Source organism: Stenomitos frigidus ULC18, assembly GCF_003003795.1.
GTDB classification, from domain to species: domain Bacteria; phylum Cyanobacteriota; class Cyanobacteriia; order Leptolyngbyales; family Leptolyngbyaceae; genus Stenomitos; species Stenomitos frigidus_A.
Window position 1 is genome coordinate 1 of the sequence record NZ_PVWK01000125.1, and the last position, 51,561, is coordinate 51,561.

At 50.6% G+C, this 51,561-nt stretch carries 42 protein-coding genes and 1 pseudogene; 22 read left to right on the plus strand and 21 right to left on the minus strand.

What is annotated here, in order from left to right; translation table 11 throughout:
- Positions 1–38: 38 nt before the first annotated feature.
- The 3 genes from C7B82_RS23270 to C7B82_RS35275 all read right to left on the minus strand — a co-directional run bounded on the left by C7B82_RS23270 (position 39) and on the right by C7B82_RS35275 (position 1,657).
- Positions 39–362, minus strand: a complete 324-nt coding sequence (locus C7B82_RS23270; protein ID WP_106259010.1) for a hypothetical protein — start codon at positions 360–362, stop codon at positions 39–41.
- 264 nt (positions 363–626) lie between these two features.
- The gene (locus C7B82_RS23275; RefSeq protein WP_106259011.1) at positions 627–1,091 is read right to left on the minus strand and encodes a DUF6985 domain-containing protein; all 465 of its coding nucleotides are present in this window, start codon (positions 1,089–1,091) and stop codon (positions 627–629) included.
- Positions 1,091–1,657 (minus strand): Y-family DNA polymerase, encoded by a 567-nt coding sequence (locus C7B82_RS35275; protein ID WP_245940061.1) that lies wholly within the window; start codon positions 1,655–1,657, stop codon positions 1,091–1,093. The genes C7B82_RS23275 and C7B82_RS35275 overlap by 1 nt, the downstream gene beginning before the upstream one ends.
- Here C7B82_RS35275 and C7B82_RS23285 point away from each other — a divergent pair.
- The 5 genes from C7B82_RS23285 to C7B82_RS23305 all read left to right on the plus strand — a co-directional run bounded on the left by C7B82_RS23285 (position 1,656) and on the right by C7B82_RS23305 (position 9,457).
- On the plus strand, positions 1,656–1,820 hold the full coding sequence (locus tag C7B82_RS23285) for a hypothetical protein (RefSeq protein WP_219904659.1): 165 nt from the start codon (positions 1,656–1,658) through the stop codon (positions 1,818–1,820). The genes C7B82_RS35275 and C7B82_RS23285 overlap by 2 nt on opposite strands.
- Positions 1,821–1,895: 75 nt before the next feature.
- Positions 1,896–7,910 carry an AAA family ATPase gene (locus C7B82_RS23290; protein ID WP_106259014.1) on the plus strand — a complete coding sequence of 2,005 codons (6,015 nt, stop codon included), beginning with the start codon at positions 1,896–1,898 and terminating at the stop codon, positions 7,908–7,910.
- Between the two features lie 8 nt (positions 7,911–7,918).
- Positions 7,919–8,548 carry a response regulator gene (locus C7B82_RS23295; RefSeq protein WP_106259016.1) on the plus strand — a complete coding sequence of 210 codons (630 nt, stop codon included), beginning with the start codon at positions 7,919–7,921 and terminating at the stop codon, positions 8,546–8,548.
- Between the two features lie 442 nt (positions 8,549–8,990).
- Positions 8,991–9,128 (plus strand): helix-turn-helix domain-containing protein, encoded by a 138-nt coding sequence (locus C7B82_RS23300; protein ID WP_106259018.1) that lies wholly within the window; start codon positions 8,991–8,993, stop codon positions 9,126–9,128.
- 128 nt (positions 9,129–9,256) lie between these two features.
- A complete protein-coding gene (locus C7B82_RS23305; protein ID WP_106259019.1) occupies positions 9,257–9,457 on the plus strand; it encodes a hypothetical protein in 201 nt (66 codons plus the stop codon).
- Positions 9,458–9,498: 41 nt separating this feature from the next.
- Here C7B82_RS23305 and C7B82_RS23310 read toward each other — a convergent pair whose 3' ends face one another.
- From C7B82_RS23310 to C7B82_RS23325, 4 genes are all read right to left on the minus strand, one after another.
- Positions 9,499–10,317 carry an MIP/aquaporin family protein gene (locus C7B82_RS23310; protein ID WP_106259021.1) on the minus strand — a complete coding sequence of 273 codons (819 nt, stop codon included), beginning with the start codon at positions 10,315–10,317 and terminating at the stop codon, positions 9,499–9,501.
- The gene (locus C7B82_RS23315; RefSeq protein ID WP_281259033.1) at positions 10,304–12,994 is read right to left on the minus strand and encodes an MGH1-like glycoside hydrolase domain-containing protein; all 2,691 of its coding nucleotides are present in this window, start codon (positions 12,992–12,994) and stop codon (positions 10,304–10,306) included. Before C7B82_RS23315 ends, C7B82_RS23310 begins: the two co-directional genes overlap by 14 nt.
- A 2-nt stretch (positions 12,995–12,996) precedes the next feature.
- Positions 12,997–13,803 carry a glucose 1-dehydrogenase gene (locus tag C7B82_RS23320; protein WP_106259022.1) on the minus strand — a complete coding sequence of 269 codons (807 nt, stop codon included), beginning with the start codon at positions 13,801–13,803 and terminating at the stop codon, positions 12,997–12,999.
- Positions 13,804–13,868: 65 nt separating this feature from the next.
- Positions 13,869–15,443, minus strand: a complete 1,575-nt coding sequence (locus tag C7B82_RS23325; protein WP_106259024.1) for a GMC oxidoreductase — start codon at positions 15,441–15,443, stop codon at positions 13,869–13,871.
- Positions 15,444–15,923: 480 nt separating this feature from the next.
- Here C7B82_RS23325 and C7B82_RS23330 point away from each other — a divergent pair.
- The 3 genes and pseudogenes from C7B82_RS23330 to C7B82_RS23340 all read left to right on the plus strand — a co-directional run bounded on the left by C7B82_RS23330 (position 15,924) and on the right by C7B82_RS23340 (position 20,953).
- Positions 15,924–16,634, plus strand: a pseudogene (locus C7B82_RS23330) (IS6 family transposase).
- 757 nt (positions 16,635–17,391) lie between these two features.
- On the plus strand, positions 17,392–17,808 hold the full coding sequence (locus tag C7B82_RS23335; RefSeq protein WP_106259026.1) for a YjdF family protein: 417 nt from the start codon (positions 17,392–17,394) through the stop codon (positions 17,806–17,808).
- 802 nt (positions 17,809–18,610) lie between these two features.
- Positions 18,611–20,953: an NACHT domain-containing protein gene (locus tag C7B82_RS23340; RefSeq protein ID WP_106259028.1), complete on the plus strand. Its 2,343-nt coding sequence runs from the start codon at positions 18,611–18,613 to the stop codon at positions 20,951–20,953.
- A gap of 24 nt (positions 20,954–20,977) precedes the next feature.
- Here C7B82_RS23340 and C7B82_RS23345 read toward each other — a convergent pair whose 3' ends face one another.
- Complete coding sequence (locus C7B82_RS23345) at positions 20,978–21,889, minus strand: tetratricopeptide repeat protein (protein ID WP_106259030.1); 912 nt, start codon at positions 21,887–21,889, stop codon at positions 20,978–20,980.
- A gap of 57 nt (positions 21,890–21,946) precedes the next feature.
- Here C7B82_RS23345 and C7B82_RS34395 point away from each other — a divergent pair, with 57 nt between their 5' ends.
- Entirely contained in the window at positions 21,947–22,075 is a 129-nt protein-coding gene (locus C7B82_RS34395) for a hypothetical protein (protein ID WP_281259035.1), read from the plus strand.
- A gap of 5 nt (positions 22,076–22,080) precedes the next feature.
- Here the strand turns inward: C7B82_RS34395 and C7B82_RS23350 are convergent, their stop codons facing one another.
- From C7B82_RS23350 to C7B82_RS23405, 12 genes are all read right to left on the minus strand, one after another.
- Positions 22,081–22,887 (minus strand): alpha/beta fold hydrolase, encoded by an 807-nt coding sequence (locus tag C7B82_RS23350; RefSeq protein WP_181357629.1) that lies wholly within the window; start codon positions 22,885–22,887, stop codon positions 22,081–22,083.
- A gap of 11 nt (positions 22,888–22,898) precedes the next feature.
- On the minus strand, positions 22,899–24,221 hold the full coding sequence (locus C7B82_RS23355; protein WP_106259034.1) for a salicylate synthase: 1,323 nt from the start codon (positions 24,219–24,221) through the stop codon (positions 22,899–22,901).
- Positions 24,222–24,285: 64 nt separating this feature from the next.
- The gene (locus C7B82_RS23360; protein ID WP_106259035.1) at positions 24,286–24,786 is read right to left on the minus strand and encodes an SRPBCC family protein; all 501 of its coding nucleotides are present in this window, start codon (positions 24,784–24,786) and stop codon (positions 24,286–24,288) included.
- A 115-nt stretch (positions 24,787–24,901) separates the two neighbouring features.
- Positions 24,902–25,696 (minus strand): cyclase family protein, encoded by a 795-nt coding sequence (locus tag C7B82_RS23365; RefSeq protein ID WP_106259037.1) that lies wholly within the window; start codon positions 25,694–25,696, stop codon positions 24,902–24,904.
- Entirely contained in the window at positions 25,680–26,024 is a 345-nt protein-coding gene (locus C7B82_RS23370) for a carboxymuconolactone decarboxylase family protein (protein WP_106259038.1), read from the minus strand. Before C7B82_RS23370 ends, C7B82_RS23365 begins: the two co-directional genes overlap by 17 nt.
- 243 nt (positions 26,025–26,267) lie before the next feature.
- The gene (locus C7B82_RS23375; RefSeq protein ID WP_106259040.1) at positions 26,268–26,657 is read right to left on the minus strand and encodes a cupin domain-containing protein; all 390 of its coding nucleotides are present in this window, start codon (positions 26,655–26,657) and stop codon (positions 26,268–26,270) included.
- Positions 26,658–26,741: 84 nt separating this feature from the next.
- Positions 26,742–28,307, minus strand: a complete 1,566-nt coding sequence (locus C7B82_RS23380; RefSeq protein WP_106259041.1) for a benzoate-CoA ligase family protein — start codon at positions 28,305–28,307, stop codon at positions 26,742–26,744.
- 43 nt (positions 28,308–28,350) lie between these two features.
- Positions 28,351–28,713, minus strand: a complete 363-nt coding sequence (locus C7B82_RS23385; RefSeq protein ID WP_219904660.1) for a holo-ACP synthase — start codon at positions 28,711–28,713, stop codon at positions 28,351–28,353.
- 13 nt (positions 28,714–28,726) lie between these two features.
- On the minus strand, positions 28,727–28,969 hold the full coding sequence (locus C7B82_RS23390) for an acyl carrier protein (protein ID WP_219904661.1): 243 nt from the start codon (positions 28,967–28,969) through the stop codon (positions 28,727–28,729).
- A 39-nt stretch (positions 28,970–29,008) separates the two neighbouring features.
- Positions 29,009–30,241: a beta-ketoacyl-[acyl-carrier-protein] synthase family protein gene (locus tag C7B82_RS23395; protein WP_106259044.1), complete on the minus strand. Its 1,233-nt coding sequence runs from the start codon at positions 30,239–30,241 to the stop codon at positions 29,009–29,011.
- Positions 30,238–31,527, minus strand: a complete 1,290-nt coding sequence (locus C7B82_RS23400; RefSeq protein ID WP_106259046.1) for a beta-ketoacyl-[acyl-carrier-protein] synthase family protein — start codon at positions 31,525–31,527, stop codon at positions 30,238–30,240. Before C7B82_RS23400 ends, C7B82_RS23395 begins: the two co-directional genes overlap by 4 nt.
- A gap of 32 nt (positions 31,528–31,559) precedes the next feature.
- A complete protein-coding gene (locus C7B82_RS23405; RefSeq protein WP_106259073.1) occupies positions 31,560–32,603 on the minus strand; it encodes a methylenetetrahydrofolate reductase in 1,044 nt (347 codons plus the stop codon).
- Between the two features lie 666 nt (positions 32,604–33,269).
- On the opposite strand from C7B82_RS23405, the gene C7B82_RS23410 reads away from it, so the two are divergent.
- The 10 genes from C7B82_RS23410 to C7B82_RS23455 all read left to right on the plus strand — a co-directional run bounded on the left by C7B82_RS23410 (position 33,270) and on the right by C7B82_RS23455 (position 47,754).
- Positions 33,270–35,618, plus strand: a complete 2,349-nt coding sequence (locus C7B82_RS23410) for an NACHT domain-containing protein (protein WP_106259048.1) — start codon at positions 33,270–33,272, stop codon at positions 35,616–35,618.
- Between the two features lie 392 nt (positions 35,619–36,010).
- Positions 36,011–37,372 carry an HlyD family secretion protein gene (locus C7B82_RS23415; protein ID WP_106259049.1) on the plus strand — a complete coding sequence of 454 codons (1,362 nt, stop codon included), beginning with the start codon at positions 36,011–36,013 and terminating at the stop codon, positions 37,370–37,372.
- Between the two features lie 10 nt (positions 37,373–37,382).
- Entirely contained in the window at positions 37,383–39,392 is a 2,010-nt protein-coding gene (locus C7B82_RS23420; RefSeq protein ID WP_106259051.1) for an ATP-binding cassette domain-containing protein, read from the plus strand.
- A 100-nt stretch (positions 39,393–39,492) separates the two neighbouring features.
- Entirely contained in the window at positions 39,493–40,602 is a 1,110-nt protein-coding gene (locus C7B82_RS23425) for an ABC transporter permease (RefSeq protein ID WP_106259053.1), read from the plus strand.
- A 171-nt stretch (positions 40,603–40,773) separates the two neighbouring features.
- Positions 40,774–41,880: an ABC transporter permease gene (locus C7B82_RS23430; RefSeq protein WP_106259055.1), complete on the plus strand. Its 1,107-nt coding sequence runs from the start codon at positions 40,774–40,776 to the stop codon at positions 41,878–41,880.
- A 284-nt stretch (positions 41,881–42,164) separates the two neighbouring features.
- Positions 42,165–42,515 carry an antibiotic biosynthesis monooxygenase family protein gene (locus C7B82_RS23435; RefSeq protein WP_181357630.1) on the plus strand — a complete coding sequence of 117 codons (351 nt, stop codon included), beginning with the start codon at positions 42,165–42,167 and terminating at the stop codon, positions 42,513–42,515.
- 96 nt (positions 42,516–42,611) lie between these two features.
- A complete protein-coding gene (locus C7B82_RS23440) occupies positions 42,612–43,667 on the plus strand; it encodes a methyltransferase (protein ID WP_106259056.1) in 1,056 nt (351 codons plus the stop codon).
- Between the two features lie 121 nt (positions 43,668–43,788).
- Positions 43,789–45,129: a cytochrome P450 gene (locus C7B82_RS23445; protein WP_106259057.1), complete on the plus strand. Its 1,341-nt coding sequence runs from the start codon at positions 43,789–43,791 to the stop codon at positions 45,127–45,129.
- A gap of 70 nt (positions 45,130–45,199) precedes the next feature.
- The gene (locus C7B82_RS23450) at positions 45,200–46,264 is read left to right on the plus strand and encodes an aromatic ring-hydroxylating oxygenase subunit alpha (RefSeq protein WP_106259059.1); all 1,065 of its coding nucleotides are present in this window, start codon (positions 45,200–45,202) and stop codon (positions 46,262–46,264) included.
- 338 nt (positions 46,265–46,602) lie between these two features.
- Positions 46,603–47,754: a DUF7453 family protein gene (locus C7B82_RS23455; RefSeq protein ID WP_106259061.1), complete on the plus strand. Its 1,152-nt coding sequence runs from the start codon at positions 46,603–46,605 to the stop codon at positions 47,752–47,754.
- A gap of 117 nt (positions 47,755–47,871) precedes the next feature.
- Here the strand turns inward: C7B82_RS23455 and C7B82_RS23460 are convergent, their stop codons facing one another.
- Positions 47,872–48,264 carry a holo-ACP synthase gene (locus C7B82_RS23460; protein ID WP_146141243.1) on the minus strand — a complete coding sequence of 131 codons (393 nt, stop codon included), beginning with the start codon at positions 48,262–48,264 and terminating at the stop codon, positions 47,872–47,874.
- Positions 48,265–48,519: 255 nt separating this feature from the next.
- Here C7B82_RS23460 and C7B82_RS23465 point away from each other — a divergent pair, with 255 nt between their 5' ends.
- The 3 genes from C7B82_RS23465 (at position 48,520) to fabD (ending at position 51,254) form a co-directional block, all read left to right on the plus strand.
- Positions 48,520–49,062, plus strand: a complete 543-nt coding sequence (locus C7B82_RS23465; protein ID WP_146141244.1) for a type ISP restriction/modification enzyme — start codon at positions 48,520–48,522, stop codon at positions 49,060–49,062.
- A gap of 218 nt (positions 49,063–49,280) precedes the next feature.
- Complete coding sequence (locus C7B82_RS23470; protein ID WP_106259067.1) at positions 49,281–50,351, plus strand: methyltransferase; 1,071 nt, start codon at positions 49,281–49,283, stop codon at positions 50,349–50,351.
- Positions 50,352–50,387: 36 nt separating this feature from the next.
- Complete coding sequence (fabD, locus tag C7B82_RS23475; RefSeq protein WP_106259069.1) at positions 50,388–51,254, plus strand: ACP S-malonyltransferase; 867 nt, start codon at positions 50,388–50,390, stop codon at positions 51,252–51,254.
- The last annotated feature ends 307 nt before the right edge of the window (positions 51,255–51,561 follow it).

Consider the following 51,561-nt stretch of genomic DNA (forward strand, 5'->3'; position numbering starts at 1 on the left):
ACCTCAAGGTCAGTCTTGGGCGTGAATCTACCATATTTTCATGCGTGGTGGTGCACGCAGTGCATGATGACTTCGTTGGGGAAACCGAGGAACAGTGGCACGTATGGCACGTCACCACCTCTCATCTCCTTCAGGGTCTCGATCGCACGGTTAAAGTCATCACGAGCGATCGTTTGAAACACCTCTGGGTTCGTCAGCCGGAAGCCTAGTGTCCCCAGTTCCAGCTTGAGGATGTTGCCGAGTACTGGCTTTGCTGTCACCACGGGCGGCTGTGAACTTAGATCAGAGCGTTCAATGGCACAGTCTGTGACTAGAAGTTGTGTACGCCGTAAGGTGATCGTGTTTAGCAGGCGTTGACTCATCCTTGTCCCCCTCAAAAGTTCGTAGCCCTGCACAGCTCAGTACGCGGCTACGAGGGCGGGAAAGTGAGGTGGCTGAAGTTCACAGGATGTAGAAGGAAGCCACCTCTTAGCCCGCTGCTACACATGTTAACGCTCCTGACCGACTATACGCACGTTGGGGTTTTAGAGCGGTTTCGCGCTGTGTGCAAGAGTATGTCTGCTCTCTTGGTTCTGTGGGCAAAACAGACGGCACGTCGATCAACAACACGCGGTCGGTTGGGTGTGTCACCCTTCCAAGCCAAGTTCACCTTGCTGACTGGAGGCATCGGCGTGCCCATTGCGAAAACGCACCACTAGACCATGTTCAACATCCCAGTCGCATTCGGCGAACAGCAGAAAGGTTGGTGTCGTAATCTCCCCGTGCGGCGGCACTTCAATATACGACGGTTGCACCGCTTGCCACACGTCGATCGACGCTGACAAGAGTGGCATCGCCTCATCGCCGATCAGGTCACGATACACCTCATAATTTTGCACGACGGCTGGTGCCGCCAAGACGAGTACATCGGGCGGTAATGTTAGTGCAAGCTGTACCGCTTCACGTTGCACTGACGACAGTGTGCGTGTGTCAGCGTCCTCAGGTTCGATCTGCACAGGTATATCCACACCATTGAAACGCACACGACGTTCAAGCCTCCAATGGGAGCCGTCGAAGTGCATCGGACCAAAATCGCTATCGTGGAGTGTCATCATGAGTCCCTCACAAGCAAAACATCATCCGTCACGCCTTCACAGACGTTGCTCAAGGGGTCTTCCTTGTACGTCATCGGTCTACCGCCCACGACAATGGGCTTGCCTCGGTACTGCGGGTCATCACGCTGCTCCACGGAGGCAAAAAAGGCATCCATGTCGATGTGGATGATCTTACGCTGCACCACCATCGTGTCGCCAAACGGGTTGCTTTCAGTTTGCGACTCCAGTTTAGCCGCTCGCCTGGAGTGATCGTAGGCATGACTGGCACGGTAGGAAGACCGACAGCAATAACCCAAGACAGGCTCACCCCGTTGATGGCATTGCTGAAGTTCCCGATTCTGCGCTGACTCTACTTGAGGATGTAGCCAGTACAAGTGCGACTGTCCATAGTAGCCAGCGTTCATGAGGCTAGCAAAGAGCCATTCCATGACAGCTTGTATAGTCTCTACTGCCACCCCGCTCTCAATATTGCCCAACACTGTTGATCGTTGGGTGCGTCGGCGTGGGTTCAGATAGCAGCGTCTGCAGTTTGGCGTGCAGGCGATCGCGACGAGCTTAGGCATGGCGATCGCCGGACAGTGGATGGCGCAATGCTTTAATGGTTCTGGCTTCAAGCTATTTAGTTGGACATTGTTGCACGTGCCGTCTCATCGCAGTCTCTTGAGAGATGTCAAAGCCCACATTACTGACATTCCCAACCGTGATTTGCGACCCACCTTGCTGTAACGTACTGCTTTGAAAATTGGGATGAGTCTTCTATAGTTTGGAGTACGCCACCCCAGACTCCCCCAGAGAAGCTCTATGATTGCTCTGCCTGGTATTGCTATCCAAGACACGATCTACGAAAGCTCAGCCTCTCTGGTGTATCGAGGCAGAAGAGACGATGGGCTGGCAGTTGTCATCAAACTGCTCAAACAAGATTATCCCTCTCCTCAAGAAATTACCCGCTATAGACAGGAATATGCCATTACCTGCTCCCTCAAGCTGGAAGGCGTAATCAAGGCGTACAGCCAGCAGGACTATCAACGCACGCTCGTGATCCTTTTAGAAGACTTTGGTGGAGAGTCTCTAGAGCGATGGATGCAGCAACGCTCAGACTTCTGTCCAATGCCCTTAGCCAGATTTCTCCCGCTTGCCATCAACTTGACAGAGATTCTAGGCAGCATCCATGCTGCCAATATCATTCATAAAGATATTAATCCTGGCAATATTGTTTTCAATCCAGAGACTGGCATTGTCAAAATTATTGATTTTGGGATTTCCACCCGCTTTAACCGCACGAATCCATCGTATAGAAGCCTACATGATTTAGAAGGAACTCTCGCCTACCTGTCTCCAGAGCAAACCGGGCGCATGAGCCGCTTGCTCGATTACCGTACCGATTTTTACTCGCTAGGTGTCACGTTCTACCAACTGCTCACCGGACAACTGCCGTTTCCCACAATGGACATGCTGGAACTAGTCCATTGTCATCTTGCCAAACAACCAATTCCGCTTCATGAGCTGAATGCAGGCATCCCTCAACCTGTTTCAGACATGATTCTGAAACTAATGGCGAAAAATGCGGAGGATCGTTATCAAACTGCTTGGGGCATTAAAGCGGATTTAGAATTCTGTGCTCACCAATTAGAAGAAAGTGGTCAGATTGATCCCATTCAACTGGGGCTTCAAGACATTTCGGAGCAGTTTCAAATTCCTCAGAAGCTATATGGGCGCGAGGCAGAGATTAAAACGTTATTGGCAGCGTTTGATAGAGTCGCAGCGGGAAATAATGGGAAGATGGGGAGTAAAATTGTCTCCGTGTCCCCGCGTCCCCATCTCCCTGCATCTTCAGAAATGCTGCTCGTTTCTGGCTATGCTGGCATTGGTAAATCGGCATTGGTGCAGGAACTTTATAAACCCATCACGGCAAAGCGTGGCTATTTTATTTCGGGTAAGTTTGACCAATTTCAGCGCAATATTCCCTATAGCGCGATCGCCCAAGCCCTACAAAAATTGGTACAGCAATTGCTGGGTGAGCCAGAGGAACAGGTCCAGCAGTGGCGATCGCAACTTCTAACAGCGTTGGGAAGCAATGGGCAACTCATCATTGACGTGATTCCGGAAGTTGAGCTAATTATTGGCAAGCAGCAGCCCATAACCGATGTCGGCGCAACAGAAGCTCAAAATCGTTTCAATCGAGTCTTTCAGCATTTTGTTCGGGTGTTTTGCTCAAAGGAACATCCGCTTGTACTCTTTCTAGACGACTTACAGTGGGCGGATTCAGCAACACTCAAGTTAATTGAGCTCATTATGCTGGATGAGCAAGCCCAATCTCTTTTTTTAATTGGAGCGTATCGAGATCATGAAGTAAAGCCAACCCACCCACTGGCACTAACGCTGGAGCGGTTACGCCAACAGGGGGCAGTGCTTCAGGAGATTGTTCTGGCACCCTTAAGGCTGGAGCCGTTAAGCCAGTTGCTTGCTGAGACACTACATCGGGATGTTGACTCCGTTCGTGCTTTAGCTGAGTTGGTGCTGTGTAAAACCGAGGGAAACCCTTTCTTTGTCAACGAATTTTTGCGGATGCTGCATAGCGAACATTGGTTGACCTTTAAGGCTGAGCAGCGAAGCTGGCAGTGGAACATGGCGCAGATTCAAGCCCAAAACATCACTGCTAATGTGGTGGAGTTGCTGCTGACTAAGTTGAAGAAACTACCAGCGGTCACGCAGCAAATCCTCCGGTTAGCCGCTTGTATCGGCGCTGAATTTGATTTGGAGACATTAGCGATCGTTTGTGAGCAAGCCCCTAAAGCGATTTTTGGGGCTTTACTGACAGCAGTACAAGCTGGATTGATTCAGCCTCTCTCCGAATTAGATGAGAACTTGTTAGTTCAGGAGTATAAGTTCTTGCACGATCGCGTGCAACAAGCCGCCTATGCCTTAATTGATGAGTCGCAGAAACAGGTTGTTCATCTTCAAATCGGTCACGATCTGCTCGAAAAGACCTTACCAGAGCGACTATCAGATCGTCTATTTGAAATTGTGGATCATCTTAATTATGGAATTGAGCTAATTACCGATCAGGCAGAACGAGATGAAATTGCCAAACTGAATCTATTGGCAGGTCAGAAAGCAAAAGCCGCGATCGCTTATGGCACGGCAAAAAACTATTTAGCGACAGGCAGAGAATGGCTAGCAGCCTCTAGCTGGCTAACAAACTATGATCTGACATTAGAGTTGTATTCAAAAGCAACAGAAGTCGCCTATTTACGTGGTGAGTTTAAAGATGTAGAACAGTGGGCAGAAGTCGTTCTACAAGAAGCCAAGACGGTTCTCGATACCGTAAAAGTTTACGAAGTCAAAATTCAACTCAATATGGCACAGAACCAGCCATTAAAAGCAATTGATACGGCATTGCAAGTTTTGCAGCAACTAGGAATTAGTTTTCCTGAAACACCCAGTCAATCAGATATTCGCCTTCAGATAGACACAATCACATCTCTCTTTGCCGAGAAATCAATTGAGGATTTAATCCATTTGCCAGAAATGACCGAACCAGACAAATTGGCGGCGATGCGAATTTTATCTGGAATTTCGATTGCGGCTTATATTGCTGCACCTGATCTGATGCCTCTCCTTGCAGCTAAACAGGTCACCATGTCAATTCAGTATGGTAATACGTTTGTGTCTTCTTTTGCCTATGCCATCTTTGGAATGGCTCTTTGTGGAAGGGGCAGAAACATTGAGTCTGCCTACCAGTTTGGGCAACTTGGTTTAGGGATATTGTCACGGTCGAACGTCCATTCCCTTAAAGCTAGAACTTTGAACATCATAAGCAACTTCATCATCCACTGGAAAGAACATAATAGAGAACTTTTGAAGCCTTTACTAGAAGCCTATCAGGGCGGACTAGAAACGGGGGATTTTGAGTTTGCTGCCTACAGTGCTTATAATTACTGCTTCCAAGCCCTGGTGATCGGAAAAGAACTCATGTATGTTGAGCGCGTGATGAGCACATACAGTGAAGCAATCCGTCAAATTAAGCATGAAATAGCACTCAACTGGATTCAAATATTCCAACAAACTGTCTCAAGCTTGATGGGGAATTCGAGCAATTCAACTCGTCTAATGGGCGAATTCTACAATGAAGAGACTGAACTACCACGACTTCAAGCTGCAAATGATAGAAACTCAATCTTCAAAGTTTATTTCAACAAGCTTTTCCTGAACTATCTATTTTCTAAGTACACTCAAGCCGTTGAAAGCTCAGTCGTAGCGGAAGGTCATTTGAGCTATGTTGCAGCACTACCTCTTGTACCACTATACAATCTCTATGATTCGCTAGCAAGGCTCGCAGCTTATCCTGAAAGTAATGTCCAAGCGCAGCAGGAAGTTCTGAAAAAAGTTGCGGTTAGACAAGAGAAAATGAAGCAATGGTCACATTCTGCGCCAATGAACTGTTTGCATAAGTATCATTTAGTTGAGGCAGAGAAGGCACGAGTCTTGGGTCAGTTACTTGAGGCAGAAGCGTTTTTTGAACAAGCGATCCAGGGGGCGAAGGAAAATAAATATATCCAAGAAGAAGCTTTAGCCTATGAATTAGCTGCTAAGTTTTATCTAGAGCGTGGCAGGTCAAAAATTGCTCAAACCTATATGAAAGAAGCTCACTATTGCTATGAACGCTGGGGCGCAACGGCGAAGGTCAAAGATTTAGAGACTCGTTATCCACAGTTTTTCCCTCCGTCATCCAGCGTAGCTTCCACGCCAATTCATACGGCTTTTGGAACCACTTCTAGCACTTCACTTATCGCTTTTGATTTGACGACGGTACTGAAAGCATCCCAGGCAATTTCGAGTGAAATTGAACTGAATCAGTTGCTCCGTTCTTTGATGCAGATCCTAATCGAGAATGCTGGTGCACAAACCGGATGTCTGCTTTTGGAAAACTCAGGAGAATGGGCGATCGAGGCTGCCTGTGAATTCAATGATGATGAGAATGGCTGTGTAACACGGGTGCTGCAATCCATCCCAACAGCAAATTGTTTACCAGAATCAATTATTCACTATGTCATTAGGACTCATAAATCTATCCTCTTAAATGATGCGACTCGTGAAGGCAATTTCATTAATGACCCCTACATCCAACGCAACCAGACCCGCTCGCTTCTCTGTTTGCCACTGCTGAATCAAAGTAAGCTCGTCGGCGTGCTCTATCTAGAGAACCAATCGGTGACTGGAGTCTTTACACCAGAGCGATCGCAAGTTTTGCATTTACTATCGACTCAGGCAGCGATTGCGATCGAAAATGCCAAACTCTACTCAAAGCTCCGCGCTAGCGAAAGTCAGATGACTCAATTTCTCGAAGCAATTCCAGTGGGAATTGGCATAGTCGATGCAGCAGGTCGCCCTTATTACGCCAATCAACGGGGCATTCAACTCATGGGCAAAGGGATTGATCCTTCTATCCCACCCGATCAAATTGCTGAGGCTTATCAATTCTATGTGACCGGAACAAATCAAATCTATCCGACAGAGAGACTGCCAGTCATTCAGGCGTTGAGCGGCGAGCATGCCACGGTTGATGATATCGATATTCGGCAGAACAATGCAACCATTCCGGTTGAAGTGTGGGGCACTCCTGTGTTTGATGAGCAGGGCAATGTTGTTTATGGGATCGTTGCGTTTCAAGACATCACAGAGCGCAAACAAGCAGAGAAACTATTAGCCGATTATAACCAAATATTGGAACAACAAGTCACTGAGCGAACGTTGCTCCTGTCTCAGGAGATTGAAGAGCGCCATCGCGTTGAGTCCGCCCTGCGACAGAGTGAAGAACAGCGCAGACTAGCTATGGACGTTAGTTATATTGGCACTTGGGACTGGAATATCGTGGAGGAGACAATAGAGTGGAACGATCACCATGTCCGACTACTGGGGTTGGTTCCCGGTGAAGTTGAGAGCAGCTATCAGGCATGGCGCGATCGCGTTCATCCAGAAGATCTTCCTTGGGTTGAGCAAGCTATAGCAGCAGCTCTGGCAACCCATACCGATTATGAAACTGAATATCGAGTAGTTTACCCAGATGGTAATGTCCATTGGTTGATTGCCAGAGGCCGAGGCATTTATAACGCAACTGGACAGCCCGTGCGGATGTTGGGGGTGATGCTTGATATTAGCGAACAGCGAAACGCTGCACTGTGTGCCGAGCATGCTTCCATTCTGGAAGAACGTAACCGGATGGCGCGCGAAATTCATGATACGCTCGCTCAATCCTTCACGGGTATTTTGCTCCAGGTCGGAGCGGCGACACAAGTACTGGCAGATGACTTGAACGTCACGCAGGAACATGTGGAGATGCTGGAAATGATTGATGAATTGGCACGCGCTGGGCTGGCAGAGGCACGTCGATCAGTCGCAGCACTCCGTCCCCAGCTCTTGGAAGAGGGCAATTTACAGAGTGCCCTTCAGCGTCTCGTAATTCAGATGAGAGCTACTACTGATACGACTGTGATCTACGAAAGTAAAGGCACGATCTATTCGTTGCCTACCGAAGTAGAAAATCACCTGCTACGGATGGGACAGGAAGCCTTAACCAATGCCATCAAATACGCGGATGCTGGCGAAATTAGAGTTGAGTTGGTGTATGAAGCGGCGCAATGTCTTTTGCGTATTAAAGATAATGGACGGGGTTTTAGTGTGGGTAGTATCCCATCAGGTAGCGGCTTTGGCTTACTGGGCATGAGCGAGCGTGCAGAACAAATAGGCGCACAACTGACAATTCAGAGCCAACTGGGGCAGGGAACAGAAATTGTTGTCACTGTAAATCGAGAGTGAGCATCACGATGAGCCAAGCTACTACAATTCGGGTGCTGATTGTTGATGATCATGCCATTGTCAGAAAGGGATTGGCAACCATTATTAACCGTGATCCAGAAATGACAGTGATCGCTCAAGCTGAAGATGGGCAGCAGGCGATCGACCGCTTTCGGGACTATCAACCTGATGTCACGCTGATGGATTTATCCATGCCTCAAATGGGAGGGGTGGAGGCTATTACGGCAATCTGTGCTGCATTTAAGCAGGCTCGGATTGCGGTACTCACAACTTACGATGGTGATGAAGATATCTATCGCGGCTTGCAGGCGGGTGCTCAAGGCTATCTACTTAAGGATGCTAAACCCAACGAGCTTTTGAATGCGATTCGCACTATTCATAGTGGTCAAAAGTATGTGCCACCAGCCGTTGGCGCAAAACTATTGCAACGGATGAGCCATCCGGAACTGAGTGAACGGGAGCTAGCAGTACTCCACTTGATGGCGCAGGGGATGAGTAATGCCAACATCGCGATCGCTTTAACTATCGGCGAAAGCACCGTCAAATCGCACATCAATCGACTGTTAAGCAAGCTGGGCGTGAGCGATCGCACTCAAGCCGTCATTGTTGCGGTTAAACGCGGGCTTGTCAGTTTATAAGCTGTACTTGGCATTGAGCCGAGATACGTGCGAAAGTTTATCATATGGGTACTAAAGTTTTGCTGAGTAAGGCTTTCAGCGTTTGGCTCACAACATAGCTATTTTTGTCGGATAGCTGCTGTTCGAGCAGAAGGGCGACGGTAGAATGCGGGTTTCGGGCGACGAATCAAGCAGAAATTAGGCCGTGTACTAGTCGTCTTGCATTAGTACAAAGGCCAAAATAGTCCAAACCTTCATTAGACAAGGCTTTCAGTGGTCAGGACTAGAAGCGAAAAGGCTAAAATGCCTATCTAGTTTACGTTTCAAGCGATATGACCAAAAATCGCACGTATCTCGGCTCAACCCCCTACTGATGTCATGCAAGAGCAGGGACGATCGTTTGAATGTGGTGGCGAATTGGAGCCAGACAGTAGATTCTTTGTGACTATGCAGCAGCAAGCTCTTGGCACTGGCGAACCATGCGGACCCGCAGCATCCCTTGACAATTAGCAGCATCCCTGCCAGACATGCCATCACCGAGCGCTACTTGGAACAAATTTTGACCATTCTACGGCGCGGCGGTATGGTTCACAGCCAGTGAGGAGCCCGTGACGGCTATACGTTGACCGGCGAACCCCGGCAGATTAGTTTGCTGGAAGCGACTGCCCTGATGGATGGCACACACAAACCCTGCGAACAGACGTTACTGGTAACACCAGAGCGCAGGTATTGAATCAAACCTGGCAGCAAGCAAATGTGCTTTCACAGCAGACAATGAGCGATCGACTCAGCAGTACAGCAACGAGCCTGGATAATCCAAGCTGGTTTCGTCATAGCAAGTTAACGGGTTATAGTGGGGAACTTGCACGCAAACAATGGTTGCTCGACCACGAGCGCTTAAGCCGCATGAAACAGCAACGCAACGACTGATGGTCATCCTGTTGCACGAGTTGATCGATCGCCTTTTAAGGTCAAGGTTTGAGGAGACGATCGCTCAGGTTAATCAGCTCCTGCTGCTGATAGTTACAGCGAAAAATACAGCGTTTGTGGTTTGCATGATGCAGTTTGGCACACTTCATGGCTCTGCGTCCGAACCAAGATTGGTATAGTGCGGACGCTGAAGCCATACCCATTGGTGGCACACAGACATATAGCCAGAAGGCTGTCCAGTTCTGGGCTGGCAGCGCTGAGGCAAAACTGCGAGCAGGGTTCATGCCGAAGCCGGAAAGGGGGGCTTCAAAGGTGACGTAGAGCATCACCAAACAGCCCGCAAAGAGACCCGTGTAGGGATTGAGCTTCTTGTGGTTACTGGTCAACAAAACCATCATCATCATGATGAAGGCAATCACTAATTCACCCAGCACTGCGCCCATCCAACCCAACCAACCCGGCACGGTGACAACGTAGTTAACAGGTGGTTGTGTAAACAGGTTGCCAAAGAGCAACGCTACCAAAGAAACGCCAGCCAAGCCACCCAGACATTGAAACAAGATGTAAAAGATCGCATCCTGGCGCTTGACTTTACCAGCACGGTAAAACGTGAGCGTAATCGCTGGATTCATATGGGCACCGGATTGTTTGCCCCACGGAGAATAGATGAGCGCGATCGCAGTTGTTCCCATTGCCACCCCAATCAAAAAGCGGCGTAGATCGGCATTGGCGATCGCCTGATGCACAGGGGAGCTGGGAGACTCAAACAAGATTGTAAACACACCAGCCGAAACCATAAAAAGACCAAGTTCTGCGGCTTCCATCAGGTATTCTGGCAGATGCTTTTTAAGGGTCTCCATGCTGACCTCCCGGTGTGTCGCGGTTGACAGTCCGATGTTCCACATTCTGTAGAATCATGGCAGCGACCAGACCCGTCCAACCCGTTTGATGGCTGGCTCCCAGACCCGCACCATTGTCCCCATGAAAATATTCGTGGAACAGAATGAGATCTTTCCAATATGGATCGGTTTGGAAGACGTCCAGATTGCCATAAACGGGACGTTTGCCCGCTTCATCTGGCTCGAAGATGGTGACTAAGCGACGGGACAGCTCGATCGCGACTTCTCGCAGCGTCATTTCCTGTCCAGACCCAATCGGACATTCCACTTTGAACTCATCGCCAAAATACTCGTAGAAGCGCCAGAGCGCCTCAATGATGAGATAATTCACCGGAAACCAGATGGGACCGCGCCAGTTAGAATTGCCGCCAAACAGACCCGTAGTCGATTCGGCAGGCTCATAGCGCACGCAGTAATCATTATTGCCTTCATGTAATGTGTAGGGCTGCTCTAGATGAACTTTAGAGAGCGCCCGAATGCCGTGAGGGCTAAGAAACTCGTTTTCATCCAGCAGGTACCTCAAGACGCGCTTAAGCTTTGCGCCATAGACGATCGCCAGCAGGCGTCTGGCTCCCATCCCGGGCGTTTCCATACACGCCACTTTATTCTTCAGTTCGGGACGATTGCGGATAAACCAATTCATCCGTCGCTGGAAGCCAGGAAACTGCTTGAGCGTGTCTAATTCCAGCACCGTCACGGCAAAGAGCGGGATTAAGCCCACCATTGATCGCACTTTTAGTGGAAACTGACGCCCATCTGGTAAGTGCAGCGCATCGTAGTAGAAGCCATCTTCATCATCCCACAGGGCAATCTTCGTATCGCCAATGCCATCAATGGCATCCGCAATGTAGAGAAAATGCTCAAAGAACTTGCTGGCAATATCTTCGTAGGCATTGTCTTCTTTCGCCAGTTCCAGCGCGATCGCCAGCATGTTCAAACAATACATCCCCATCCAGCTCGTCCCATCGGCTTGATTCAGATAGCCGCCAGTGGGTAATTCTTTGCTGCGATCGAACACCCCAATGTTATCCAGCCCCAGAAAGCCGCCCTGAAAGACGTTGTTGCCTTCCATATCTTTGCGGTTGACCCACCAGGTAAAATTCAGCAGCAGCTTATGGAAGACGCGTTCGAGAAATTGGCGATCGCTGCGACCATAAAACTTTTGCTCGACCTGATAGACCCGTAACGCTGCCCACGCATGCACTGGGGGATTCACATCACTAAACGCCCACTCATAGGCAGGCAGTTGACCGTTTGCCTGCATATACCATTCACGGGTGAGGCGATCCAGCTGCAATTTGGCAAAGTCTGGGTCAAGCACCACTAACGGAATAAGATGGAATGCCAGATCCCATGCCGCAAACCAGGGATATTCCCATTTGTCAGGCATGGAAAGAATATCTTCACTGAACAAATTTGTCCAGTCGCGGTTGCGTCCTGCCTTCCGTTCGGGTGGCGGCGGTGGTTGGTTGGGATCGCCATGCAGCCAGTCATGCACCACATAGTTGTAATATTGCTTGCTCCACAACAGTCCCGCAAACGCCTGTCGCTGAATGTTGCGCTCTGCCTCCGACATCGGAAAGGGACAAAGGCGATGGTAGAACTCATCCGCTTCTTGTTTGCGAGTGTGGAAAATAGCATCAAAAGCAGCACCCAATGGATCACTTAATGTTTGTTGATCAGACAACCGTAGGCGGATGGTTTTGGTTTCTCCTGGTGCGAACGTTAAGGGGTAACGGGCTGCAAATTTGGTGCCGATGCGATCGACATTAATCGCATGCTGCTTACCATGCACCAGATAATCGTTGATACCGTCTTTGACATAGGGTGATGGATTGCTCGTGCCAAACAGCCGTTCGTAATTCGTTTCGTTGTTGGTCAAGAGCAACTCTGCGCCCGGTTCACAGTAGAGCCAGTGAGTACCCAGCGTGGGATGGTCGGCTTCCAGCACGCTCACTGGTGTATCAGCAATGACTTTAATGAAGGGGACTTCCATCTCAGGCTGCCAATCCCACAGGTTACGAAACCAGAGGGTGGGTAGGAGATGCAGGGTAGCGGTTTCGGAGCCTCGGTTGGCGATCGTCACCTGGATCAAAAGATCTTCGGGTGTGGCTTTCGCATATTCCACGAAGACATCAAAATAGCGATTGTCTGCGAAAACCCCTGTATCCAACAGTTCAAATTCGGGTTCAAATTTGCCCCGGCGACGATTTTCTTCTACCAACTGTGTGTAGGGAAATGCCTGCTGAGGGTATTTATACAGGCATTTCATGTAGGAATGAGTGGGCGTACTGTCTAAATAAAAGTAGTACTCTTTGACATCTTCGCCATGATTCCCTTCACTACCCGTTAAACCAAATAAGCGCTCTTTCAAAATGGGATCGTTGCCATTCCACAGAGCGATCGCAAAACACAAGCGCTGACGGCTATCCGAAATGCCCGCGATGCCATCTTCACCCCAACGGTATGCCCGCGATCGTGCCTGTTCATGTGGAAAATAATCCCAGGCAGAGCCATACGGGCTGTAGTCTTCGCGCACCGTGCCCCACTGCCGCTCACTCACATAGGGTCCCCACCGCTTCCAATAAGCAGTGCGTTCCCGATCTTCCTGCAATCGCTGTTCTTCTGGAGTCATCATTACTACTGCTCCTGATAGTTCCAGAGCAAACCACCATCCACAAAGAAGGTTGTGCCCGTTACATAATCGGCTTCCTCGGATGCCAGAAACGCAACCATCGACGCCACATCACCCGGTTTCCCCAAGCGCCCTAGTGGAATGTTCTGTAACAGTGCGCCCAACTTTTGGGGATCATTCAGGAGTTTGGTGTTGATGGGTGTTTCGATCGCCCCTGGAGCCACATTATTAATGGTGATTCCAAGCGGGGCAAGTTCGATCGCCAAATTGCGCGTCAGCATCTTCAATCCACCTTTGCTCGCACAGTAAGCAGCAAAGTGAGGAAAGGGTAGTTCTTCATGGACTGAGCTGATATTAATGATTTTGCCAGGACGGTTCGCTTCTCTCAAATGCTTCACAAGGGCTTGGGTTGCAAAGAAGACTCCTTTGAGATTAACGTTCAAGACCGCATCATAATCCGCTTCGGTCACGTCCCAGAAGTCAGCATTTTTCTCGATTCCGGCATTATTCACCAGGATATCCAGTTTGCCAAAATGGGCAATGCTATCTGCAACCATACGCTGCACATCCGCGATCGTGCCCAGATCTGCCTGTACAGTCAGACCTTCGACTGAGTCACAGTGCCCCTCGACCATGTGGCAACGACCACCACCTGCTGTTTTGACTTTCTCCAGCGTTTCTTCCGCACCTTTTGGATTAGAGCGGTAATTAATCACCACATCGGCACCTTCTTGAGCCATGCGGATGGCAATGGCTTGTCCAATGCCCTGACTACTGCCAGTGACCAAGGCTACTTTACCGTCGAGTTTCATAGGTTTCCTGATTAGTTTTGAGTTTTGAGTGATGGCATTGGGCTATGAGCGCTTACCATTCCTGGCTACTTCAAACGATCGATCAAATGGTCACCCACTCGCAGCGCATTTGCAATAATGGTCAACGTCGGGTTGACGCCAGAGTTTGATGGAAAGAAGCTGCCGTCCACCACATACAGATTGTCAATGTCATGGGTGCGGCAATTGAGATCCAGTACCGATGTGGTGGGGTCTTCGCCAAAGCGACAGGTGCCGCACTGATGCCCCACCACCTGAATGCCTGTGTTGTTGCGCGGATAAATGCCGTGGTGCAGTCGCACATTTTCGGCACCTTTGTCGATCGCCTTCAAGACCTCTGTCCAGCGATGGATCAGGCGATCGCGAGCTTCGGTATTATTAGGCGTGTAGTTTAAGTGCAATTTATCTCCGTCGACCCATACTCGATTGTTAGGATCAGGTAAATCCTCCGTTTGCAGCCACCATCCTGTCGAGTGGTTGGCAATTTGCTGTAGTCCAAAACCGGGCACCAATTTTGCCAGGGGAGCCAGCAAGGGCGGCGCTCCGGCTGGGATCATATCTCCGAGCACGTTACCCGTGTTCTGCACTTCGCCCATAGGGTACGGAAAATCCGGTTCGCCCCAGTAGAAATCGTTCAGGCAAATGGTTTTTTGATACACATCTGGATTGGGCGTGACACTGAGCTGCACCATTGCGGTCGTCAGGTGTTTCATTAAATTGCGCCCAACTTGATCAGAACGGTTGGCAAGTCCCGTTGGATGCTGGTCGTTTGCCGATCGCAACAGCAGTGCTGCCGAATTGATCGCGCCACAGGCAACCACCACAATGTCACCCCGGAACAGGTGAGTCTCTCCACCCATTTCAGTTTCGACACCTGTAATCGCTCGACCCGATTCGCTTGTGTGCAGACGTAACACTTTCGCCTCGGTTTTAAGCGTCACGTTGGGAAATTCCAGCGCTGGTTCAATCCCATTCACTTCTCCATCCGCCTTAGCGTGAAGCAGACAAGGAAAACCATCGCACGTATCACAACGAATACACGTACTGAGGGTGCGATCGACCTCATTGAGCTTCAATCCCAGCGGCAGATGGAAGGGATGTAAGCCTTGTTGGGCGATCGCCTCAGAAAGCTGCTGCATACGCGGCTCATGGTTAACAGGAGGATAGGCATACTCGCTACTGCGGGGTGGTTCCGTGGGGTCTTCACCCTGCTTGCCATGCACATCGTAAAGGGTCTCCGCCTGAGTGTAGTAAGGTTCAAAATCGGCGTATTTGAGTGCCCAGGCAGGCGAAATGCCGTCACAATGTTCCACCGCCTCAAAATCTTGCTCTCGTAAGCGCAGCAGAGCCGCACCATACACTTTGGTATTGCCCCCTACCCAGTAGCTCATTTGCGGGCGAAAGGCTTTCCCAGTGCTGTCATACCAGTGGTCTGACGTATGGTAGCGCTCTTTGACATACACTTCAGTGGCACTCCAGTTTGCCTTTTCTTTGGGTAAGTAAGTCCCTTGTTCCAGAATCAGAATTTTCTTGCCAGTGGAGGCTAATTTGTATGCCAACGTGCCGCCACCGGCCCCTGTACCAATGATAATCAGGTCATAAGCTTGCTCATCACTGACCACGATCGCTCTCCTCCTTGTTTGTTGCTTTGCTTACTAACTCAGGCAAAAGAACCGTCTCAGTCACTAATGCCACATGGTTCCAGACCAGCTTTCTACTGGTTGAGCTGATGCGAATTTCATCAATAACGCTACCAGAGGGTTCTGAGTAGCAGGTGAGTTAGGCTTTAAAGGCAGGTGAAAGTGTTCACAGGCAAATACATGCCACCATTGTATGGAAAGCTCCGTCATCCGTGTTGCGGCGGAGATGATTTACCTGCGATCAGTCACATCAGCATTGATGAGCAGCTGTGTCGCAGCAGTAGTAGACGGGATTTTTGGCATGACCCCTCGAAAAGGTATATTCCACATTGAGACGGCCGAGTCTCAATGTGCGGATGAGGCTACCTTCGTACCATCCAGATAGCGATACACACTGGACTTCGGGTTCTGTCGCAAGCATGATACGCTGGGGAGGCTCAATTTTCTCCCATCTCATCCAAAATGGCTTCCCAATCCCTGTTTAAGTGGTGTCACTTTCTGCCAGAGATCAGCCTGCTGAACGTGCGGTAGTCTTGCCGTTAGCCCTTAAGCGATCGGAACCTGGAAGCGATGATGGCAGAGCAAGGAGTCGAAGTGGATCACTCAACGATCAACCGATGGGTGTTGAAGTATGCGCCAGAAGTGGACAACCGCATTCCACCCCATTTGCATCCGACGAACGATTCCTGGAGGGTGGACGAGACTTATATCCAAATCAAAGGTGAGTGGCAAGATTTGGATCGAGCTGTGGACTCAAAAGGCAACACCCTTGACTTCATGCTGAGTGCCAAGCGGGATCGTCAGGCAGCCGCACGCTTTTGCCGCAAGGTACTCAAAGCCCAGCACACGCAAGCACCACGAGTGATCACCGTCGCTAAAAATCCTGCTTACCCAGCAGCAATGGAAACGCTGAAGGCAGAGGAGACGATCGCGGGTGAGACCGCATTGAGCCAGAGCAAGTATTTCAACCATCTTGTTGAACACGACCATCGCAACATTAAGCGCATTGTCAAGCCAATGATGGGTTTGAAGTCTTTCAACAGTGCGAGCAGAACGTTACGTGGGATTGAAGCGATGCAGATGATCCGAAAAGGGCAAGTGAAAGGAATCAGTCAAGGGGATAGCGTCTCTCAAGCAAAGTTCATCAGCGAAATCTTTGGAGTAAGTGCTTAAGACAAGACGATTGGTGCAGATCGTCTGTCACCTTAAAAAGTTTGCGACACAACCGCCAGGGGTTCCACCCCTGCACCCCGTCCTAACCAGTATGGCTGTAGCTATAACTGTTGCTTTAGCGCTAACCATGCGGCGCGAAAGAAGTAATCTAACTCGCTAACTGACCAAATGACTGGATTGAGCGCTTCTTGGAAAACCTGAAAGCGTTGTTTGGAAAGGCTTCTATGCTTCAGCTCTGGTTATTGTTGAAGCAAGCCTTAAGTGGCCAACTTAAGTGGCTGAATGTCCTGGAGGTTTTGAGTCAGCCAGGCTAAGGTTGTTGAAGTGGATACAGCGTCCGTTTTCCATGCTGAGTACCTATGCATGACGCGAAACGAGGTTGTTCCACTGACCTTACCTGGAGATGAGCCCCCGTGTTTTTCAAACATCGCGGTATACCCCACCGTTCTGGTTCTTCAACGGCCTGTTCCGCTCAACTTCACAGCGTTTCATCAAGTGCGATTGCTCTCGTCGATCGCAAATCTCGTGCTACTGTCCCCAGGCAGGGAGTGACATCCTCTCCACTCACAAGAGCCTCTTTAGTTTCATTCTGGAGGCTTTATTCTATGTAGCTACAAAGGATTGGTATTACAATCATGACAACATAAGCATTTACAGTCGCTCATACCATCAGCTTTCTCTTGCAGTAATTACCTCTTTCCATTCCGTCACGATCGCTAGCTGTGCCGTACTCGCTGCTCCAAACTCAGGAGAAATCATGAAGCTGACCGTGCTGTTCAATGGTCAATTTTGGGAAGGCGTTGTCGAGTTTGATCAAGAGGGTTACTTGAAAGTGGGGCGACACCTCTTTGGTGCAGAGCCAAGTGATGTTGAGGTGTTGGAATTTGTTTTGAATAACAGCGCTTCGGAATTGATTGACCAAGCGCATTCTGCGGTTACCTTAAGTCCCACAGAAAGTAAGTCAATTAATCCAAAGCGGCGATCGCGGCAAGTGTCGAAAGAAATGGCCGTTCGGGGCCTTTCAACGATGGCTCAAATTGCTTTTCAGAAAGAGTTTGAGCACCGCAAACAGGACGTTAAGCGGCAGTCGAAAGCAGAAGCAGAAGCCAAACAAGCAGAGAAACGACTATTAATGCGGCAGAAAGCGAAGGCAAGGCATCGTGGGAAAGCGTAACTGCTCTAAAAACAGCACGATTGCTTGTTCATCTGCATGGCAAAGAGCTTGACTTCACAGAAACTTTAAACTGGCATATACATCTTTACATGCTCTTTATGCATTATTTCGACTTTTAATCTCAAAACAAATTACATTAGCAATCAATACAACAAAAATTATTTCCAACAACGGAAATAATTCAAAAGGTAGATAGGCTACTGTCAAAATAATCTATACATTTCACAGGGTTGCATTCTTGCTAGGTGATTTAAATGACTCTAGCTCAATCAGTAAAAATACTGATTATTGAGAGGTGTCAATTTATTCAGGTGATTTGAACATCATAGGCGTTAAAAACCAATTTTGAAGTTGAAGTATGGCTTACCTGTCAGGGTATAGGCGACAAACATAACCGAACAACGGTCTATTTCTTTGGTTATACTACAAGGCTGAAAACATTCTGTTACAAATAAAATTGTAAGATCTTTTACTTTTTGAGTTTTCTACAAAGAGCTTAAATCTGGACTTATCTGCTACAAAAGTGAGCAGAATTTTTATAAGACATTAGTTTAGCAAATTGCTGTTCAACAATTTCCTTAAGAAATGCTTGAGCATGTTGTGTTTTAAATGGTGCTATTTGCTTCTAAGCTTGTACATCATTTAATTGTTGCTAATTTGTGTTCCCTGCTTCAGCTTTATCAAGGCCTTACTTCAGCGTTAATAGATCAGCCTACTTTACTGCTTTTAGAAGACTGTCGTTTGCTTTAGGCCGTAAAGGAGTCGTTGATCGTTGTCAAATTAGTGGGATCAGGACAAGCTAATGACAGAACGAATGGGACGATCGCTGCAAGCCTCGGACGTTGGGATCGCAAAAGCGAACAAAGCCGCCCTCGAATTTGCCCGCAAAGCAGACTTAGCAGAGGAATTAGAAATCTCTCGTTCTACGCTGCAAAAGTTCTTCTCTGGGAAACCCATTGGGCGTGAGAACTTTCATCAGATCTGTCAGCGATTAGGGTTGAACTGGCGCACGATCGCCAGCGGCTCGCCTAGCGTGGGCGACGAACTGGACGTTGAGCAAGCCAGTGAGGAGTCTCCTTACAAAGATGTTGAAGCACTCGTAAAGCTAGTGCGGCAACAAGGAAAGACCTCTATTCAGGCCCAGTGCGGCATCATGCGCGTGCTGGATATGTCGCAGTCGATCGCCCTCAACGATATCTACATCAGCGTCAACATTCTGGAGAGAATCAGCGGACGGCGACGAGTGGGGATGGATAAACTGCTGCAAACCCTGACAACGAAGCAGTTTGACCGTCCCTTTTTAGGCAACGTGAGCGAACGTCGCGTTGCGGGACTGGAAGCCGCCAGTCGATTCAACAAGCTCATTGTGTTGGGGCACGCAGGCGTTGGCAAAACAACCTTTCTGAAATATCTAGCGCTGCAATGTAGCCTGGGAGAATTTAAAGCACAGCAAGTCCCGATGTTTATTTCCCTCAAAGACTTTGCAGAAACGCCAGAGCAATCGACGCTGTTGGAGTACATCAATCAGCAAATCATGCGGTATGAAGTGTCGATCCCACAAGCAGCAGAGCACTTATTGCAACAGGGGAGAATGCTGCTGTTATTGGACGGGCTAGACGAAGTCAAAGAATACGACAGCAAGCGGATCGTGCAGCAGGTGCAGCGGTTTTCAATTCAATTTCCGCTTAACCAATTTGTCATGAGCTGCCGTATTGCCACGCACGAATATACCTTTGCAGAATTCACCGAAGTAGAAGTAGCAGATTTTGATCAGATCCAAATGACGACCTTTGTGCGCCGTTGGTTTGCTAAGAAGGAACCGATGCTGGGTGAACAAGTTGTAGAGAAATTGCGATCGTCTGCTCATCGACCTGTGCAAGAGTTAGCCACCAATCCGCTCTTATTAACGTTGCTGTGTCTGGTGTTTGAAGACTGCGGCGAGTTGCCACTCAATCACCATGAACTTTACAAAGAGGGCTTAGATATTCTGTTGAAAAAGTGGGATGGCAAGCGAAATATTGAGCGGGATCAAGTTTTTAAAAAACTGTCGTTCCATCACAAAGAGGCTTTGCTGAGCCGGATTGCATGGTTGACCTTCAATCAAGGAGCTTACTTTTTTCAGCAGACCGAACTGGAGCAGCAGATCAGTGATTATCTCTGCACGTTGTCTGAGGCCGAGGCTGAGCCCCAAAAAGGGCAATTTGACAGTGAAGCGGTACTGAAATCGATCGAAGCCCAGAATGGACTTTTAGTAGAGCGAGCGCGAGGCATTTACTCATTTTCTCATCTCAGCTTTCAGGAATACTTCACAGCTCGAGCAATCGTTGAAGCCGACTCTGGACGAGAAGCCCTGTTAAGAAAGCTGGTTAAACACATTGTTGATCCCCGTTGGCGAGAAGTCTTTTTGCTCACGGTAAGCATGTTGCGGCAGCCAGACTGCTTGCTGAAGCTAATGAAGCAGCGCATTGATCATCTATCCCAAGACACGCAGCTACAACAGTGCCTTCTTTGGCTCCAGCAAAAATCAGCAAGTGTGTCTGCGCCCTACAAGCCGATTGTGATCCATGCGTTCTACCTGGATCTGGAAGTTGCGCGCAGCTTAAAACTATCCGATCGCCTGCTTGACCTCTCCCGCGCTTTGAATTGCAACCTGACTCACGAACTTGATCCCAATTTGGCGCTGGATTTGGCGCTCGATCGCGCCCTGACGCTGACCGGTCAACTCACCAGCGTGCCTGACCCGCTAGGTACGCTGAACCGCCTACTGAGTCGAGCGATCGCTCGCGTCCATGATCTCGATCCCACGGCAACGACGGGTCTGGCGCACGCCCTGCGGCAAATCAAAGCGCAGCTGCCTCAGCAGTCTCAGGATCAGTCATCCTTTAATCTATGGTGGCAGGAACACCAGCAAGCTTGGACGGAGACCCTCAGAGCGACGATGATTTCGTATCGCAATATCGGTCACAATTGGCAGTTGAGCCCGCCGGAGCAGCACAAATTTGAGCAATACTACACTGCCTGCTGCTTGCTCATCGATTGCTTAAACAACGCTATTTGTTCAACGCAGACTGAACGCAGCACGATCTCCTACAACCACCTGCCCCATCTGAACGAAAAAAAGGGTCTGCGGTCGTCAAGAAGGTGATGGGGAATCGGTAATTGCTTCGCCTTATTTCACTAACCATTGCGTCATTTGCCGCCACGTTGCCAGGTCGCCGTTGCTGGCGACAAGCAGTGCATTTAGATCATCAAAATCTCGGTGAATGCTATCTTTTAAACCTTGTGCTTTAGCTTGGTAGGCTGCAAGTTTTTCTGGGTTTGACTGTCCTTGTAACAGATAGTGCTGGAAGTACTCAAATAAAGCAATAAGCGTTTGAAACGGCAGCACAAGCTGAGGATTATTCAATGAGCTTGCATACGCTTCATAGGTAGGCACATCGCCTCGAATAATCAAATATTCCAGGTAGTTAAGTTTTACAAAAGGATTGTTGGGAAACTGCTCAAGCGATCTTTGCATGAGCTCCAATGAGCGATCGACCTGATGCTGCTTCAACAGCAATAGCGCATACCGCTTCACCGCCCAGGTGTAGGCTGGATTTTGCTGCAAAACTGATTGGTATACCCGTTCAGCGGCATCTAACTGATTGTCTTTCTCCAGAAAGTAAGCGTAGTGCGAAAGCGTCCACAGATCGTCAGCATAGCCATTTTTGAGAGCTATTTGATACCATTGTTCTGCCTGATCCATTAACAGATTGCGCTCTAGAATGTAAGCATAGTAGTCTGCACCCTCGGTACGATCGCCCTGCTGAAACGCCTGCTGTAGATAAAAAAGAGCAGTTTGATATTGGTAAGCTTTTCCGTAGCACTGACCGATGCCGAAATACGTGTCAGCAGTGGGTTGTTGTTGCAGCAGGTAGTCATAGAGCGGCAGCGCAACATTGTAGATGTCTTGATGACGTAAAAACTCAGCAGTTTCGACGATCGTCGAGATCGAATAGGTTTGATACGTCGTCAGAATTGAGTCATAGTCTTTGGCCTGAGCCAGGTTGATCAAAGCGCTGGTTTGAAGGGTGCTACGCATCGCGATCGTTCTCCACTGAAAAGTTGCTGTGACAAAAGAGCCCGATAGTCTAAGAGAATGTTTGAAAAGCCGCGTAGCATTGGCGACTTCAGTCGCAGCGACACAGGCACAAACCAGTTTCAACGATGCGATCGGCGATCGCGTCTGCAAAGCTGTCGTCCCAACCTCTGCATTGGTTCAAAATGATGAATTTACACCGGACAGACTGCCGATCGAGACTGCTGCAAAAAGTGAGCCAGTGTCGCTGCAACCGTTGCTGCCTGCTCAACGTGGACGTAGTGACCCGCACCAGGAAGCGTCACCAGTGAGGCATTGGGAAGCGCTCGCTGCAAGAGTTTGGATTTGCGCGGGGAGATAATCACGTCATCATCTCCCGTCACAACTAGGGCGGGCATCGGCAAGGTAGGCAGCGCAGCGCGGAGATCAGCCTGATTTAAATCCATGAAATCCGCTGCCTCTGAAGCGAGCCGCAGATGTTGAAATTCATTCAGCACCAGTTGCTTCAAATTCTCTGCAATGTCCGGCGCAAAACTCTGTTGCAGTGAGGCGTAGTCCCAGTCTCCGGTGAGCGCCTGCTGCAGAAAATCGGGGTGGAGTTGGATTTGGGCAGAGGTTGCCATCAACACCAGTCGATCGACCCGGTGCGGGTAGCTCAGAGCAAACTGGATACCCAGCAAGCCTCCGGCAGAATGTCCTACGTAACAGACGGGGTTGGTGATCCCTAGCGCGTCGAGAAACGCGTCCAGAAACGCCGCGATGTCGGCGATCGAAGGCAGCACAGTTCCTTCCGAAGCTCCGTGTCCGGGGAGATCGATCGCTACGGGAAAGAGCCCCGGCTCCATTGGCATCGCAAACCAGGCTTTCAGCATCGGTTCCCAGTGGCAACTGCTGCCACCTGCACCATGCACCAGCAGCACCAGCTGATCATCGCTAGAGGAAGGTAAGCCCCAAGGGGCAATATAGCGGGTGTTTAGCCCGCTGCATTGAATGGATAGCATAGGACGTGACGTTAGCATTTCATTACCAGATTGGACAGCATCGTGTTCATCTTGTTGACGGACTCGACGTATTCGTTCTCTGGAACCGACTCTGCCACAATGCCTGCGCCTGCATTCAGGTAGACGCAGTCGCCGTACTGATATGCCGAGCGGATGGCGATCGCCAGATCGGTTTCGCCTTTGCTGTTAATCCAGCCGATTGCGCCTGCATAAAGGCCACGCGGCTCGTCTTCCAGGCGATCGATCCACGCCAAGGCTCGTTCTTTGTTGATGCCCGATACGGTGATGCCAGGAAACAGGACTTTCATCGCATCCCACAACGTTTTATCGGGCTTCAGTTGTCCGCCAACTCGGGACGAGAGGTGCTGCACCGTGCGATACTTCTTCACTTCCATGAAATCGAACACCTGCACGGTGTCTGCCTGGCACACCGAGGCGATTTCGGTCTGCGCTAGCCAGATCGATAGGGCGTGCTCTTTCACTTCTTTGGCATCGGTAAAGAGCTCATTGTGCAGTCGAGCATCTGCTTCGGGGTCTTGGTCGCGTGGTCGCGTGCCTGCCAGTGGATTCGTCACCACAAAGCCGTCTGGGCTCACTTCCATAAAGATTTCAGGACTGAAGCCAACGGCGCAGACATCGCCCATGCGAAGGCAGTAGGAGCGAGCGGCATTGTTGTTGCGAGCACCCAGTGCATAGGTTCCCAAGACGTCCATGTCACCTTTGACTTTGATTGATCGAGAAACAATCGCCTTTTGCAGTTCGCCGCTCTGAATCGCGCCGACGAGCGTTGCCACCTGATGCTGATACTGTTCGCTATCGGCAAAATCAACGACGGGTGGTGTCGCCGTGTATTCCGCTAGTTGCGAATCTGCAGCGATCGCCTTCTGGATTTTCTCTGGCGACTTGAGGCTACGGATATAGATGCCTCTGGGAGTGCTAAAGATTTCGGTTTCTGGCACCGTGAATTGCACGATCGGCTGCTCGATCGCTTTCGAGTATGGGTAGTAGAAACGCGAAACATCAAAGCTGACGTAGCCATAAGCTGTCCAGTTTTCGACGGGCAACTCTGCCAGCAGCGCTTCCACTTGCTTCAGCGGATCCTGCGCCGGTTCCGACTGCTTACGACCCAAATAATTCATTGTCACGGCGGTTGAAGTCACGGTGACATGCGCCAGCGCATCCCCTGCAATTCGCACTTCGTCCCCATCCTGGTACATCACATAGTCGGAAACAACCTGGGCAGACAAAAGATTCTGCAACACAAGCAGCGCATCCTTTTGACCCGGCAAAAAGAGTTCATGATACGCGACAAGATCGGTAGCTAATTGGTACATTGAGTTACTCCTTCAGAGATTCGGAACAATTCAAAATTCAGAATTTTGAATTATGAATTATGCATTATGCATTCGAGGCAGCGTAAGCGGCTAGGGGCTGTGGGATTGGAGCAGACCAAGCTTCAACTCGTTTTCTGATTGCTTGCATCTGGGTACGGGTGTTGCGGTTCAAAAAGGATTCCATTTGCTCAGTCGTCCATTTGCACGCATCGTGCACTTCAAAGGTCTGCATCCAGGTCATCACAACACCTATGTTTTGAGGCAGTTCTTCGTAAGTCCAGTGGATTTTCATGTCCTTAAACGGGAAGGCTTTTTCAATGCGTTCTGCCGTTGCTTGCCGTCCCGGTTTGTCAATAATGCGGCGCGAAACCCAAGTGCGTGAGGGACGATCGCCCTCTGGATACGTCGTCAGGCTAAACACAACTTCGTTGCCCTTGCGTTCTAGTACTTCTGCTTTTTGATATTCGGTAAATAATTCCGTCCACACTTCGATCGCGTTTGTCAGATCAAATACCGTATCGAAATCACGCAGAATCACAATCGAATTTTCGGTGTAGCCAGTCATAGCAGTATGCTCCTAAGTAAAAGTGGGAGGGAAATTATGAATTATGAATGATGAGTTTTGAATTTTGAATGGCGAGTCTTAAATTCATCATTCAAAATTCATCATTCAAAATTCTTCAGTTCACCATTGCGACCGCTCGAACCCAACTGGCATCTAGCCCTTTGACTTTGAGTGGAAAGCAGGAGACCTGAAAGCCGGTATCTGGAAGCTGATCGAGATTGGCTAACCGTTCAATCTGGATGTATTCGCACTCCCGACCGTAAAAGTGAGCGGGCCACAGATGCTCCCGATCGCCTGTGCGCCAGAAATCTTCCAGCATGGTAACGAAGGGGCGATCGAAGCCGTAGGTGTCAATGCCAATAACTTTGATGCCCTGCTGTGTGAGCCATTCGGTGGCTTCGCGGCTCATGCCGGGAGCGTGCGAGAAATATTCGCGCTTGCCCCACAGTTTGTCGGTTCCCGTCCAGAGCAGCACGATGTCTAGTGGTTGCAGCTTGTGTCCGGTGGCATCCAGCGCTACTTGGATGTCTTCGATCGTGATGAATGTTCCTGCGGCTTTGTGCCGCAAATCCAATCGCACTCCGGGCGCAAAGAACCACTCCAGTGGCAGTTGATCGATCGATCGAGCGGGCTTGCCTTCGCAGTTGGGCCCGTAGTGAATCGGGGCGTCGATGTGTGTGCCCATGTGGGTTGGCAGCGTCACGGTGTCAAGCGTGATAAATGCTGCGTCCGGGAAGTCTTGGGGATACAGGCGGCGCGGATCGGCGGGTTGCTTCGCTGCATTGCGAGTTTCGACTTCGTGGCAAAAATGCTTTGCACCCTCAACGTGATCCAAGCGCTCGGTCTGCATCTTCAGCGGCTCCGACGGAGAATTTTCCACTAGAACGCTGAGATCAACCAATCGCTGCACTGGCAACCTCCTTACGCGCAGTCGCGAGGCGAGTTTGAACCGTGTCGATCGCATCCACAGCCTGATCCAGCGCCAGATTTGTATCGGTAATGCCCACGATCGGCAAGGCCAACAAGATGGCAGCAATGATTTCTTCTTTGGTCGCACCTTCGTTCATTGCTCGCTCAACGTGAGTATCAATACCGCGTAAACCACGAGCCGCTGCGAAAATACCCAAAAGAATCAATTCGTTGGTTTTCTCATCGAGTGGCGAGTATTGCTTGACCGACTTTGCCAAATCGAAGAAGCCTTGAGCCACTCCAGGCGCTTCTTTCATCATGTTCTTCATGGTCTTTGCTCCAATAGTAATGGTTACGTTTTAGTGCTTAGTTTTAGTGGTTAGTTTTAAGCGCTTGTCCTGTTAAGCGAACTAAGGGGCTGTAAAGAAATAACGTCATGGACTGTCGGTCAGCCATCAGCGCTCAGCGGTCAGCCATTAGAGAAAAGCTGATCGCTGATCGCTGATCGCTAATCCAAGAGTATGGAGTTATTTTTTAACAAGTCCTAAGAACTAACCACTCATCACTAGCGACTATTCATGAATGATGTGCCCATCCTTGGGAGAGGGTGCTAGCGGTCCGGCGGCGAAGACAACGCGAATTTCTTCATCTCCGGTGTTTTCGATGGAATGTACCGCTCCTTGAGGAGTCAAAACGGCTTCTCCTGGCTTAAACGGCATGACGCCAACACCTTCGATGATGATTTCCCCCTGGCCTTGCAGGACATAGAAACACTCTTCCCCATGCGGGTGAGCGTGGCGCAACACGCGCCCACCCACAGGTACCGTCGCCGTTCCCATGATTAAATGTGTGGACTGCACACTGGTTGGCGAAATCAGTACGTGGATTTCGCCACCCCGGTCTTCGATCGTGGGAACCTCCGTTGCATTCATGACCAGTCGTCTCAATTGTTGGGTTGTCATAGCGTGTAAGTTGAGTAGGGTGAAATGAATCGGTTTAGTGATGATTAATTAGTTGAGTGAGCACTCGCAACTAGTCATTAACGACTAAACAATCTGCCGTACAGGGACACTTGCATTCAGATTTACAAGCGCTTTGCGGTGGATTTTCCCAGTGGGTGTGCGGGGCAGTTTTTCCAGGAAATGAATCACTTTGGGCGCTTTGAAATGCGGTAGACAAGCTTTCGCTAATTTCCGAATGCTGTCTTCGAGTTCTGGTGAACCTGTAAAGCCAGTCTTAAGCGTGATAAACGCCACCACGTAGGGGAGCGATTCCTGTGCGTCGCCTTGAGGGACAACGGCAACATCCAGGACGCTTTCGTGTTGTAGCAGGGCTTCCTCGATATCGAACGGCGATACCCATTGACCATTGATTTTGAACAAATCATCTTTGCGGCCCATGAACCAGAAGAAACCTTCGGCGTCGCAGCGATACTGATCGCCCGTGCGGATGCTGTGACCGTAGATAACGTTGCGGGTTTCGTCGAGGCGGTTCCAGTAGCCCAACATCAAGCTCTCACCTGTGACTTGCAAGGTGCCAATTTCGCCGATCGTCACTGGATAACCTTGATCATTCAGAATTTGCACTTCATAGCCAGGCACCGGAAAGCCAGAGCTTCCTGGTTGGCATTCTCCCGGTCGGTTAGACAGGAAAATATGCAGCAGTTCAGTGGTGCCAATGCCCTCGCAGATTTCATAGCCGTAAGCTTGAAACCACTTAGTCCAAATCGTTTTGGGCAATTGCTCCGCCGCAGACAAACATAGTCTCAAGCGCGTCGTTTCCAGCAGCGCGATTTCTCGCACCGCTAAAATGCTGGCGTAGGTGGAAGGTACGCCAAACAAAACCGTCGGCTGATAGTGATTTAAATCGGCGATGATGTCGAAGGCGTTGGCGGCATCGGACAGTACCGACGCCGCACCGACTGCCATCGTCATATAGAGCGTATTGCCCAGCCCGTAGGCAAATGGCATCTTGGCAACCGAATACGTGATGTCGTTTTCGTGCAAGCCAAGGATATCTTTGCCGTAGTGTTCCGCCGACACTACCATGCTGGCGTGCCGATGCACGACCCCTTTTGGACGCCCCGTACTGCCGGACGTATAGAGCCAGAAGGCAGGCTCGTTGGGAGACGTCCGAGCGGGCGTTGCTTCTTTGCTGGTTTGGTCGAGGCGTGAACGGAACGGCTCTTCGCCATCGACTAGCAGCACCTCGCTCAGAAACTCAGACTTGATTTCAGACAGCTTTTCGTGCCACATCTGCGAGGTGAGCAACACTTTGGCACGACAGTTTTGGATGATGTATTGGATGTCGTCGATCGTGCAGGCCGTGTTGATGGGTACCGGCACCGCTCCTGCCCAAAGCGCTCCCCAAAAGGCAAAGACTAATTCTGGAGAATCGGGCAGCAGAATAGCGATACGGTTTTCCCGCTCTAAACCTAGCTGCCTCAATACGGTAGCCGCCCGACGCACATAGCTCCGCACTGTGCGATAAGTGTACGTCTCATCGCGATAGTAAAAGGCGATGCGTTCGCTGTGCCCTCGCGACAAACTGCCTTCAATAAAATACGCTGCAATGTTGAAAACATCGGGTAGCCGTTCGCAAATGCGGTCCATGCGACTATCTCCCTTGAAGTGGTCTAGTATCCCTTGAAGTGATCTAATAAGTGAGGACGTGAACCAGCACGTAGTCATCCCAGCAGCACCAGGTTGCTAGCCAGTGCTGAACGCCGTTGATCATCGCCTGCCGCTGAGCGGCTCCCTGTAGCTGAATGGTTAAGCCAGATGGGTCGATCGCGGTTTCAATCTCGTTCCAGCCAATGTCGGCGAGTCCGGTTCCCAGTGCTTTTCCCACCGCCTCTTTGGCACAGAAGCACACAGCATAATGCTGGTAAGGATAAGAGACAGATTGGCAATGATCGATTTCACGCGTTGTAAACACCAGGCTCAAAGTGTCGCGATCGTAGCGTTTGACCCAGTTGGCAACGCGGCTGATTGATTCCAAGTCAATACCAATTCCCATCATGGTTGCTCCGTTAGGTTGCTGCAGGATTCAGCGACATTGACTGCACAACCTTGTCGCAGACCTGCGCGATCGTTGTATCCTGCCGCGCTTCTAGCTTCACACTGGCACCCAGCCGCCGCTTAATTTCTAAGGCAATTTGCACGGTTTCAGTAGAGTCAAGTTGCAGATCTTTGCGGAGATAGGCATCTTCGTTGATATCAGATTGATCAATGCCTAATTCCAGCAGAATTTCGGTTAGCGTATCCATCACCATAGTGATATCCCTCCGGTTGCTTGTAGTGAGTACTGTTAGCTATTGACTGCGCCCAACCACGAACGAGAAATTCACTGCTTCTCGTGCGCGTGAATTGACCATGAATTGAGACACCGATCGCGTTTCCGGCTGCGTCACAAAATTGAGCTGACAATTGGGATCGGACTCTGTGAGCGGCTGCATCACGGGAAGTTTTTCGGTTTCCATTGCCAGTAGTCCGCAAGCTACTTCAGTGGCACAACTGCCGCCGTACAAATGACCGTACAGCGCCTTAGGAACCGAAACGGGCACTTGAGGCGCGTCCTTAAAGACCGACGCGATCGCCTGTGCTTCGACGCGATCGCTGACCTGCGTGCCACAGCCTTCCGCTAGCAGCAGATCCACCGCTGAGGACGTAACGCCTGCTTCTTGCAGTGCTTCCTGCATCGCACGTTCAAACGCTTTGCCGACATCGGGAGCGCGATCGGTCGTGGCGCTGCCAGACAAAATTTCGCCATAGATTTTCGCTCCGCGTCGCTGCGCATGCTCCAGCGATTCCAACACGAGAACGGTGCTACCCTCGCCGAGAACGATGCCAGAGCGGTTGCGATCGAACGGTTGGTACGCATGCTCCGGGTCGGTCTCGCCGCTCAGTTCGCCCGTTTCGTAGTAGCAGGTCATGCCGAAGCGCGTGATGGGTGCTTCTGATCCGCCTGTGAGAACAACATCGTTATGGCCTTGCAGAATCGACTTGACGCCGAAATACAAACCGCTCGCACCACTGGCACGATCGCAAACAAAACTCTTGCTGTAGCCGCGAATGCCGTAGCGAATTGTGACGAACCCTTGTGCCGCTGTCGGAAACCATGCGGTTGCCTGCCACGGATTCACCATGGTTGCACCATCGTTGTAAAGCTCATAGAAGCCTCGCTCTGCAATATCCCAGCCGCCTGCATTGTTGCCAAACCAGACGCCGACGCGGTAGGAGTCTTCTTGTTCCAGGTCCAAAGCAGCGTCTTTCAGGGCAAGTTCCGCAGCGGCGAGGGCATAGTGCGTGAAGCGATCGGTTTTAATGACAAACCGCTTGGGCACAAAATCCGCTGGCTCAAATTCTGGAATTTCTCCGGCAACCTGAGTGGGAAATTCGCTGGCATCAAAGCGAGTAATGCGACGAAGCGCAGAATTACCTGCCGAAATGTTGTTCCAGAAAGCATCCTTACCAATGCCAGCCGGATTGACAATGCCAATACCCGTAATCACAACGCGCTGACTGGGGCGATCGGTATAATTCATGCGTTCTCTCCATACTTACGGAAAATTGCTGCCGAGTGAATGCCGCCAAAACCGCTGGCAGTCAGCATTGCCGTGCCGACCGCGTGCGATCGCGCCACATTGGGGACATAATCCAAATCGCACAAGGCATCGGGATATTCGTAATTCGCGGTTGGGTGAACGACAGAGAGCTCGATCGCGCCCAGCGTTGCCACTACGCCGACCAAACTTGCCGACGACAGCGAATGTCCAATCATGGATTTGGTCGAGCTAATCGGAATGTTGTACGCCTGCTCACCCAAGACTTTTTTGTAGGCGTTTGTTTCGAACAAATCGTTTTGCGGCGTGGAACTACCATGAGCATTGATGTAATCCACGTCTTTGGGCTCCACCTTGCCCTGCTTCATGGCTTGCTCCACCACTTTCGCCATGGGAATGCCGTGGTCAGGCAGGTCGGTCATGTGGAAGGCGTTGCTGACGCTGGAGTAGGCGATCGCTTCAGCATAAATGTGTGCGCCGCGTGCCAGAGCGTGCTCTAATTCCTCCAGCACCAGTACCGCCGCCGCCTCACCAATCACGAAGCCACCTCGCTTAGCGTCAAACGGACGCGATGCCTTTTCCGGTTCGCAATCTGTAACCGATAGCGACCCAATCACATCCAGCGTGGCGTAGGTCAGACTGGTCAACGGTGCTTCTGACGCGCCCGCCAGCATCACTGTTGCCTCGCCAGAGCGAATCATTTCGACACTCAGTCCCAGCGCGTCAAGACCTGCCGTGCATCCGGTAGAAAGCGATGTACACGCGCCCTCGATGCCGTGCTTGCGGGCAAGCAGCGACGCAGGGTAGTTGAACATGCCTGCGTTGTAGAAGTTTTCGCCCACGGGCATGTAGCGGATCGGTTGGGTGCCACGATCGCTGAGCAATTCGTAAATCTTTTGAATGTATGGCGTACCGCCGATCGCCGACGAGAAGATAATGCCAATGGATTCCGGATTCTCCTGCGCTAAATCCAGCCCGGAGTCGTCGATCGCCATCGATCCTGACACAACGCCAATTTGCACCACGCGGTCTTGCTCGTGCAGATGCTCGAACTCTTCACTCTGGCAGTAATCCGCCAAATTAAAGTCGTCAATGCGACAGAGCACCTTGCTCTTAATACCCATCGACTCCATCTCTGGATCAGCGGTTAAATAGGACTGCCCGCGCTGAGCATTTTTCCAGAATTGCTCTTTGCCGATGCCCAGTGGTGCCACCACGCCAATGCCCGTCACTACGACTCGCTTCGTTTCAGTTTGATAAATTCCCATGCTTTCCCCTCAAATGGATATTGAATGTTGGCTTAGCCGATCGCGGTCACATCGACAGCAACAGGATTCGGTACGCGCAGTAGGTCTGAAATCTGAGGTAGCCAGTCTCGCGGCTGCAGCGATCGCAGATGTAGACCGCGAATGCCCTCGATCGCTCGTATGCCCAAGATCAGCTCCCGGTTGATTTTCCAGCACTCCGATCGACTGCCATGATGTGACAAACGCGCCCTTAATGACTCTGGAATGCTCAATCCAGGAATCTCACTGAACCGCTCTAGCGCCTTCAAGCAGCTAAACGGATAGATCGATGCTAGAAAATGCGCTCGCTGGTGTAAACCTCGCGCTCGAACCTCTGCCATCCACTGCTCTAGCGTCTCCAGTTCAAACGTCGCCTGAAGCTGGATGTACTTCGCGCCGCTGTCGATTTTGGCTGTCAGTTGCGCCATGCTTGCGTCTAGATCTAGCGTCGTTGGGGTAGCGATCGCGCCAATGAAAAACGTTGGTGGTGGCGTAATGATTTGACCATTAAACAGTTGTCCCTGCGTGGTCAAGCGGTTTAGGGCCGCGATCGCATCAACAGTGCTGATGTCAGTGGCATCTTTCGCCGTTGGGTCGCTGCCGATCGAACAGGAAGAGCCGCCTAAAACAACCACATTGCGAAGGCCCAAAGCAGCCAAGCCCAGCAAATCGCTTTGTAGCGCAATGCGATTTCGATGCCGCAGTGTCAGTTGAACAACGGGCTCCAGCCCTGATCGTTGCATTAACTGAGCCGCAACTAGGGGGCACAAACGTGCTTGTGCCATCACATTGTCGTTCACCTGCACGATGTCAATACAGGCAGCAATCTTTTCTGTACTGGTAATAAAAGCATCCACCTTGTAATGACGGGGAGGCGTTACTTCGGCAGAAACAACGAAATGTCCAGCGGTAAGTAGGGTTTGAAATCGACTGAACGGTTGAGCCGACACCGGGGCTAATTGACCAACTGAGCCAGCTGTCAACGCTGTAAAAAAGGTTGATAGCCGACTAAAGTACCCAGCCGTGAGAAGTGTTTGCAATTGATTAAATGTAATCATTCTAAAAGCACCACCCATACGGTACAAAATGAACGAAAGCAACAATTTTGACCTTGATAAACCGGAACATACTGAGCGCTAATGGCTTAATCCATAGTCGAGATGTACAGAATCAATTCAGTCGATCGAAGTTGAGCTAAATTGTTAAAGGACAAACAAGATATAAGTAATCTTTACAATTCAATAGAGCCGTATAGCATTTGAAAAACTACTGAAATGACTATTGCGTGTGGTCTTTACGCACTCAATGTGCCTGAAGAACTCGCTAAAGCTGGAGCTAAAACACAAACAATCGGCACCGGCCAAAAGTATGGCGCTAACGCATTGAAAGCGAGTAGGCTTTCAATGTGTCTATTGATACAACTCATAAAGTAGGTGCTATGAATTTGTTCGTTTCAGTGTCTCATGGTGTTCCTTTGCATGTGTCTAAGCAAAGCTTTAATACTGTCGATTTTGTGTCTAATCTACGAGTAGCTTTTTTCAAAAGCTTGAGTCATGATAAAAATGAAGATTCTAAAAGAATTTTGTAATAAAGAGTTTTGTAATACTGGCAACATCTTTTTCATCCATTTCTTGATTAAGGTGTGATTATCTATCTTAATCTCGATCGATTCTTAAACCTTTCATATTGCTTTACCGTTATTCATTTAATCAGGGAGGCGTATCGTGGTAGTTAAAGCAAGCCGATCGCTAAAGGCATCTTCCACTGGCATTCGTCGAGCTAACCGAGCCGTGATGGTGTTTGCCACCAAGATTGATTTAGCCGCTGAATTGGAAATTTCCCGTGCTACCGTGCAGAACTTTTTTGCTGAAAAACCGATCGGGCGCGAAAACTTCCACAAAATTTGTCAAGCGCTTAAACTCCCCTGGCAGGAGATTGCCGACCTGACCGAAGAAATAGAAACTGATCCAGCGGAGTTTGAGAAGCAACTCAGTGATGATAGCAATCGCAGCGATTTTGCCTTCGTTCCGCTACCCACGCCCGATTTGGTTCAAACATTGCGACAGCAGATTCAGGTCATCATCCAGCAGCAGTGCGGCAGTTTACGCGTACTGGATATGTCGCAACCGCGCAAGCTGAGCAAGATCTATACCGAGGTTAAGCTTTTAGAGAAGATGAGCAGTCGTCGTTGGCTCAACATTCCCGATTTGCTCAAAGCTTCTGTGGCGATCGAAGACGATCGTCCATGCTTGAACTGCATTCCACAAAAGCCGCTGCCGGGGTTTGATGTGGTTGAAAAACACTCCAAGCTGATGATTTTGGGTAAGCCTGGAGCGGGCAAAACTATATTTTTGAAGCAAATCGCCATTGAATGTATTGAAGGTAACTTTCTGGCCGATCGTGTACCCATTTTCATCAGCCTCAAAGATTTTGCAGAGACGCCCTGCAGAGATTTTCTGCACTACATCACCGCGCAATTTGCCACGATCAGCACAATCGCGGCGCAGTTGGCTCTAACCGTACTGATTCAGGGCAACGCGCTGCTGCTGCTAGATGGATTGGACGAAGTGGGGCCGGGCCATCGCCAATCCATTTTGCAAGCGGTGCGTCAATTTGTGGGGCGGTTTCATGCCAATCAGTTTGTGATTACCTGTCGCATTGCAGCCCAAGACTATCTATTTGAGCAGTTCACCGAAGTTGAAATTGCGGATTTTGACTGGTTGCAGATTACCAATTTCGCCCTGAAATGGTTTGCCGATCGCGAGACCAGCTTGTGTTTCCGCTTTATGCAAGCGTTGCAGCAGAATCGTCCGATTCAAGAACTGGCGACCAACCCGCTGCTGCTGACGCTGTTGTGTCTGGTCTTTGAAGACAGCGGCGAGTTTGCAGCTAGCCGAGCGGCACTGTGCAAAGAATCGCTACAAGTGCTGCTGAAAAACTGGGACGCTCGACGGCACATTGAGCGTAGCCAAGCCCATCAAGACTTGCCGCTGCGCCATAAAGAAGAGTTACTGAGTCATATCGCGCTGAGCATGTTGGAGCGCGGGGACTACTTTTTTCGGCAGAAAGAACTGGAGCAGTTTATCTGCGACTACCGCCGCCGGTTGCCTCGCGCCATCGTTAAGCCGGACGATCATGTGGACAGTGAAGCCGTGCTGAAAGCGATCGAGGCGCAACACGGACTGTTAGTCGAGCGGGCAAGAGGCGTTTATTCATTCCCCCATTTCATTTTTCACGAGTATTTTGCCGCGCAGCGAATCGTCAGCGCGGCGAACGGCCCAGCGCGGGAACGATTCCTTCAACGCCTCGTCAATCACGTGACGAATCGCCACTGGCGCGAAGTCTTTTTGCTGACGATGGAAATGCTGCCTGACACCGCTTGTCTGGTTCAACTGATCGAGCAAAAACTCGATTGCCTCGCTCAAGACGCCAGTCTACAAAGAGTTTTCAGCTGGCTGACTCAGAAAACGGAGGCAGTCTCTACGACTGCCAATGCTGTAGAACTACGATCGCGTTATCTTGAGCTAGAGCTCGGTCCGCTCCTCGATCTGGCCGACTGTGTGCAACTCTCCCAAAGCGACTCGTTGGAAGGTGACCTCACGCTCGATCGACTGTTGGTGCGAATAATCACCCTGGCCCGATCGCTCGATCGTGCTCTGGAAGAGGCACCGGACTTGTTCATACTCACTCTGGCACACGCGTTGGCGCACGCCTTGGTTCAAGCACTTAGCTGTTCGCTGCACGTTGCGCCTGAACTCGCGCTGGTGCTGCAAGCACTGCAAGCGCAGCTGCCGTTGCTTGAAACGGAGCGGGCGCATGCACCGCAATTTCGGGAGTGGTGGCAGAAACCCCGTTTAGCCTGGACTGTACAGTTGCGAAGCGTCATCGTTCAGTACCGTAATCTTGGTCACGATTGGCAGCTTACCGCGCACCAGAAACGCCTACTGCAAGGGTACTATCGAGCCAATCAACTGCTGCTGGACTGCTTGAATTATGCTTCTGTGGTGACTCCGACAACGCTCCCAAAGAGCCAAGGCATGTTGTTGCTGCCCGCTACCAAGAGTCAGCGGTAAACTCGGGTTCCGCGCTCTGGTTGCTCGATCGCTGGCTAAAGTCAGACATAACCTATCCCTAACCTGTACACCTTCCGGGTCCTGTCTTCAGTACAATCTAATCTCAGAACAGCCGTTAGCCCGCAGCTTTAGAAACCCGTAAAGCTGATCTGCGTGAGCTTGATGGATACTACTAACGGTTTGAGACGCTAATGAGTAGTCGGTGGGTGCCATTGCATCGAAGCTCCTTGTAGATTGGGCTGAGGCACAAAACTCGACACCCGCTAGGGTGACGCCATCGCTAGCCCATGCTTCAAATAATTTAGCCTACCGACTTGAATGGACTGAACACACTGAAAGCGATTAGCTATCACTAATCGCTCCTACTTCCTGAGCTTCCGAGGTCGCTACCGATGACACAAACACTGCCTGGTTCTGTTGATAGTCCGCAAGAGCTACCCGCCATTCCTGTAAAAGCGAAACGCCCACCCAAGCAGCTTTTGCTGCTGCCGATCGCCCTTGTGCTAGCGGGGGCTGGCTATGGAGCTTGGCAATGGCTCTCCCCCGCTGACAAAAGCCTTCATCTGAGTGGACGCATCGAAGTCTACGAAACCGCGATCGGAGTTAAGCGATCGGGACGGGTCGAGAAGGTGGCGGTTCGAGAAGGAGCCGTCGTGCGCAAAGGCGACGTGCTGGTGACGTTAGATGGCAGTAACGATCAGCTACTTCAGGATCAGTTGCGCGGTGCACAGGCACGGGTGCTGAGCGTAAAGCAGGAAGCGGAACAAGCGCGGTCGGAGGTTGCACGAGCGCAAAGCGCCATTAGCGAGGTTAACAGCCAGATCCAGGAAGCTCAGTTAAACGTGCAGCAGTCGCAGGGTGACACGCAGGGGCGCGTTGACCAGGCGCGATCGCAAGTAGCAGTCGCTAAAGCGCAGCTCGCCCAGGCAGAAGCTCAGGCGGTTCAAGCCAGTGCAGAACAAAAGCTGGCAGCTTTGAATCGCGAGCGCTACGCGACACTGTTGCAAGAGGGCGCGGTCAACCAGCAGCAGTTTGACCAGGCACAGACGACTCTAGAAACGTCTCACGCCAAAGCTCAGGCACAGGTGGCAGCCGTAGAAGCCGCTCGTCAACAGTTAAGCGCGGCAGCAGGGGGGCTAACGCAAACCGAAAGCAGCAGCTTAAACCCGACCATTCGCAATACTCAGTTAGCGGCGCTGCTGCAACGGCGTGAACAGAGTTTAGCGGCACTAAGCGTTGCCCAGGCACAACTCAAAGGCGCAGAAGCGCGGGTGAAAGACGCTCAGGCAGCCAGACAGCAGATTGAAACGCAAATCAAAGACTCTGAACAAGACTCCAGTGTAGTCAGTCCGCTGGATGGCGTTGTGACGGCACGTAGCGTTGAACCGGGAACCGTCGTCGATAGTCAATCGAAACTTCTGACGCTGATCGATCCGCAAACCGTTTATTTGCGAGGCTTCCTGCCTGAGGGAGAGATTGGCCATGTGCGAGTGGGACAAATGGTGCAGGTGTTTCTCGATTCTGCGACCAATAAGCCGCTAGAGGGCAAGGTCATCGCGATCGACTCCCAAGCCTCCTTTACGCCAGAAAATATTTACTTCCAGCAGGATCGCGTGAAACAAGTGGTCGGTGTGCGCATTAGCGTCGAAAATCCGGCAGGCTGCAATAATCCTGCGACTCCTTATGCGGACAATGGCTTGCCCTGCGCCAAACAGGGAATGCCTGCGGATGCCAGAATTCTCCTGAAAGATTAATTAAACCTTCATGCATCAGACTGACTCACTTCCAGCCATCGTTTCGACGATCGCGCTTGCGCCAGCAGCAGCCATTTCGGTACAGGGATTGCACAAACACTACGGAAAGCTGGTCGCTGTTCGTGGCATTGATTTCACTGTGCAGCCAGGCGAACTGTTTGGACTGATTGGACCCGATGGCGCAGGCAAAACCACCACGTTTCACATCTTGGGCGGTGTCATGGAAGCGACTGCCGGCGACGTGAGCGTACTGGAACGATCGCCTCGCGATGCCCGACTGGTTACGGGCTACCTGACGCAGCAGTTCTCGCTGTACCTGGATCTCAGCGTTGATGAGAATTTGCAGTATGCCGCTGGGCTGCGACAGGTGCCCGAAACGGCCTTTCAGCAGCGACGGACTAAATATCTGCGACTGATGGAGTTGGATCGGTTTGGCGATCGCCTCGCGGGGCAGCTATCTGGCGGCATGAAGCAAAAGCTGGCGCTGTGCTGTGCGCTGATTGCTCAACCGCAAGTACTGCTGCTGGACGAACCCACTACAGGTGTTGATCCCGTGTCGCGGCGAGAATTTTGGGATGTGCTGGCGGAATTGTCGGCTGAGGGTATGACGATCGTCGTTGCCACCCCGTATTTAGACGAAGCCGAACGCTGCAACCGTATTGCTCTGATGTATGACGGACAGATTCAGCAAATCGGCACTCCAGCAGAACTCCGCGCCAGTTTAGGGCTGCATCGCCTCGTCGTCCGCACTCCGGAACTCGACGCCACCGAACAGGTGCTTACCCAAGCGACAGGCGATGAGATTGCCGATGTGCAGCTTTTTGGCGATCGTCTGGATGTCTTGGTGCCCCATTTGCAGCACGGCGAAACTCACCTTCGACACTTGCTCCAGCAGCAGCAATTACCCAAACCCGACATCGAAGCCGCCGAACCCACCCTGGAGAATGTCTTCGTCACGCGTTTGCGTCAACAAGGAGGGACATCGCAATGCCTGGAGTTCCCGCGATCAAGAGGAGGCCATAGAGAAAATTTTGAATGCAAAATTGAGAATTCAAAATTCAAAACTCAAAATTCAAAATTCAAAATTGAACCTTCCCACGCCATTTCCGCTTGCAATCTCAACCGCGTTTTCGGCAATTTTCAAGCCGTTAAACACGTCAATTTGCACGTTCAATACGGCGAAATCTTCGGCTTGCTGGGCGCGAATGGAGCCGGAAAAACTACCACGATTAAAATGCTGTGTGGCCTGCTGGGAGCCAGTGATGGCGAAGTATCCCTCGGTGGTGAAACCGACCTGCGGAGTGCCGCTTTGCGGCGACGCATCGGCTACATGAGTCAGAAATTCACGCTGTATGATGATTTGACGATCGTCCAAAATTTGGAGTTCTACAGTGGTGTTTATGGTGTGCCGTCGAAGCTTCGCCGCGAAAAAATTGATTGGGTACTTGCAACCTGCGGACTCGTAGGGCAAGAAGACATGCTGACCGGACAGCTACCCGGCGGTTGGAAACAGCGCGTCGCGTTCGGCGCATCGGTGCTGCACGAGCCGGATATTTTATTTCTGGACGAACCAACATCAGGCGTTGATCCCGTGGCGCGACGGCAATTCTGGAAATTGATTAATGATTTTGCCCGGAACGGCACGGCCATTCTGGTGACGACGCACTACCTGGAAGAAGCCGAACAGTGCAACCGCATGAGCTTCCTCGTGGCTGGAGAAATCGCTGCCGAAGGCTCCCCTAGCGAACTGAAAGCGGCCCAACCCGGACAGTTACTCGAAATCGTCGTCGATCGCCCGCAAGCCGCCTCCAATCTACTCAAACACCACCTCGAACCCTGGCGCGTCTCCATTTTCGCCGATCGCCTCCACCTGGTGCTCGACAACCCCAACCAAGAACTCGCCTCTGTGCGATCGCTCCTCACCACCCATCATCTGACGCTTCATTCCCTCCGTCGTATTCCCTTCTCGCTCGAAGATGCCTTTATTGGCATTGTGCAAAGAGCTCAAGGGCAATTATGAGTTGTGAATGATGAATTGAGAATGATGAGTTGTGAATGATGAATTGAGAATGATGAATGATTAAGTGTATGGCTCTGTAATTCAAAATTCAAAATCTCCTATGAACCGCATTCTGGCTCAGTGTCGCAAAGAACTCGTACAATTTCGGCGCGATCGTCTTACCCTCGCGCTAGCGTTTTTACTGCCGTTAATCACATTGCTAATTTTTGGCTTTGCCGTGCGGTTGGAAAGTAAAGATATTCCAGTGATTGTGCAGGATTTTGACCACAGCAAACTGAGTCGCAGTTATATTGAGCGACTCTATGCGACGAATCAATTTACACCGCGAGAATGGTCGGGCAGCGAACCAGCGCGGGACGCGATCGATCACGGCATTGCCAAAGCTGCCATCATTATTCCGCCAGAGTTCAGTCGGCAGGCAAGAGCGGGAACACCTACTACGATCCAGATTCTAGTCGATGCAGCGGATGTCAATAATGCACGGGTGATTCGATCGGGCATTCAATCTGTGACGAATTTCTTTATGCGGGATCAAGGGTTACTGTCCACCCAAAATACCGTTACGGCTCAAACTCGGCTCTGGTTTAATCCCGGTCGTCTGGAATCTCTTTATATTGTGCCTGGAACCTTTGCGGTTGTGCTGTGGATTTTTCCATCGCTGCTAACGGCGATCGCGATGGTCAAAGAACGAGAAAAAGGCACAATTCTACAGGTTTACGCATCGAGCATTAGCGCGGTCGAACTTTTGCTGGGTAAGGGCTTAGCATACTGGCTAATTGCCGTTGGTGAGGCGATCGTCGTCATCGGACTGGGTGCTCTTGTCTTTCAACTGAAGTTCGCTGGAAATCCCATTCCCTTACTGGTCGGAACCTGCGTGTTTCTAGCAGACAGCATTTTGTTTGGCTTGATGCTGGGGGTAAAAGCCGAGAGCCAAGCAGAAGCCGTTCAAGGCGCTTCTCTGATTGGGTTTATCACTTCTCTGCTGCTGTCCGGCTTCATCTATCCGCTCAACAATATTCCCTTTCCGCTATCCCTGATTCCTAACGTCGTTCCCGCCCGTTACTTCATCGACATTACCCGTGATGCTTTTGTACGCGGTACAGGTTGGGCAGGCGTTTGGTTTAGCCTGCTCATGCTCATTGTTCTAGGGCTTTTCTTTTTCACCGTATCGCGTAAGGGGCTTGACCGAATGCAGCTTGAGACTGAATAGCTCATCGCTCGATCGACGTTAAAGAATTCCAAGAAAAATCTGCCCCATCGTAAGGACAGGTCTAGTGGAGTGCCTCTCATCAAACCGAGTTACTTTTAGCCAAACCCACCCCTAGCAGTTGGATCTTTTTTCTGTGGTTTACTCTTATTCTCTACTGAATGCCATAAATTTATGTTTCGTAATACTCCTTTCCTGGCATTACTTCGTAAAGAAATTAATCAGATTCTGCGCAACAAACAGCTTTTGTTCCTGCTCATTATTCCGCCGATCGTTCAGTTGATGCTCTACGGTTTTGCTCTGAATCCCGATGTGCAGAATTTGAAATTGGGAGTGATTGACTACGCCAACGTTTATGAAAGTCGAGAATTAGTGTCTGCCTTGACGGAGAATGGGATTTTTGTTGCCCAGTCCCCACCGCTGAGTGAAGCGGATCTGGGTCAGCAGGTGGAGACGGGAAAATTAAATGTGGGTGTGGTGATTCCGCCAGAGTTTCCTCGCCGCTTTGCTGCAGGTGACGCAGAAATTCAGGTGTTGATTGATGCCGTCAATGCCAACACTGCGGGCATCATCAACGGCTACATTTCACAAATAATGCTGCAATATAATCGTCGTCTTGAAACGGCACAAACCACTCTACCCGTGCAGTCTCAAGTGCTGTTTCTCTACAATCCGGGTTTGACGAGTAGCTGGTTTTTTATTCCCGGCGTCATGGGCTTGGTGCTGACGTTGATTGGCACGATCGTCTCCGCGATCGCGGTTGTGAAGGAGAAAGATGTCGGCACGCTGGAACAACTGTTGATGACTCCATCGGCAGCGTGGGAGATTCTGCTGGCAAAAATTGTGCCGCTGTTTGTGTTGCTGTTAGGAGATGTGCTGCTGGCGCTGACGTTGGGACGCTTGATTTTCGGCGTTCCGTTTCGCGGCAGCTTTCTGCTGTTTATGCTGCTGTCCGGTTGCTATTTGTTTGTCAGCATCAGCATCGGCACGCTGCTCGGAACGATTTATCAATATCAACAGCAAGTTGTTTTGACGACCTTTTTCATCAATATGCCAATGGTGGAAACCTCCGGCGCGATCGCCCCTGTGGAAAGTATGCCGCCATTTTTCCGCATCCTATCGCTACTCAATCCAATGCGACATTACATTGCCATCGTGCGAGGCATCCTCCTCAAAGGTGCGGGCTTGGATGTTCTGTGGCTGCATGTTTTGGCGCTGGTGCTGTTTGCGATCGTGCTTCTAACGATCAGCATTCGCAAGTTCCGTAGCCAACTGCTTTAGGGTTCAACTGATACCAGTTTCGTCTGAACTTGCATAGAACTGTCGGTTGGGTTGAGTCTACAAACTCCAACCGAGCGACAGCTGGCGTAAAGCCTTTGGCATGCCTGCGCTAGGGATTTCACGCTGTTCAGCCCAACCTGTAATCTCAATAAAAGATAACGCGCCAAGTTAGACACAACCTACACCTAACCTCTACACATTTCCAAGGCTGATCTCTGTAATCTAATCTCAAATGGCTAGAGAAGCGATTTATCGTAGCCAGTGCTTGTATCTGGAGAGCTTTTATGACAGTATTCACAACCGACAGCAAGGTAGTGACGACGATCGCTCAGGAGCAACAGCTCGTCACTCTGATCAATGTATTTAAAGTGGCGCCAGAAAATCAACAGCTCTTAGTTGATCTACTCGTCGATGCCACCGAAGAGGTGATGTGTAAACTTTCTGGTTTCATTTCGGCAAATATCCACAAAAGTCTAGACGGTACGCGCGTTACCAACTATGCCCAATGGCGCAGCGTTGAAGACTTCAGAGCCATTTTTCAAACGCCAGCAGCGACGGCGCACATGCCTGCCATCTCTCAAATTGCCGAATCTGATCCGGTGCTATACGAAGTTTGCTACATGAAACAAGCTTAGCGATCGGCACAAAGTTTCTAACCGCTGAGTTGGCAAAAAAGACTGTTTTTAAACGCCTCACTCCTCACACCTCACACCTCACACCTCACTTAACCCATGACGACAACGATCAAGCCAGATGCGCCAAAAGTGATGCCCGATTTGCCCCCTCAGGTCGCCATGCTGCAAATGCTCGGTGGCATGAGGGTCGCACGCATTATCTACACAGCGGCAACGTTGGGTATTGCAGACCTGTTAACCGACGCACCGAAAACCGTTCAGGAACTTGCTGAGGCAACCGGAACCCATGCGCCATCGCTTTACCGCGTTTTGCGGGCGCTTGCCGGCGTTGGCGTCTTTGCCGAAGACGAAGACGGACGCTTCCACCTGACGCCCAATGCCCAGTTTTTGCGTCATGACCTGCCCGACTCGATCGGTCCGATGGTCAAGGTACTGGGCAAAGATTGGCACTGGCAGGTGTGGGGACGCCTACTGGAAAGTGTGCAGACGGGAGAAGCGGCTTTCGATCGCATTCACGGTATGGAGTTATACGACTACTGCCAGCAAAATCCCGACTTTGCGCGGACGCACGGTCCCTCGAAAACCAGCGTTTCGGCGAGAGCGTCAGCGGCACTGCTGGCAAATTACAATTTCTCTGGTATGAGCAAGGTGATTGATGTGGCCGTTTTAGGCGGCTATGGCAATACGCTGATTCCACTGCTCACCGCGCATCCGACGATGCAGGGCGTTTTGTACGACCTGCCCTTTGTGATTGAGGGTGCCCGACCTGTGATTGCCGCGTCGGGCATTGCCGATCGCTGCGAGCTGTTGCATGGACATTGCCTCGATGCTGTTCCCGCTGGCGGTGATGCCTACGTACTGATGTTTGTGATTCACAACTGGGACGACCAGCGAGCAATTAAAATTCTGCAAAACTGCCGCGAAGCCATGGCCACCAATGGCAAAGTCCTACTGGTCGAAATGGTGATGCCGTCCGGCAACGATCCGTTTGTCGGCAAATTTGTCGATCTCGAATCGCTGCTGACGACACCCGGAGGCTATGAACGCACCGAAGCGCAGTATCGATCGCTCCTCGAAGCCGCTGGCTATCAGCTAGCACGAATCATTCCAACCCAAACGGCGAACAGCATTCTTGAGGCGGTACGAGCTTAGGAAATTCTCAATGATGAATTTTGAATTTTGAACTAGCGGATAGATTTCAATCACCTTTGCAATTCAAAATTCGTAATTCAAAATTCAAAATTCAAAACTCAAAATTGTATGGAGTTCTCCCATGACAGTTCAAGTCTTACAGCGACTTAAATCCGCCGATGAGATGCCTGGAAGCTTTGGGCGCGGAGAATCCAAAGAACTCTTTGCGGACGACGAATTGTTCTACTGGCGACGGTTTGAGCGCTATGGTCCAATTTTCAAAAGCTGCATTAAGGGGCACAAGTTTGCCTACTTAATTGGGCCAGAAGCTAATCGGCTGGTGCTGAGTGAACAGGTCGATCACTTTTCGACGCGACTAGGGTGGCAGTTTTTGGAGCCGCTGCTGGGTCGCGGCATTTTGATGCAGGGCGGAGCAGAGCACCGCGCCACGCGCAAGCTGATGTTTCCTTCGATGCACGGACGGGCGATCGCCAACTACTTCGACACGGTGCAACAGGTTGTAGACCAACTGCTCATCGAATGGGGGCAACAAGATACCGTTCCCCTCATTGACTCGTTTGGGCAATTTACGACGATCGTTGCTAGCAAATTATTTCTAGGTACCGAATCGGATGCGGAAATTCAGCAGACTAGCCAGTGGTTTCGCCAACTGATGCGCGGTTTGCGTGGCAAGCTTAAACTCGATATTCCGCAAACGCTGTACGGTCAATCGCAGCAGGCCCGTCGCAATCTTCTGGGTTTTGTGCGCAACAAAATTACCACACGTCGCGCCCAAGGCAACTTGCAGGAATGCCGCGATGTGTTGGGCATGTTGATGGTGGCAACAGATGAACAGGGCAATCACCTCACTGAGTCCGAAGTCACAGACCAGGCCTTGATGCTGCTGCTGGCGGGACAAGACAATCCGGCGATGCTGCTGAGTTGGGTGCTCTTTGAGCTGAGTGCCCATCCAGAATGGCGCGATCGCCTCCGTACCGAACTTGCACAAGTCGTGGGCGATGCGCCGCTGCAACTCTCTCACCTCAATAAGCTGCCCCAGATGAGCAACGTGCTGAAAGAAGCGGAGCGGCTGTATCCACCCGTCTTCGGCATGGCGCGTGGGGTTATCAAAGACGTAGAATTCGCCGGATACCATATTCCCGCAGGCTGGTATATAGACATTTCGCCCATGCTCACGCACCGCTTACCCGACCTTTATCCCAACCCCGATCGCTTCGATCCCGATCGCTTTGCTCCACCGCGTGAAGAAGACAAGCGCCATCCGTTTGCACTCATTGGCTTTGGCGGCGGCCCGCACACCTGCATTGGCTTGGAGCTAGCCAAGCTGGAGATGAAGGTGTTTCTCGCTACACTCCTACGCCAATTCGATTGGACTGTAACGCCCGATCGCGCCGCGATTGCGCCTGTGCTTCAACCAACAAAAGTGCAGGAACATTTACAGGCGGAATTAAAACGGCGCTGACGCCCCACTGCCCATACGCAGCATTCTACACACAGTCATTCATTCAACGTTCAAATGCGAGGTTTGTCCGATGGAATTTCTGAAGAACTATTGGTATCCGCTTGTTCTCTCCTCAGATGTTTCTGCTGTTAAGCCGTATGGAACGTCTCTACTCGGAGATCCATTGGTGCTGTTTAGAGATCGCACGGGCAAGGTGCTTTGCCTACACGATTCTTGCCCACATCAAGGTGTGCCGCTTTCGATCGGAACGGTGAAAGCGGGAAGCATCGAGTGCGCTTATCACGGGTGGCAGTTTGGCGAGAGCGGCAACTGTACGAAAATTCCCTGTTTAGCGGACGATGCCACACTGCCCAAAGGTGCCAGGTGTCAGTTTGCCTACCCGACAGAAGAACGCCTGGGCGTGGTTTGGGTCTTTGCTGGAGCAGCGGCGGACGCACCCCCACTGCGTTTACCAGAGGGCACCACTGAAGCGGGCTGGGTGCATGACGTCATTGTCCGAGAGCAGGATATTCCGCACAAGTTAATGATCGCAGGCGGTCTGGATTTTGCTCATTTCCCTTTTCTACACACGAAGTCGATCGCCAGTAAAAAGCAGCGAGACTATTTGCGATCGCTTGAAGTCAGCTTGAGCGAGTATGAATATGGCATGACCATGATGGTCAAAAATGCCGATGGTGAAGACTACAACGATTTTGTTTACTCGTTTGAGCCGCCGTGTTTAGTCAAGGTGGCGATCGAGCCCAAGCCAGGCTGGCGACTGATTGCTAGCGATTACTTTGTGCCGCTGTCAGGAAATAAGACGAGGCTGTTTGTGTTTGAAGCAAGAGATTGGCTGACGTGGAACCCACTCGTGAGTCGATCGCTCAGACGTAAAGCCAACCAAATTCTTGACGAAGATCTGCCGATTCTCAGAGCGCAAACCGAGTGGCATAACCATGGCTATGGAGACTGGAAATGTACTGTGAAGCCAGACCTGCTCTCGCTGAGATATCGTCAGTGGTACGATCGCAAAGCGCGAGAATTTGCCACTGCTTCAATCTCTCAACCGTATGAATTGAGTAATGAATTGAAAAATTGCGTTCTGGTCGAAGGAGAAATGCCATCAGTAACACAGCCTGAAGCAGTTGGATTGTAGCTAAAATAGCGGTCTGATTCAACCTCATTAAAATGCGACCTTCGCAGCGATTATATGTGCTGAAGATTAGTGATTTTAATCCAGATTTTCAGCACAAATTTGTTGTTTTCACGGTTAATTAATGATGCTTTATATATTTTTTCTGGCTTATAACCATAGCATTATTTCATTTAAAGGCATCCATAAAATCCAGTTGAATTGCGTATTTTCACTCATTCTTCTTACAGTAGAAAAAGTGAAGAAGATTACTTAAATTAGCCTGTGACGTCTCTACCAAAACCTTGAGATCGCGGTAAAGATATTTAGTATCGAGTTCACCTTAAGCAAGGAGTTTCACTATGCCTATTGCCATAGATACTGTACAGCTAGGTCAAGAAATTGAAAAAGCTGCGTATAACTTTACTTCAATCACTAACGGTTTTCACGTACCTTATCGTGCTTTTCGACAAGCCACCATTAACAACAATGGGCTCGTTGTCTTCGAAGCATTCTTTACTGCTGAAGCGCCACCTGCAGCAATCTTGGCTGGCGATGGCGTTGGCCTCACGACGATTGCAGACAAACCCAGCACAGGAGCAGACATCGTCTTTATTCCATCGCTCAACTTAGATGGCGTGGTATCGTTCACAGGCAATCAGTTCGGTCCTGGTATCGGCGCTCCACCTGCAGCCAGCGGCATCTTTACCAATAGTGACGGCAACTTCACAACCGTTGCCGATCGCAGCACCAGCAGCGGTCCATTCGGTAACTTCCTCTTTTTGGGTGGCAGCGACATCAACGATGTCAAAGACGTTGCCTTCTTAGGCATCACCAATCAATCTGAGGTTGGCATTTTCATCGCTGATGGCGGAGAGATTGTGCCGATCGCTGTGACCAGCGGTGAGTTCGATTCATTTGAGAAGCAAATAAACACAGTGGGCGGTGATGGACCGATTACGGGCGTGTATCCCTTCCTGGCGTTCAATAATACAGGTAACGTCTTTTTCACCGCAAGTCTGGATAGCGGGGAGCGGGGAATCTTCAGCAGCGGCGAGGCGAATGAGGCGATCGTAGACAGCAAGGGCGTGTTTGACTTGTTTGGTTCACCTTCGGTCAACGACAACGGAGCCGTCGCGTTCCTGGCTCAACTGGATAACCATGAAGCCGGAATTTTCACGATCGACACCAATGCCATTCTGACCACTGTTGCCACCACAGAGGGGCCGTTCAGTGCGTTTTTGTCGGACCCATCCATTAGCCCTGATGGTAAAGTGGCTTTTCAGGCAAGGTTGGATGATGGCAGCGAGGGGATCTTCGTTGGCTCTGACCCTCGAACCGGAAAGGTCATTGGGGTCGGTGATGTGGTGGCGGGTTCTACGGTTACCCAGCTATTCTTCACAGGCAGGGAAGCCTTCAATGGGCTGGGTCAAATCGCGTTTGGGGCAACGCTAGCAAATGGAACGAACGGCATCTTCCGCGCTGATCCAATTTCGTCGGGCCTGAGTTGTTAGGGACTTGCAAACAAATAGTATCCCAGCGTAGGGGCATGGCAATGCCATGCCCCTACTTGCAAACAATGTGTCGATTTTATTTAATCCGCGATCCTTAGCGATCTTCTCACGATTGCGTCAGGGTAACTGTTGCAGGTGCCCTTTTTGCTGTGTTGAATACAGCAGCACTGTGGCGGCAGCAAATTCACCAGAGTGGCTGATCGAGGTATCGATCGCAAGCCTCTGTTCCTGACACCACTGCGCCAACGGACCAACCAGCCCAATCCAGGGACGCCCAGTGGCACTATGACGCACTTCAACATCTGCGAAGGTGCAATCTGGATGGGCACTATGAGCGATCGCGCTCATAAAGGCTGCTTTGGCGCACAAAATGCCTGCAAACGACGCTAAAGGGTTTGTTTTGCTGAGACAATAGCTGCGCTCATAGGATGAAAAATACTCAACGTCACTCAGCAGCAGCGTGCGATTGATGTCTACGATCGCTTGAATCACGCTTTTGATTACTAGCACCAGTAACAATTAAAGTGATTGGAATTTTTTAATTATATTCTTTCCCATGATCCAAAGTGCAACACCCAGTTCAATAAACACTACAGCTCTAAATTGTTTCATCTGGCTTGTCAATCTTGCTCAGCAAAACAGGCGCAACCTAACCCTAACTTCCACAGTCCTGGTTCATTCGTTAGACATTCTCACGCTGCGTGTATGTAAGACTGAGAACTAGTTTCGGTTGTCTGCAAACCTGATGCCCCTCACAAATATATGATGCAGTCTTTACTCGAAGTCCACTCCAAAGAGAAAGCCAGAGAATCTTTTCGTCGTCCTCAGCAGACTGACACCATCCCGTTTAATCGAGTTAATCACAAAGCTCGCACGGCTCCACAGAAAGTTTATTCACGTTTAAATCGCAAAGTAGACGCTCTTTCAAAAAGGCTTCGTGCCCCGCTCGAACGGTCTCAAACCACTAGCACCTCACTGTCCGTTCAATTTCCGATCGCTGGCAGCAACCGTGTGGAAGCCGTTCGCTATATTGAACCGAGGCACGATCAGGAAGGGCAGATTTGGATTAACCAAACGCAGTATTTTGAAGGCGTATCACACGCGCTTTGGGACTTTTCTTTGGGCGGACGGCAAGTTTGTCAGAAGTGGCTTCAGGAGCGTCAGGATTGTACGCTGTGTGAGCAAAGTATCCAGCACTATCAACGCATGGTGACGATTCTGAAGGATGTGGTTGAACTGATGGCAAGCAGCGATCGCGCCCTTCACGGACAGTCTCGTAACAGTTTGACCTCTGCAGTGTCTTACTAAAAACATAGACAGGACTTACGCATTTGCCCCCTAGCACCCAATTCTGGGGGCTTTAATAAGCTCAGTTCCCCCAATTTTGGGGGCTAGGGGGCGAACTTCGACAGCTTTTGCGTAAGTCCTGATAGATCAAACAAGATTGAATTTCTGGTAGGGGCATGGCAATGCCATGCCCTACAGAGTGGCAGATTCATTAGTAATCACCTCAATGGATTGAACTCATGGTTGTAGCGAAATCAGACCCTAGAAAACAGGCAGACGATCGTGCAACAAGTGCACCAACAATGCCACCTCAAGTAGCGATGATGCAAATGGCAAATGCCTATCGCGTCTCGCAGGCAATCCATGTGGCAGCAAAATTGGGCATTGCAGATGTGTTGTCTGATGGTGCAAAAAGCATTCCTGTTCTTGCAGCGGCGACACAAACTCATCCACAAGCGCTCTATCGCCTGCTACGAGCGCTTGCCAGCATGGGGATTTTTGCCGAAACTGAAACGGGTGAATTTGCCTTAACTCCGCGTGCAGCAACGCTGCGCTCAAACGTTCCTGGTTCTCTGAGAGACTACGCGATCGTTCTGGGTGAAACGTGGCACTGGCAGACCTGGGGAGACATTCTCTACAGCGTGCAAACTGGGCAACCCGCGTTCGATCACCTCTACGGGATGGAGTTTTTGGACTACCTCGCCCAACATCCTGACCTTGCCAGCGCGTTCGATCGCAGCATGGTCAGCCTGCTGGAAACGATCGATAACGGCATTCTCGCCCACTACACCTTCACGAAGACAATCGTCGAAGTCGGCATTCCCGGTGGCTATGGGTCTTTGCTGGCGCGCATACTCAAAGCGGACTCCAGCTTGAGCGGTATCTTCTTTGATCTGGCGCCCGGCATTGCCCTGGCACAATCGCTGCTGACGGCTCAAGGAGTGAGTGATCGTTGCCAGTTAACCACTGGGGACGTGTTTGAGTCGCTGCCTCAAGGCGGGGATGTCTACATTCTCAAGAATCTGATTCACGACTGGGATGATGACACCGCAGGCAAAATCTTGCAGAACTGCCGCAAGGCGATGCATGAGACGGCCAAGCTGTTAGTGGTGGAGATGCTTATTCCACCAGGCAATGCCCCCGCGCTCAGCAAAATCATCGACATTGAAGCACTGATTATGTCGGCAGGTGGCTACGAGCGGACTGAAGCGCAGTATCGATCGCTGTTTGCCATCGCAGGCTTAACTGTAACCAAGGTCATTGCGACGCGATCGCCGTTCAGCCTCATCGAAGCTGTCCGTACAAACTGACCACTCATCGCTTTCCGACACAGGGAGACTTCATCAATGAAGACCGCATGGGTATTTCCGGGGCAGGGGTCGCAAACCGTGGGCATGGCAGATAAGTTGCTTCTGCCAGCAACAAAAATGCGCTTTGAGCAAGCAGAGCGTATACTTGGCTGGTCTGTGCCCGACCTGTGTCGTCAAGAAGATCGGCTCTTCCGCACTCTTTACACGCAGCCCTGTCTGTATACGGTCTCTGCAATCCTGGCAGAGCAAATGGCAGAGCAACCAGATTTTGTAGCGGGTCACAGTTTGGGAGAGTACGTGGCGCTCTTTGCTGCGGGCGTGTTTAGCTTTGAGACCGGCTTGCAGTTGGTCAAACAGCGAGCATCATTGATGGATCGGGTGAGTACAGGCGGGATGATAGCGTTGATGGGAGTCGATCGCGCTCAACTCGAAACGCAATTGCAACAAACGTCGAACGTTGTTCTTGCTAATGACAACCATCCAGGTCAGGTTGTGCTTTCCGGGCTAGCGGATGCCGTTCAAACCGTGCTGGCTCAGGTAAAATTTCGTCGAGCCGTCCCCCTGAAGGTAAGCGGCGCGTTTCATTCGCCCGTTGTGGCCGAAGCAGCGGCAGCGTTCCGTCAGATCTTGGAGTCTGTTCCCTTTAAAGCGGCTCAAATTCCAGTGATCTCAAATGTTGATCCAACGCCCGCAATCGACGCTGATATTTTAAAGGCGAGATTAATGCAGCAGATGACAGGCTCCGTTCGATGGCGCGAAACGTCTTTAAGGCTAGCGATAGAGGGCGTTGAACGGGTAGTTGAAATTGGTCCCGGAACAGTTCTAACGGGATTGATTGAGCGAACCTGTGACAATCTCATTCTGGAAAATATCAGCAGTCCCTCTTACCCACTAACAGTTTGAGGCGAGTAACAATATACAGATAGCGCGCAAAAAGCACTCCCAGCTTTAGGGTAGGGGTGATTCTCTAAAGGAAGGAAAGCAATTCACCCGGTTCTGTCGCAAGAATGATACGCTGGGGAGGCTCAATTTTCTCCCACCTCATCCAAAATGGCTTCCCAATCCCTGTTTAAGTGGTGTCACTTTCTGCCAGAGATCAGCCTGCTGAACGTGCGGTAGTCTTGCCGTTAGCCCTTAGGAGATTTCTAGGAATGAATTTACCCGCTAGCAGGTTGAATAAGGATATCCCATTTTGGTAATTCTGGATTGC

What these genes read in the sequence shown, in the direction of transcription:
- C7B82_RS23275 (WP_106259011.1), bottom strand. Translation starts at nt 1,091, where the DNA reads ATGACACTCCACGATAGCGATTTTGGTCCGATGCACTTCGACGGCTCC.
- C7B82_RS23450 (WP_106259059.1), top strand. Translation starts at nt 45,200, where the DNA reads ATGGAATTTCTGAAGAACTATTGGTATCCGCTTGTTCTCTCCTCAGAT.
- C7B82_RS23470 (WP_106259067.1), top strand. Translation starts at nt 49,281, where the DNA reads ATGGTTGTAGCGAAATCAGACCCTAGAAAACAGGCAGACGATCGTGCA.
- C7B82_RS23360 (WP_106259035.1), bottom strand. Translation starts at nt 24,786, where the DNA reads ATGACTGGCTACACCGAAAATTCGATTGTGATTCTGCGTGATTTCGAT.
- C7B82_RS23340 (WP_106259028.1), top strand. Translation starts at nt 18,611, where the DNA reads ATGACAGAACGAATGGGACGATCGCTGCAAGCCTCGGACGTTGGGATC.
- C7B82_RS23345 (WP_106259030.1), bottom strand. Translation starts at nt 21,889, where the DNA reads ATGCGTAGCACCCTTCAAACCAGCGCTTTGATCAACCTGGCTCAGGCC.
- C7B82_RS23335 (WP_106259026.1), top strand. Translation starts at nt 17,392, where the DNA reads ATGAAGCTGACCGTGCTGTTCAATGGTCAATTTTGGGAAGGCGTTGTC.
- C7B82_RS23405 (WP_106259073.1), bottom strand. Translation starts at nt 32,603, where the DNA reads ATGATTACATTTAATCAATTGCAAACACTTCTCACGGCTGGGTACTTT.
- C7B82_RS23440 (WP_106259056.1), top strand. Translation starts at nt 42,612, where the DNA reads ATGACGACAACGATCAAGCCAGATGCGCCAAAAGTGATGCCCGATTTG.
- C7B82_RS23370 (WP_106259038.1), bottom strand. Translation starts at nt 26,024, where the DNA reads ATGAAGAACATGATGAAAGAAGCGCCTGGAGTGGCTCAAGGCTTCTTC.
- C7B82_RS23400 (WP_106259046.1), bottom strand. Translation starts at nt 31,527, where the DNA reads ATGGGAATTTATCAAACTGAAACGAAGCGAGTCGTAGTGACGGGCATT.
- C7B82_RS23425 (WP_106259053.1), top strand. Translation starts at nt 39,493, where the DNA reads ATGAACCGCATTCTGGCTCAGTGTCGCAAAGAACTCGTACAATTTCGG.
- C7B82_RS23310 (WP_106259021.1), bottom strand. Translation starts at nt 10,317, where the DNA reads ATGGAGACCCTTAAAAAGCATCTGCCAGAATACCTGATGGAAGCCGCA.
- C7B82_RS23295 (WP_106259016.1), top strand. Translation starts at nt 7,919, where the DNA reads ATGAGCCAAGCTACTACAATTCGGGTGCTGATTGTTGATGATCATGCC.
- C7B82_RS35275 (WP_245940061.1), bottom strand. Translation starts at nt 1,657, where the DNA reads ATGCCTAAGCTCGTCGCGATCGCCTGCACGCCAAACTGCAGACGCTGC.
- C7B82_RS23420 (WP_106259051.1), top strand. Translation starts at nt 37,383, where the DNA reads ATGCATCAGACTGACTCACTTCCAGCCATCGTTTCGACGATCGCGCTT.
- C7B82_RS23385 (WP_219904660.1), bottom strand. Translation starts at nt 28,713, where the DNA reads ATGGGAATTGGTATTGACTTGGAATCAATCAGCCGCGTTGCCAACTGG.
- C7B82_RS23415 (WP_106259049.1), top strand. Translation starts at nt 36,011, where the DNA reads ATGACACAAACACTGCCTGGTTCTGTTGATAGTCCGCAAGAGCTACCC.
- C7B82_RS23455 (WP_106259061.1), top strand. Translation starts at nt 46,603, where the DNA reads ATGCCTATTGCCATAGATACTGTACAGCTAGGTCAAGAAATTGAAAAA.
- C7B82_RS23465 (WP_146141244.1), top strand. Translation starts at nt 48,520, where the DNA reads ATGCAGTCTTTACTCGAAGTCCACTCCAAAGAGAAAGCCAGAGAATCT.
- C7B82_RS23350 (WP_181357629.1), bottom strand. Translation starts at nt 22,887, where the DNA reads ATGCTATCCATTCAATGCAGCGGGCTAAACACCCGCTATATTGCCCCT.
- C7B82_RS23435 (WP_181357630.1), top strand. Translation starts at nt 42,165, where the DNA reads ATGACAGTATTCACAACCGACAGCAAGGTAGTGACGACGATCGCTCAG.
- C7B82_RS23430 (WP_106259055.1), top strand. Translation starts at nt 40,774, where the DNA reads ATGTTTCGTAATACTCCTTTCCTGGCATTACTTCGTAAAGAAATTAAT.
- C7B82_RS23390 (WP_219904661.1), bottom strand. Translation starts at nt 28,969, where the DNA reads ATGGTGATGGATACGCTAACCGAAATTCTGCTGGAATTAGGCATTGAT.
- C7B82_RS34395 (WP_281259035.1), top strand. Translation starts at nt 21,947, where the DNA reads ATGTTTGAAAAGCCGCGTAGCATTGGCGACTTCAGTCGCAGCGACACA.
- C7B82_RS23380 (WP_106259041.1), bottom strand. Translation starts at nt 28,307, where the DNA reads ATGGACCGCATTTGCGAACGGCTACCCGATGTTTTCAACATTGCAGCG.
- C7B82_RS23445 (WP_106259057.1), top strand. Translation starts at nt 43,789, where the DNA reads ATGACAGTTCAAGTCTTACAGCGACTTAAATCCGCCGATGAGATGCCT.
- C7B82_RS23375 (WP_106259040.1), bottom strand. Translation starts at nt 26,657, where the DNA reads ATGACAACCCAACAATTGAGACGACTGGTCATGAATGCAACGGAGGTT.
- C7B82_RS23270 (WP_106259010.1), bottom strand. Translation starts at nt 362, where the DNA reads ATGAGTCAACGCCTGCTAAACACGATCACCTTACGGCGTACACAACTT.
- C7B82_RS23355 (WP_106259034.1), bottom strand. Translation starts at nt 24,221, where the DNA reads ATGTACCAATTAGCTACCGATCTTGTCGCGTATCATGAACTCTTTTTG.
- fabD (WP_106259069.1), top strand. Translation starts at nt 50,388, where the DNA reads ATGAAGACCGCATGGGTATTTCCGGGGCAGGGGTCGCAAACCGTGGGC.
- C7B82_RS23315 (WP_281259033.1), bottom strand. Translation starts at nt 12,994, where the DNA reads ATGATGACTCCAGAAGAACAGCGATTGCAGGAAGATCGGGAACGCACT.
- C7B82_RS23290 (WP_106259014.1), top strand. Translation starts at nt 1,896, where the DNA reads ATGATTGCTCTGCCTGGTATTGCTATCCAAGACACGATCTACGAAAGC.
- C7B82_RS23395 (WP_106259044.1), bottom strand. Translation starts at nt 30,241, where the DNA reads ATGAATTATACCGATCGCCCCAGTCAGCGCGTTGTGATTACGGGTATT.
- C7B82_RS23320 (WP_106259022.1), bottom strand. Translation starts at nt 13,803, where the DNA reads ATGAAACTCGACGGTAAAGTAGCCTTGGTCACTGGCAGTAGTCAGGGC.
- C7B82_RS23285 (WP_219904659.1), top strand. Translation starts at nt 1,656, where the DNA reads ATGGCGATCGCCGGACAGTGGATGGCGCAATGCTTTAATGGTTCTGGC.